This is a genomic window from Streptomyces sp. NPDC051219, from assembly GCF_040682335.1.
Classification (GTDB): Bacteria; Actinomycetota; Actinomycetes; order Streptomycetales; family Streptomycetaceae; genus Streptomyces.
Window position 1 is genome coordinate 1 of sequence record NZ_JBFBAS010000022.1, and the last position, 42,155, is coordinate 42,155.

A 42,155-nucleotide genomic window follows, 5' to 3' on the forward strand; every position below is an offset into this window, starting at 1 on the left:
GGGACCCTGTGGGAGAGTAGGACGCCGCCGAACAAATTTTGAAAAAGCCGCTGTCCCCCAGTCATTTGACTCGGGGACAGCGGCTTTTTTGCGTTTAGGGTCAGGGTATGAGCTACGACCTCGTGATCTTCGACAACGACGGCGTCCTGGTGGACAGCGAGCCGATCTCCAACTCCATCCTGGCCGGCTACCTCTCCGAGCTGGGACACCCCACCACCTACGAGGAGTCGCTCCGGGACTACATGGGATCTGCTGTCCACCGGGTGCACGATCTTGTTCTGGACCGTACGGGCCGGCGGCTGCCCGACGATTTCGACAACACGCTCCACGCCAGGGTGTTCGCCGCGTTCGAGCGGGAGCTCAAGCCGGTCACCGGCGTGAGTGATGTCCTCGGTTGGCTCGTCGCGGCCGGAGTGCCGTACTGCGTCGCCTCGTCCTCGACTCATGAGCGGATCGGCGTCGGACACCGGGCCACTGGGCTCGACGAGTGGTTCGAGGCCGAGTGGATCTTCAGTGCGCAGGACGTCGGCCGGGGCAAGCCGGCGCCGGATCTGTTCCTCCACGCGGCCGAGCGGATGGGTGTTCCGGCGGAGCGCTGCGTGGTGATCGAGGACAGTCCGCTGGGCGTGCAGGCCGCGAAGGCCGCCGGCATGGACGTGTACGGCTTCACTGCCATGATGTCCGCCGAGAAGCTCGTCGGTGCCGACGCCTTCTTCTCCGACATGGGGGAGCTGCCCGGAATGCTCGCGTGATCGACCTACCCACCGGTAGAGCGGAGCCGTACGCTGTCCGGCCATGACAAACGCGCGCCTGCGGTACGGCAGGGCCTCGTTGGCGTTGAGCTTCCTCGTCCAGGGCGTCACGTTCGCTCTGCTCGTGACCCGAATACCCGCGATCCAGGACCGGTACGGAATCTCAGACAGTCTGCTGCCGGCCTTCCTGGCGGCCGTGCCGGTTCTCGCGGGTGTGGCGAGTGTCGGCACGGAGCATCTGGTGAAGCGGGTTCCGCCCAGTGCGGTGCTCCGGTGGTCCCAGCCGGTGGTGCTGCTGTCGCTGCTCGGGGTCGGCGCGGGCAGCCGGCTGTGGCACGTCGCCGTCGCGCTCGGGATGTTCGGGCTGGCGGTCGGGGCGCTGGACGCGTCCATGAACATGCTGGGGGTCAGTCTCCAGCGGGCGTACGGGCGCAGCATCGTGCTGGGTTTCCATGCCGCGTACAGCCTGGGTGGAATCGTCGGGGCGTCGCTCGCCTGGGCGGGCGCGTGTGGGGAAATGTCACTCCTCGCTTCGTATCTGCCTGTCGTGGCTGTGCTGTTGCCCGCTGCGCTCCTCGGCAGTCGCCGGTACGCGGATACGCCGCCGACGGCATCCGAAGCCACCGCAGGCACTGAAGCGTTGCGGGGCCGGCCGGCGAACGGCGGCAGGCTGCTGCTGCCGCTCTGCCTGGTGATGGCCTGCGCTTACATCGGCGATTCGACGGTCTCGAACTGGAGCGCCAAGTATCTGCGGGACGTGCTGGGCAGTTCGGAGCAACTGGCCACCGTTCCGTACAACGTCTACATGGTCACCACGCTCCTCGGGCGGGCTGTCGGCGACTTCGGTGTGCGGCGGCTCGGGGCCGTCGCCGTGGTGCGCGGTGGGACTCTGCTGGCCGCCGGCGGTTTCGCGGTGGTGGCCGCCGCGCCCGGGGCGTGGGCGGGGATGCTGGGGTTCACCCTGCTCGGGCTCGGGCTCTCCGTGATCGTTCCGCAGACCTTCGCGGCCGCGGGGCGCATGTTTCCCGGGGCGTCCGACACCGCGATCGCCCGGTTGAACATCTTCAACTACGTCGGTTTCCTGATCGGGTCGCCGCTCGTCGGGGCGGTGGGCGATGCGTGGAGCTACCGGGGCGCCATGCTCGTCCCCATGGGCCTGGTGCTGGTGACCCTGCTGTACGCCCGCTCGTTCGGCGCGGACTCGGCCAGATACGGTGGCGGGCATGAGCGGCCGCGGGTTGTTGATGTGGGACGAGGCGGTAACGAAGTATGACTTCGGGCCCAGCCATCCGATGGACCCCGTGCGCCTCGCGCTGACCATGGGCCTGGTGCGGGCGTACGGGCTCGACGCGGCGATGGACGTGGCCGCGGCGAAGCCCGCCGGGGACTCGACACTGCGGCTGGTCCATCGGGAGGACTACGTGACCGCGGTACGGGAGGTCTCGGCGGATCCTGGCCGGGCCGACGGGTCGTACGGGCTGGGGACCATGGACGACCCCGCCTTCCAGGGGATGCACGAGGCGTCGGCTCTGATCGCGGGGCAGTCCGTGGCGGGGGCCGAGGCGGTCTGGCGGGGCGAGGCCGCACACGCGGTGAATTTCGCGGGCGGGCTGCACCACGCGATGCCGGGCGCCGCGGCCGGGTTCTGCGTGTACAACGATGCGGCGCTGGCCATCGCCCGGCTGCTGGAACTGGGTGCCGAGCGGATCGCGTACGTGGATGTGGACGTGCACCACGGGGACGGTGTGCAGGCGGCGTTCTGGGACGACCCGCGCGTCCTGACGATCTCGCTGCACGAGCATCCGCGGACTCTGTTTCCCCAGACCGGGTGGCCGCAGGAGACGGGTGGGGCGTCCGCCGAGGGCGGCGCGGTGAATGTGGCGCTGCCGGCCGGTACGGGGGACGCGGGGTGGCTGCGGGCCTTTCATGCGGTCGTGCCGGAGCTGCTGGCCGATTTCCGGCCGCAGCTGCTCGTGACGCAGCACGGCGCCGACACGCACTTCGAGGACCCGCTGGCGCATCTGGCGGTGTCCCTGGACGCTCAGCGGGCCGTGCAGGAGGCGTGCCACGACCTGGCGCACGCGCACGCCGACGGGCGGTGGCTGGCACTCGGCGGCGGCGGGTACGCGATCGTGGACGTTGTACCGCGGTCGTGGACGCACCTGGTGGGGATCGCGGCGCACCGGCCGGTCGAGCCGGGGTCAGTGATTCCGGCGTCGTGGCGGGACGAAGTCTTCGCCCGGACGCGGCAGTTGGCGCCGGGCCGGATGACGGACGGCCGGACGCCCGACTGGGCGGAATGGGAGGCGGGCTACGACCCGGCGGACCGGCTGGACCAGGCGGTGCTGGCGACTCGCCGGGCGGTGTTCCCGTTGCGCGGCCTGCTGCCATGATCCAGGCGGCCTCTGGGCGCCGGCGCTACGCGTATTACGCCAACCGCGCGGCGTATCCGGTGTTCTGACACTTCGCCAGGCCGCTTGGGGCAGCATCGGCAGGGTGTTGAGCACCGGCGCGCTGCGAGCGCATCTGCTGGCCGCCCGGTTGGCCGGGCCCGTGGCCACCTCGCGGGAGGAGAGCCTGCGCAGCTACCGGCTCTTCGCGGCGCGCGACCCGCGGGTGCTGCTAGGCCTGGACCCCGAATGGGGTTGGGGCGAGCGGGATGTGATGGCGCTGATGGCCGACAAGTGCGGGGTGTCGGCGGATCCCGCCCACGTCACCGGGCCCGACGTCATCGATCCGGAACGGACGCTGTCGGCGCTGGACGCGTTCGGCGGCCGGCTGCGGGACGTGGCGGCGCGGCGGGCTCCGGTGCTGTTCGGGACCGGTCATCCGCACCGGTTGCTGGGGTTCTACGCCGCGCTGGCAGACGCTCTCTCGGCAGCGGGATGTGCTGTCCTCACCCCGGCGCAGGGTTGCTCTGTCGACATAACGACCCGGTTCGGCGTACGCACGTACAACCTTGACTACGTACAGGGAGTCGCGTTGGTGCGCGAACCGGGAGCCAGGCGAGCCGGGAGTGAGACCGGCGCACACACCCATTCACCCCTCCCGGTCCGGGCCGCTCTGGCCGGTCTGGCGGAGGGCGGCGGCCCCCTTCCGGAGCTAGTGGTCGGCGACCACGGCTGGGTCTGCGGGGCAGGTCAGCTGGGTATCGAGGCCATCGGGCTGGCGGACACCGACGATCCGGCGCTGTTCGTCGGGGAGGCGGAGGGGCGGGTGTCCGTCGCAGTGCCGCTTGATGACGCTGTGCGGTCCGATTACTACCGGCCGCTTACTCGCTATGTACTCAATCGAGCGTGTCTGTCACAGTAGGCGGCCGATCGCTGCTCCTCTTCCCCACTCGTACCACCCGCCCCTAGTCTGGGGAGTGAGCGCACAGCGACGAGGAGTCACCGGAAGGGGAAGCCGGTGCCCGTCGTTTGCGGAAGGTTCAGGTGTGTCATGGCTGCTGGCGAGAGGCCTCTCAGCGAGGTTCAGTTCCTGACCGTGGCGGAAGTCGCCTCGGTGATGCGCGTGTCCAAGATGACCGTGTACCGCTTGGTGCACAACGGCCATCTGCCCGCGATCCGGGTGGGGAGGTCCTTCCGAGTCCCGGAGAACGCTGTCCACGAGTACCTCCGCGAGTCGTATGTGGGGGTGGAGTCCGCCTGACGGCGCCCCTCGGATTACGTCCCTCACTCGGTGACGGGTAGGCTAGGCCGACGTAGGTCGTGTGGGCCCAGACGCCCCGCACCGAGTGAAGAGAAGTGAGCGAGGGTAGTCGTGGGCTCTGTTATCAAGAAGCGGCGCAAGCGGATGGCTAAGAAGAAGCACCGCAAGCTGCTCAAGCGCACCCGCGTTCAGCGTCGCAACAAGAAGTAAGCGGCGCTGTACGTGTCTCCGCAGCCCCTCCACCGTTTCGGTGGAGGGGCTGCGGTGCTTGTGCCGCCGTTTGTGGGGGAGCTGTCACTTCAGGCATCGAGTGGTCATCACAGCGCAACATCAACCCGCTACGGTGACGACTACGGGATTCGGGTTGAGGGAAGGCGCTGATCTTGGGCAAGGTCGTGCTCGTGACCGGGGTGGCCCGGCAGCTCGGCGGCCGCTTCGTGCGGCGCATCCAGCGCGACCCCGAGGTGGAGCGGGTGATCGGTGTGGACGCTGTCGACCCCGCGCATCATCTCGGCGGTGCCGATTTCGTCCGGGCCGACATCCGGCAGCCGGCGATCGCGAGAGTTCTGGCCGAGCATGCCGTCGACACGGTCGTGCACATGGATGTGACGGGCACTCCGCTGGGCAGCGGCGGGCGCACCACGGTCAAGGAGACCAACGTCATCGGCACCATGCAGCTGCTCGGGGCCTGTCAGAAGTCCCCGTCGGTCAAGCGATTCGTGGTGAAGTCCAGTACGAGCGTGTACGGTTCCGCGCCGCGCGACCCGGCCGTCTTCACCGAGACCACCCCGCCCAAGTCGTTGCCCAGCGGTGGCTTCGCGAAGGACGCGGTCGAGGTCGAGGGGTACGTACGCGGCTTCGCGCGCCGCCGGCCCGATGTCGCCGTGTGCGTACTGCGCTTCGCAAACATCCTCGGGCCGTGCGCGGATTCGCCGCTCGCCGAGTACTTCTCGATGCCGGTCCTGCCGACCGTGTTCGGCTATGACCCGCGGCTGCAGTTCGTCCATGAGGACGACGTCATCGACGTCCTGCGGATCGCCTCGCACGAGCCCAGGCGCGGCACGCTGAACAGCGGCACGTTCAATGTGGCGGGAGACGGGGTACTGCTGCTGTCGCAGTGCTCGCGTCGGCTCGGGCGGCCGACCGTGCCGGTGTTGCTGCCGGCTGTCACGTGGGTCGGATCGGCGCTTCGCACCGTCGGTGTCACGGACTTCTCTCCGGAGCAGATCCGGTTGCTGACACACGGCAGGGTGGTCCGCACGACGCAGATGCGCGAGACACTGGGTTTCACCCCCAAGTACACGACCGCGGAGACCTTCGCGGACTTCGCGCGGAGCCGCGGGCCGGGTCTGCTGCCGCCGGACGCCCTGGCGAGGGCGGTCGACCGGATAGCGGCACTGCCCCTCGCGGGGGGCGGTCGCGGGTCCGGACAGCCGACGCAGAGCGCCGAAGAAGGAGCGCACCCATAATGGCGGACGCCAAGGTCATTCCGTTCGACGACGACCGCTCGCGCGGCAGTGCGGCCCGCCCGCCACGGCGCCGGCCGGCCGGACGCCGTGCACCGGAGCCCTCGGGTGTGCGCGAGGTGCCGGTGGGCGCCCTGCCGGCGCAGCAGGAGGCGGCACAGGGCACCGGGGCCGCGCCGACGGTCCTGCACGCGGATGCCGGCGGCGGGGGCGGCACCGCGACGGACGGGGGCGGCGGCTGGGACCGGCGTATCGCGGGCGGGTTGTCGTTTCTGCGTCGCCGTATCACCGGTGACTACGAGGTGGACGAGTTCGGTTACGACGAGGACCTCACCGACCAGGTCCTCATGTCGATGGTCCGGCCGATGTTCGAGAAGTACTTCCGGGTCGAGGTGAAGGGCATCGAGAACATCCCGTCCGAGGGCGGGGCGCTCATCGTCGCCAACCATTCCGGGACGCTGCCCCTGGACGGGCTGATGCTTCAGGTCGCGGTTCACGACCATCACCCGGCCGGCCGCCATCTGCGGCTGCTCGCCGCCGACCTGGTGTTCATGCTGCCGGTGATAAACGAACTCGCGCGGAAAGCCGGGCACACGCTGGCCTGCACGGAGGACGCCGAGCGGCTGCTCGAGCGGGGCGAGGTCGTCGGGGTGATGCCGGAGGGCTTCAAGGGCATCGGGAAGCCGTTCAGCGAGCGTTACAAGCTCCAGCGCTTCGGGCGCGGCGGCTTCGTCTCCACGGCGCTGCGGGCGGGGACGCCGATCGTGCCGTGCTCGATCGTGGGGGCGGAGGAGATCTACCCGATGATCGGCAACGCGAAGACTCTGGCGCGGCTGCTGGGCTTCCCGTACTTCCCGATCACGCCGACGTTCCCGTGGCTCGGGCCGCTGGGCGCGGTGCCGTTGCCGACGAAGTGGACGATCCAGTTCGGCGAGCCCATAGCGACGGACGGGTATCCGCCGGAGGCGGCGGAGGATCCGATGCTTATGTTCAACCTGACGGATCAGGTACGCGAACAGATCCAGCACACGCTGTACAAGCTGCTGGTGCAGCGGCGGTCGGTTTTCTTCTGAGCGCCGACTCAATCCCCTGCTCAATCCGCTGCTGGGCAAAGGTGCGGGGCGCTCCTGGCGGAGCGCCCCGCACCTTTTTGCTTACGCAAGAGCCTAGTTGGCGTCCTCGCTGTCGATACCCAGGCCGCCGATCAGGCCCGGGAGGATCGGCGGCAGCGTGATGTCCGGTTCCGGTGCCCTGGACCCGGACGGGCTGGGACTGGTTCCGCTGGACGGCGGGTCGAGCAGTCCGCTCGTACCGCCGCCGAGCAGGCCGTCCTCGCCGCTGCCGGAACTGGACGGCTCCGGCCTGCCCGTGTCACCCGTCCGGCCGTCGGCCGAAGCCGTCGAGGAGGGCGTCGGCCGGTCCTGGCTGGCCTGGCCAGGGCGGTCGGAGCCGGAGCCCGGCCGCTCGGACGTTCGGCTCTGCTCCGGGGGAGGGGGCAGCAGCGACTGCAGCGGAGCCACCTCGTGGTCTATGGCGTCGAAGACCGAGTTCACCTGGTCACCCACGTCGGTGAGCTGGGCCGGCAGCCGGTCGCGGAGCCGGCTCCACGCCTCGCGATGGGATCGCGAGAACGTGGACAGCGTCTGGATGGGGCCCAGCGAGCCGTCCCGCTCGTACGCCTCGTGCAGCAGGCGGTGGCCCTCGGCCGCGTCGTGCCGCATCCCGGACAGGACACGCCTGACCTCGCCCATTGATTCGTGGTCGAGTTCGCCCGCGCGGTCCCGCTCCATGAGGCGGCGCGCCTCGTGGAGCCGGGTCGAAGCCTGGTCGAGGTAAAGCTCGCCGCGATCGGACTCGCCCTCGGCCATACCGAGCTTGATGTCCTCCATGCCGCGCTTGAGCCCGTACAGCGAATCACCCGGTAGCGCGTCGGAACTGGCAGCGGCGACTCCGCTGAAGGCCCCCGCGGCCACACCTACGGTGAGCCCACCTGCCGCGATGCCCTTCGACCAGCGGGAGCGCGGCCGCAACTTCCGGAGCGGGGCCGCCCTGTGGGCGCCGCGGCCGGTCCGCTGTTCGGGCACCTGAGGGCCCGCGGACGCACCACCCTCGGCGACCATGGCCTCCATGGCGGCAACGAGCTGCGCCCGCTGTACCACTTTGACCTCGGGGTCCAACTCCGGTCGTGGCAGCTCACCCAGGCCGTTGGCCAGCGCCAGCAGGCTTACGTGCTCGGGCTGGCCGGATGGGTCGGGCTGGTCGGCCGCCGAGGCTGCGCTCTCCTCGAGGCTCTGATCCTCCAGGGCCCGGGCGAAGGCGTTCGCCCGCCGGTGCGCCGAAACTTGTCCGATCACTGGCGGCACCTCCTCTCGTCATGACGATCGACTCCCCAGGGGTTCCGGAAGGTTGCACACCTTGAACGCATCCACACGAAAGAGTGAGTGGCTGCGGGCATGGCGTGTCCACAGGGAGCCTGCATCCCGCACAACGAGCGGCGCGGCACTTGGGTTACGCACGAAGGATGATCGGACCACAGCGTCATCGAAGCGTCACCGGGTGTGTGTCGGGGGTCAGTGGGCGTGTCAGCGCGCGTCGTCCGGCAGGAGGCGGGCGAGGGTGCGGACCGCCCGGTACTGCAGGGTCTTGATCGCGCCTTCGTTCTTGCCCATCACCCGGGCTGTCTCGGCGACGGAAAGGCCCTGCAGGAAGCGCAGGGTCACGCACTCCTGCTGCTGCGGATTGAGTTTGCGTACGGCTTCCAGCAGGGCCGCGTTGGAGAGGGCTTCGAGGACGGAGTCCTCCGGACTGCGCTCGACCTCGTTCGCGTCGAGCATTTCGCCGGTGGTGACCTCGAGGCGGAAGCGGCTGGACTTGAAGTGGTCCGCCACGAGGTTGCGGGCGATGGTCACCAGCCAGGCGCCGAAGTCGCGCCCCTGCCACGTGAAGGTGGAGATCCGGCGCAGGGCGCGCAGGAAGGTCTCGCTGGTGAGATCCTCCGCCGTCGCCTTACCGCCGACGCGGTAGTAGATGTAGCGGTAGACGGTGTCGCTGTACTGGTCGTAGAGGCGGCCGAAGGCTTCGGCCTCGCCGGCCTGGGCGCGTTCGACCAGGTCCATCATGCGGGCGCTGTCACTGTCGGCGCTCGGGCGGCGGGCGGTGGATGTGCCGGTGCCGCCACGGCCGCGTCTGCCAACCGTCGCACCACCGTCGGCCAAGGCATAGCAAGGACCGGCAGGGCCGATAGCGGCAGGGGCTGGCGTGGCAAATGCGGGGACGGCGTACGCGGTGGGGACGAAGCCGCGCAAGTGGTCGAGGACCGTTGCGCGCAGCGTAGCCAGGCCCGAGGCGTCAACCCCGACGTGTGGGTACACGGGACTCCCAGAGGCAGAGCTTCCATCACGTGCAGTGCGGGACCGGTGACTCAGCCGCCATGGTGTGGCGATGAATTGGTACCCGTATGCGTCTGAGGAGAATAACGCTTCGTACAGGCAGTGCTACACCCAGTTGCTCAAATCACCGATTACGTCGCTTCTGTTACGGGTCGGGGGCGCATCGAGTCGCAGATCGTGACCGGTTGTTGATCGGTTTGGTTCGCGATCTGCTTGCTTGCGCGGTGTGTTGTGGCCGAGTGCAACCGGCGGGACTGGCGGGGGAGCGCCGCGGGTAAGGGGTGGGGAATATGGGGAGTGCCGGTGCCCCGGCCTCGCCGCGCCCGACGTGCCGACAGCGCCGACTCTGCGGCGCCGACGGCCGTGTCGCTAGCGGCGGCGGCGGTGCAGGGCCATCGCTGCGGCCGTGCCGCCCGCGAGGGCGCCCACGCCGGCGGCGGCCGGGATGCCGACCTTGGCCGCCTTGCGGCCGGTCCGGTAGTCGCGAAGCCGCCATTCGCGAGCGCGGGCGTGCTTGCGCAGCTTGGCGTCCGGATTGATCGCGTACGGGTGCCCGACGAGCGACAGCATCGGGATGTCGTTGTGCGAGTCGCTGTATGCCGCGCAGCGGGAGAGGTCCAGGCCTTCCGCGATGGCCAGCGCGCGGACCGCCTCGGCCTTGGCCGGGCCGTGCAGCGGCTCGCCCACCAGCTTGCCGGTGTAGACGCCGTCGACGGATTCGGCGACCGTGCCCAGGGCGCCGGTCAGACCGAGGCGGCGCGCGATGATCGTCGCGGTCTCCACCGGCGCGGCGGTGACCAGCCAGACCTTCTGGCCCGCGTCGAGGTGTGCCTGGGCGAGGGCGCGGGTGCCGGGCCAGATGCGCTCGGCCATGTACTCGTCGTAGATCTCCTCACCGATGGTCATCAGTTCGGAGACGCGGTGGCCCTTCACGATGGACAGGGCGCTCTCGCGCGCGTCCTGCATGTGCTCGGGGTCCTCGACGCCCGCGAGCCTGAACCATGCCTGCTGCCAGGCGAACCGGGCCAGTTCGCGGCGCTGGAAGAACTTCCGCTTGTACAGGCCGCGGCCGAAGTGGAAGATCGCGGCGCCCTGCATCACGGTGTTGTCGAGATCGAAGAAGGCGGCGGCGCGGTCGTCTCCGACGACGGGGAACACGGGTGCGCCGGCCTCGCCGGCCGGTGCTGTCGTGCTCGCGTCGATCTCTTGCGACGACTTGCGCGCTGCCTCGGCGGCGGCCTCGCCTGCTAGAACGCTCCGGGCTGTCGCGGAGCGCCTACGGGGGGTGAGCCATCCCAGTGCGGCCATGGCGTGAGCATAGCCAGTCTGTTCGGTACTTCCCGACTTCCAGGGGTGCGTTGGCGTGAACAGTACGAGGCAGACCTGTTAAACGGACCAAGCGGACAGGGTCGGACGGGGCGGGGCGGGTTGAGAATGGGGGGCATGAGTCCCCTGTTGCGCCGCCCGATCAAAAGCTCGGGCAAGAGCAAGAGCAAGAAGCCCGGTGAGCGTCTGGTCACACTCGTCGGCAAGCCGGGCTGTCATCTCTGCGACGACGCCCGTGAGGTGGTCGCCCGGGTGTGCGGAGAAGTGGGCGTGCCCTGGGAGGAGAAGGACATCAACCGGGACGAGGAACTCCACCGCTTGTACCGGGAGGAGATTCCGGTGGTCCTGGTGGACGGGGAGCAGCACACGTTCTGGCGGGTGGACCCGGTCCGGCTCCGTCGCGCGCTGGGGGCCTGACCCGGATCCGGTTACCATAATGGGCGATTTGTGAAGTCTCGGGGGCGTGGTCGTGAGGAGTGTGTGCGATTTTGTCCCGTTCGGGCTTTCAACGGGCGCGCCGGGCTCGTAGTTCCAAGATCTGCCGCCCGGCACGCGTGACCCCGGTCACTTTGCACGGACAAAACGGACACCATCTTTGTGCACGCGTTCACAAAGACATAGCCTGGCTTCGACGGGGCGGTCCTGGGACAAGCGGCCGCCTGCAGCCCCGCTCATCCCGCAGGAGCACCGTGGCAACTGGCCGAACACACCGACCGGCGACCCGCAGCCGAGGAATCCCCGAGGCCACTGTCGCCCGGCTTCCGCTGTATCTGCGCGCCCTGACCGCGCTCTCCGAGCGCTCGGTCCCCACGGTCTCCTCCGAGGAGCTCGCGGCCGCCGCGGGCGTCAACTCGGCGAAGCTGCGCAAGGACTTCTCGTACCTCGGCTCGTACGGGACCCGTGGCGTCGGCTACGACGTCGAGTACCTCGTCTACCAGATCTCCCGTGAACTCGGGCTGACCCAGGACTGGCCGGTCGTCATCGTCGGCATCGGTAACCTCGGTGCCGCGCTCGCCAACTACGGCGGATTCGCCTCGCGCGGCTTCCGCGTCGCCGCGCTGATCGACGCCGATCCCGCGATGGCCGGCAAGCCGGTCGCCGGGATGCCTGTGCAGCACACCGACGAGCTCGAGAAGATCATCGAGGACAACGGTGTCTCCATCGGGGTCATCGCGACCCCGGCCGGTGCTGCCCAGCAGGTCAGCGAGCGGCTCATCGCCGCGGGTGTCACCTCCATCCTGAACTTCGCGCCCACGGTGCTGTCCGTGCCGGACGGCGTGGACGTGCGCAAGGTCGACCTCTCCATCGAACTGCAGATCCTGGCCTTCCACGAACAGCGCAAGGCCGGCGAGGAGGCCGCCGCCGAAGCAGCGTCGGCGCCGGCGGTGCGGGGTACTTCGGCCGTGGGCCGGAAGGGACCCGACGGGGACGTCCCCGCCGTGATGCCGGCATGAGTCTTCTGGTCGTAGGACTCAGCCACCGCAGCGCACCGGTGAGCGTGCTGGAGCGGGCCTCGCTGGCCCCCGACACGCAGGCCAAGCTGCTCCAGGACACGCTGGCCGCCGAGCCGGCCACCGAGGCCGCCGTGCTCGCCACGTGCAACCGCATCGAGCTGTACGCCGACGTGGACAAGTTCCACGCGGGCGTCGCCGAGCTGTCCACGCTGCTCGCACAGCACAGCGGGGTCGGGCTCGAGGAGCTCACTCCTCATCTCTATGTGCACTACGAGGACCGGGCCGTCCACCACCTCTTCTCGGTGGCCTGCGGCCTGGACTCGATGGTCGTCGGCGAGGGCCAGATCCTCGGCCAGATCAAGGACGCCCTGGCCCTGGGGCAGGACCTGCACACCGCGGGCCGCCTGCTGAACGACCTGTTCCAGCAGGCGCTGCGGGTCGGCAAGCGGGCGCATTCCGAGACCGGTATCGACCGCGCGGGACAGTCGCTGGTCACCTTCGGGCTCGAGCAGCTCGCGGTGGGCACCGGCACCGAGGTCGCGGCCTGGGCCCAGGGCAAGCGCGCGCTGGTGATCGGCGCGGGCTCGATGTCCTCGCTGGCCGCGGTCACGCTGGCGCGGGCCGGGGTGGCCGAGGTCGTCGTCGCCAACCGGACGCTGGAACGGGCCGAGCGGCTCGCCACCGTACTGACCGAGCAGAGCGGCAATGGGGTGGCCGCTCGCGCGGTGACGATGGGCGCCGTCGCGGACGAGCTGACACGAGTCGATGTCGCCATCTCCTGCACGGGTGCCACGGGCCTCGTCCTGACGGCCGCCGCGGTGCGCAGCGCGCTCGGGGTCGAGGAGGAAGCGGCTCCGTTCCACCAGCCGGTGTCGGCTGCTTCTCAGCCGGCCGATGTCCTTCTGCTCGACGACGCACTCGTCGCACGGCTCGCGGCAGCCGCTGCACGGCACGGCCGCATCGCCGAAGCGACCGCGCCGGTCCGCCCGGCGAAGCAGGCCGCGGCTGCCACCGAAGCCGGGGACGGTTGTCCCGTCGGCCTGGACGACGTCAGCCTTCCCGGCGCCGACAGTGAGGCACTCGTGGGCGGGCTCGCCGAGCGTGCGGCGCTGATCGCCGACGCGCCGCGGGCCGGTACGGACCCCGACTCCATGGAGCTGCACGGCGCCTGGGCCGACCGGGGGGCGGCCGACCGGCGGACCGTGTCCGGTACGGCGGTACGCGGGAACGGCCACCGTGTTCCCGTACGGCTCGCGCTGCTCGACCTCGCCATGCCGCGCGACATCGACGGCGCCGTGCACCGTATCCCCGGTGTGCGACTGGTCGACATCGAGTCGCTGGCCGAAGCGTCCGCGGACGCTCCGATGGCCGCCGACGTGGACCAGGTGCGGACGATAGTGGCCGACGAGGTCGCCGCCTTCGGTGCCGCACAGCGTGCGGCGCACATCACCCCGACCGTGGTGGCCCTGCGCACCATGGCCGCCGATGTGGTCGCCAACGAGGTCGCCCGGCTCGAGGGACGGCTTCCCGGTCTCGACGACAAGGAGCGCGCGGAGATCACACAGACCGTGCGCCGCGTCGTCGACAAGCTCCTGCACGCGCCCACCGTGCGGGTCAAGCAGCTCGCGAGCGAGCCCGGCGGCGCCGGGTACGCGGAGGCGCTGCGTGAACTCTTCGACCTCGACCCGCACGCGGTTGCCGCCGTCAGCCGGGCCGACATGAACGACGTCGACGTCAAGAACCGAGGGCGGGCATCATGACCCAAGCCGCTTTGAAGCTGGGAACCAGGCGCAGCAAGCTCGCCATGGCCCAGTCCGGGCATGTCGCGGAGGCGGTCCGCAAGCTCACCGGGCGTCCCGTGGAGCTGGTGGAGATCACCACCTTCGGAGACACCTCCCGGGAGCCTCTCGCGCAGATCGGCGGCACCGGTGTGTTCGTCACCGCCCTGCGTGACGCGCTGGTCCGCGGCGATGTCGACTTCGCCGTGCACTCGCTGAAGGACCTGCCGACCACGCAGCCGGACGACCTGGTCGTGGCCGCGATCCCGCGGCGGGAAGATCCCCGCGATGTGCTGGTCGCCCGCGACGGACTGACCCTCGAGCAGCTGCCGGGGGGCGCGAAGGTCGGTACCGGCTCGCCCCGGCGGATGGCGCAGCTCAACGCGTACGCCCGCTCGCACGGTCTGCGGATCGAGACCGTGCCGATCCGCGGGAACATCGACACGCGCGTCGGATATGTAAGGAACGGGGAGCTGGACGCGGTGGTTCTCGCCGCCGCGGGTCTGGCCCGCATCGGCAGGACCGACGAGGTGACCGACTTCCTGTCGGTCGACGCCGTCCTGCCCGCCCCCGGCCAAGGAGCCCTGGCTGTCGAGTGTGCTGCCGACAACGCAGACCTCACCGCCATGCTCGGAGAGCTCGACGACCCGTACACCCGGGTCGCCGTGACCGCCGAGCGATCCCTGCTCGCCGCCCTGGAGGCCGGCTGCAGCGCACCTGTGGGTGCGTTCGCCGACCTGCTGGCCGACGGACAGGCTGTCACCGAGATGCGCCTGCGCGGCGTCGTCGGCACGACCGACGGCTCCACGCTGGTGCAGCTGTCCACCACCGGTCCCGTACCCACGTCGCACGGCGACGCCCTCGCGCTCGGTCGCGAACTCGCGTCCGAGATGCTCGCCAAGGGTGCGGCCGGTCTTATGGGGGAGCGAGCACGTTGAGCCCCACCAACTCGAACCTTGCCTTCCCGGCATCCGGGCACGTCACCTTCCTGGGTGCCGGACCCGGAGATCCGGGGCTGCTCACGCTGCGCGCCGTCGAGGCGCTCGCGAGTGCGGACGTACTGATCGCCGAGCCTCATGTGCTCGACGTGGTGCGTGCGCATGCGCGGGCGGGTGTCGACACGCCTCAGCTGACGGTCGCTGACGAGGCGTCAGTAGCCGCCGGGGTCCCGGTGATCCGGGACGCCGCCAATCTTGTCATGGAGGCTGCGCGCAGCGGCAGGCGGGTGGTCCGTGCGGTATCGGGCGACCCCGGTCTCGACGGCAACTCGGGTGACGAGATGCTCGCCTGCGTCGCCGAAGGGATCCCCTTCGAAGTAGTGCCCGGCGTCGCCGCCGCGGTGGGCGTACCCGCGTACGCCGGTGTACCGCTGCGCGACGCGCAGGGCGCGGACGTGCGGTTCGTCGATGCGCGTACGGCTTCCCAGCGCTGCTGGACCGAGGTCGGCGCGAGCGATGGGACGGCCGTGGTGTCGACGACCCTGGAGACCGTGGCCGCGGCCGCGGGTGAACTGGTCGCGGCCGGCCGTAAGCCGGACACCCCGATGACCGTCACCGTCGCCGGCACCACCACGCGTCAGCGGACGTGGAGCGCGACCCTGGGAACCGTGGCGCAGGTCCTGAAGCAGGCCAAGGTGCTGCCGTCCCCGGAGGGGCACCAGCCCGTCATAGCCGTGGTCGGCGAGCGCAGTGCCGCCGCCCGGCGCGACCAGCTGTCGTGGTTCGAGTCGAAGCCGCTCTTCGGGTGGCGAGTGCTCGTGCCGCGTACGAAGGAGCAGGCGGCCTCGCTCTCCGACCAGCTCAGGTCGTACGGCGCGGTGCCGCACGAGGTCCCGACGATCGCCGTCGAGCCGCCGCGTACCCCCCAGCAGATGGAGCGCGCGGTCAAGGGCCTGGTCACCGGCCGCTACGAGTGGATCGCCTTCACCTCGGTCAACGCCGTGAAGGCCGTCCGGGAGAAGTTCGAGGAGTACGGGCTCGACGCCCGCGCCTTCGCGGGCATCAAGGTCGCCGCGGTGGGCGAGCAGACCGCCAGGTCGCTGATCGAGTTCGGCGTGAAGCCGGACCTGGTGCCCAGCGGCGAGCAGTCCGCGGCCGGTCTGCTGGAGGACTGGCCGCCGTACGACCCGGTCTTCGACCCGATCGACCGCGTCTTCCTGCCGCGCGCCGACATCGCCACCGAGACCCTGGTGGCCGGGCTGATCGAGCTCGGCTGGGAGGTCGACGACGTCACGGCCTACCGGACGGTGCGCGCCTCGCCGCCGCCGGCCGACACCCGTGAGGCCATCAAGGGCGGCGGCTTCGACGCCGTGCTCTTCACCTCTTCGAGTACGGTCCGGAACCTCGTCGGCATCGCGGGCAAGCCGCACAACGTGACGGTCATCGCCTGTATCGGCCCCGCCACGGCCAAGACGGCCGAGGAGCACGGTTTGCGCGTGGACGTACTCTCGCCGGAACCTTCGGTGCACAAGCTGGCCGAGGCACTCGCCGAGTTCGGCGCCCAGCGCCGCGAGGCCGCGAAGGAGGCGGGCGAACCGGTCACCAGGCCGAGCGAACGCCGTCCGGGAGCACGCCGCCGGCGCACGACCTGACGCTGTCGGGGTGTGTGGCCCCGGGGCGGGTGGGGGTTCTTCCCCTGCCCGCCCTCCGGCGTCCCGGGGCTCTGCCCCTCCGACGCCCTGTCGGTAATTGCCCGGTCCGGACGGGCGTAGCGTTGCCATATGACTGTTCACGGATCCTTCCCCGGCACGCGGCCGCGGCGGCTGCGGACCACCCCGGCCATGCGGCGCATGGTCGCCGAGACCCGGCTGCATCCGGCCGATCTGATCCTTCCCGCGTTCGTACGTGAGGGGATCAGCGAGCCCGTTCCGATTTCCGCGATGCCCGGCGTCGTCCAGCACACGCGGGACACCCTGCGAAAGGCTGCCGTCGAGGCCCTTGAGGCCGGTGTCGCCGGGATCATGCTCTTCGGGGTGCCGGAGGATGCGAAGAAGGACGCCATCGGTACGGCAGGCACCGACCCGGACGGGATCCTCCAGGTCGCCATCCGCGATGTTCGTGCCGAGGTCGGCGACGATCTCGTGATCATGTCGGACCTGTGCCTGGACGAGTACACCGACCACGGCCATTGCGGTGTGCTCGACGAGCATGGCCGGGTCGACAACGACGCGACGCTGGAGCGGTACGCCGAGATGGCGCAGGTCCAGGCCGACGCCGGAGTCCACGTGGTGGGCCCGAGCGGGATGATGGACGGCCAGGTCGGTGTCGTCAGGGACGCGCTGGACCAGACGGGCCACGAGGACGTGTCGATCCTCGCGTACACGGCGAAGTACTCGTCCGCGTTCTACGGGCCGTTCCGCGAGGCCGTCGGCTCGTCGCTCCAGGGCGACCGCAAGACCTACCAGCAGGACCCCGCCAATCTGCGGGAGTCCCTGAGGGAGTTGGCGCTGGACCTCGAGGAGGGCGCCGACATGGTGATGGTGAAGCCCGCCGGCCCCTACCTCGACATCCTGGCCAAGGTCGCCGAGTCGGTCGACGTGCCGGTCGCGGCGTACCAGATCAGCGGTGAGTACGCGATGGTCGAAGCCGCGGCCGAGAAGGGCTGGATCGACCGGGACAGGGCGGTCCTGGAGACCCTGACCGGGATCAAGCGGGCCGGCGCGAGCATGATCCTTACCTACTGGGCGACGGAGGTCGGCCAGGGGCTCAACGCACGTCGCTGACGAAGGACGCCCAGGCGCCCGGGGCGAGTGTGAGCACCGGGCCGCCAGGGTTCTTGGAGTCGCGGACGTGGATCGCAGCGGGGTGCGCGGCGACCTCGACGCACTGCCCGCCCTCGCTGCCGCTGTGGGTGGACTTGCGCCAGGCGTAGGCCACTTCGAGGCACTCGCCGCCCTCGCTCCCGCTGTAGCTCGACTTGAACCACTTCAGTGCGGTGCTCATTGCTCTCCCAGCAGCCGGTTCAACAGGGCCCTCGAGTCCTCCGCGTTGAGGGCCTGAGTTCGCAGCATCGCATATTTCTGGGACAGGATGGACACCTCGTCCTGGTCGGATACCAGCTGGCTGCCACGCTGAGTCTCGCTGTAGCCGAGACGTTGGTGATCCGGGGTTTCCAGGAGCACGAAAGGCCCGTCCAGGGCCGCGTGGGACTCTCTGCCGAGCGGCATGATCTGGAGCGTGACGCCTGCAAGGCCTGAGCAGGCAAGCAGATGCCTCACCTGTTCCGCGTACGTGGTCACGCCGCCGAGGCGGTCTCTGAGAACAGCCTCCCAGATGATGAAGCTCAGGTTCGGCGGCTGTTCTCGGCGGAGAATCGAGTGACGTGCCAGACGAGCAGCCGCCTGGGCCTCGACCTCGTTCTCGCTGAAGGCGGGAACCCTGCTGCGAAACACCGCTGTTGCGTATGCCTCCGTCTGAAGCAGGCCAGGCAGCGTCTGGTTCGCGTAGAAGCAGAGCGTCAGGGCCTCACGCTCCAGGTCCATGTACTCCTCCGCCCACGCCGGGATCAGGTCCACCTCCGGCATGTGCTCCACCGCGACCGACAGCGCGCCCTTCGTGTCGAGGCGGTCGTCGAAGCGTTCGGCGAGGTCCGGTTTCAGCGGGCGGCGGCCCTGTTCGATCGAGGCGACGGTCTCCTCGGCAAGGTTGAACGTGTTCGCGAGTTCGCGTTGGGTGAGTCCCGCTGTCTCGCGGAAGCGGGCGAGCTGGCGGCCGACCAGCCGCATCGCCGAGGCGTTCTTCCGCTGACGTCTCCTGGAGTGCATGTCTGACCAACTCCCCGGACACGGCCGTACGTTACGCCTGCGCGACCCGTACAGATGAAACGTACGGGTCGCCAGGGTGCTGTCACCCTGTCACGGGACGCGACTCTCCTCCCGTGGACAAGACGATGCAACACGAGGACCTGCGGGAGCTGTTCTGCCGCCGCGAACGCCGATCGGTGTCCGCCGCACGCGAGTTCGTCCGCGAGGCCCTGGGTGCGTGGGGTTGGGACGCACGGGCCGACGACGTCGTGCTGTGCGTGAGCGAGCTCGCCACGAACGCGCTGGTGCACGGCGTACCGCCGGGGCGCGGGTACCTACTGCGGCTGTGGCTGTACGAGCAAGGGGTCGCGCTGCGGGTCGAGGTGCACGACAGCGGTGACGGGCGGCCCCGCGTGTGCGACCCGGACGGCGAGTCGGGGCGCGGACTGCGGCTGGTGGACGCGTTGGCCGACACCTGGGGTGTCGGCCAACGCGATCCGGGCAAGGTGGTGTGGTGCGCCTTTACCCTGCCGTGAGGCATGGTGCCTACGACGCGTCGAGCACCGTGCCGGTCAGGGCCGGGCCGTGCGGCTCGCCCTCGTCGTCGGTGGGCTGGATGCCCGCATACTCCGTCGGCTCGCTCACCTGGTCGCGGACCGTGGGTACGGTCACCTCCGCGCTGGTCTGCCCGGCCGGTACCGGGACCCACAGGTAGGCGTACTCCAGCTTGGACAGGGGGACTTCACCGTCGGGGACCTCCCCGGTCATGTCCAGCAGCCACTGCCGGTCGACGTCCGCCGTGGACAGCTCGGGGCGGCCCGGGATGGGCACGAGCTGCAGCGTCCTCGTGATCTCCACGTCAGCGGGCGCGGACAGGGACACCTGCCACTTCAGGGGCTGCCCCTCGGTCACGCTGTCGGCGACCGGCTTCACGCTGATCCCGGGCATCGGGTCGTCGTTCTCGGCGGTGACCCCGCCGGCGTGCGAGCCGACGACGGCACCTCGGACCGCCTTCACGAGCACGTCGTGGGAGACGTCCCAGGAGTACCGCGTGTTGCCCGCCACCTTCACCGTCACGTCGATGCCGCTGCCGCCGGGCCGCACCGTCACGAGCCGGTCCTTCGCCTTGCCCGTGACCGGGTCGAGAACGTACAGCCGTACCGTGCCGCTTCCCTCTCCGGACACGCGCACGGGTACCCGGTACGTGCGGACGCCCGCGTCGCCCTCCTTGACCTTCAAGCGGCCGATGTCGACACGGGTCAGCGGGGCATCCCGCACCGCGGGGGTGCCGGGGCTCCACGCCCAGGCGTCCATCAGCCACGCCTGTCCGGAGCGGGTGCGCGGGGTCACCTCCAGGGAGGCGACCCGGCGCAGGTCGAGGGCGGCGCGGGTGGCGGCGGTGAGCGGTACGCGCACTTCGCGCGCCCAGTAGGAGGAGGTGCGGTCGCTGCCCGGCAGCCCGTCCACCCGTACGCGGCCGAGGTCCGCCCGCTTGCCGGCTGCGTCGGTGACGGACACGTCCAGCTGCGTCCCGGTGGAGTTCGGCGGCACGAAGACGCGCAGCGCGAGGCTCTTGGCGCCCTTGACGGAGAGCGGCTTCTCGGGGCGCACCTTCACCGCCGAACCCGGCGCGGACCAGCGCATTGCCACCGCGCGGCGGCCCTGCTCACGTTCCGGACCCCAGTTCGCGAAGTGCGGCGAGGAGCCGCCCGTCTCCGTGCTCAGACAGGCCGCGCGCGGGTCGGGGTCGATCGCGGAGCACAGCCGTCCGCCGGTCACCTTCACGGACCCGTCCGGCAGGAATCCGGCGCCGCGGTTCGCGCCGACCGCATGGGTCAGCACCCGCGCGGGGTCGGCGGAGGGTGCCCGGCGGCCCGAGCCGTCGAGCAGCTCGCGCACCCGGTCGTCATCGGCGACGAACAGCCGTGCCGCTGCGGCGATGTAGGTGGCGCCGGCCCGGTGCTGCTGGTCGGCGGTCAGCCGGGTCGAAGTGCCCGGCGAGCACACCGGGTCCGGCTCCTCGGGGTCGTGCCAGAAGTCGTCGTCGGCGGGCGCCTGGGCCTGGCCCGGCGTCCACTCGCTGTTGAAGTAGTTGTGGTTGGCGCCGACCATGTAGACCGCGGCGTGCAGGGCCTTGCCCCGGCTGACACCGCGAGTGCCGTCGGCGTACACCTGGCCCTGGAGGTCGGAGACGTCGCCGTCGCAGCCCGGCAGGATCGTCAGCGACGGCACGTCGGGCACCGGGTTCTGGCCGAAGATCGTCGGCCCGATGAGCACGGTGCCACGGATGTGCCAGCGCACCTTTCCGCGGTAGCCGTCCTGGGCGGGCGGGGGCGGGTAGAGGCTGTCCATGGCGGCTCGGTTGACGCCTTCGCCGCCGCGCGAGTGGCCGACGAGCAGGACGCGGGACAGGTCTGCCTTCGGCGCCTTGCGTACGGCCGCCGGGGCCGTGGCCGGCTTCGCGGCCCAGTCGGCCCAGCGGGCCAGGTGCGTGCGCACCAGCGAGGAACGCGCCTGCGCGCCGCCGTCGTCGGCGTTCCCGTCCTGGCCGTTGATGCCGTTGGCGGAGATCGACACGGTCACATAGCCCTGGGAGGCCAGCAGCTCCTGGTCGCGCAGATAGCCCCGGTGGCTCGGGATGGGCTTGGCGCCTTTGCCGCAGGGCCAGTCGATGTTCGACTCCTCGCCGCCCGGGACATAGCAGGTGACATGGCGGCCGTGCAGGAACAGAGCGACCGGACGCTTGCCGGTGGCGCCCTTCGGCGCGACGACGACGCCGCGCATCTCGACGGGCGCCGGGAAGCCGGGCAGGCGGACCGGGTCGAGCGCGTACTCGCCGGTGACCGTGCGGTACGTGCCCGGCTTGCCCGGGTCGACGGAGCCCGCCGGGAGCTTGGCGGGCGGTTTCGCGGCGGGCGCGGAGGGCCGGTCGCGGGCGCCGGACGCGCCATCGGCCCGGTCCAGCCGCCGGCCCGCCGCCAGCACCTGAAGGGCCGCCAGATCCGCTGTGCGCGCGTCGTCGAGAGACAACCGGAAGGTCCGGCCGTCCTTCTCCGGCTGGGGCACGCCGACGAGCTTGCCGACGGCGTGGAACTCCACGCGCGCGTCGCCTGCCGGCACCGGCCGCGGGGAACGCCACTCCAGCGCGGGCTCCCCGTCGGTGTTCGTGATCCGCCAGCCGGGCGGCAGACCGCCCTTGTCGTCCGCCGCAGTAGCGGGCCGGACATCAGCCGGCCGCGGGTGGGCCTGCGCCACTGCCGGCGACACCCCCGCCACCGTGAGCACCGCTGTCGCGGTGGCCCATATCCTCCTGGCACGTAACAACTGTCCCCTCCTCAACCCCGTGGACGGGGCGCCCGGTTCGGCCGGGTGCCTCTCGACCTGGGAGGACGGGGAGAAGAACCAGTGGGTTGCCTGTGAGCCACTTGGTTGCATGCGGGCCGCATGGGCAGGGAGTGGCCGCGGCGCCCGGAGCGCCCCGTGCGGCGGACGTGGCTGACCGCGGGCCGGGGGACATCTCCCGGCCCGCGGTCGTGTGGGGGATTCCTCAGCAGTACAGGTTGCCGCCGGGGGCGACGCCGAGGATCTGGGTGAACTGCTGGTACTTGGTGACCCGGCTCTGGACCTGGCCGGGGTTGCCGCCGTTGCACTCCAGGCTGCCGTTGATGCTGCGGATCGTCTCACCGAACCCGCGGCTGTTGATCATGGCGTTGTGCGGGGTCATCGTTCCGGGGCCGTTCTGGGTGTTCCAGTACCAGAGGCCGGTCTTCCAGGCGATCGCCGCGTCGTTCTGCACCAGCCAGGGGTTGCCCAGCAGGTCGAGGCCGAGCGCGTCGCCCGCTGCCTTGTAGTTGAAGTTCCAGCTGAGCTGGATCGGTCCGCGACCGTAGTACGCGGCCTGGCCGGCCGGACAGCCGTACCACTGGCTCCAGTCGCAGTAGTGCGGGTAGTTGGCCGTGTTCTGCTCCACGATGTGGACCAGGCCGCCGGTCTCGTGGCTGACGTTGGCCAGGAAGGCCGCGGCCTCCTGCTTCCTGACGGTGTCGCTGCCCGTCTTGGCGAAGCCGGGGTACGCGCTGAGCGCGGCGGTCAGGCCGCTGTACGTGTAGAACGAGTTCCGGTTCGGGAACATCTGGTTGAACTGGGCCTCGCTCACGACGAAGCCGGAGGGGTTCGGCGTGGTTCCGCCGCCGCATGTGTACGGATCCCAGTACCAGGTGCTGATGGTGGGGTCGTAGCCCGGATTGTCGTGCTCGGCTATGTAGAACTTGCCGTCGGTGTACTTGACAACGTTGCCAGTGACGTAGGACCTGCCCTGTACCCAGTTGGGGGCGGTGTCGCAGACGCCCGCGGCGGCAGAGGCGGACGCGGCGGAGGCGGGCAGGAGGGCCGCCAGGCCGCTTCCGAAGAGGATGGCGACAAGCAGCGCCATGATGCGGTGTTTCAGCACTCGATGACTCCTTTGCGCGACAACGGCCGCACCCGGAGGCGGCGTTGCGTCGGGGCGGGCCGCGGTGGGGGTTCGCGCAATACTCAAGCGCTTTGGTATGTACCAGTCAAGGGTGTAGACCATTCGGTGTAGACCAACGGTCGGTGAGACCGGACCGCCTACCGCCGGTGGAGCAGGTCCGCGAGGCGGGAGAGGCCGTCCTCCGCGTACCCCCCGGCGACCGCCCGGTCGAGCAGCGCCCGGAACGGCTCGAAGAGCTCGCCGCTGATGCCCTGATCGCGGTACGTGGCAAGGAGGTTGGGGAAGGCTGCCCGATTGACGGCGAGGCTGGAGACGTCCGTGAGGTGACGGCCCGAGTCGATGGCGGATGCCCATTCCGGGGCGCCCGTGAGCATGGCGCCGATCCATGCGGTGAGCGGCTCGGCGAACTCCTCGGCCGGCATGTTCTCCGAACGGACCAGGGCGAATGCCTGCAGGACGCCGGCGATCATCCCGTACATGCCCGTGAGCAGGGCGACGTCGTTGAGGGCGGCGAGGCCCGCGTCCTGGCCGGCCCACCTGGTGCCGCCGAGGCGGGACAGCGTCTCCCGGTGGGCCTCATAGGCGGTCCGGGACCCGCTGTAGAAGACATAAGCGTGCGGGCCGGCGATCATTTGGGGGACGGCCATGATGCCGCCGTCCAGGTACTCGGCGCCCTGCTCGGCCGTCCAGTCGGCCGACTCGCGGGCCTGGGCCGGAGTTCCGTTGGTGAGGTTGACGACCACCTTGCCGCTCAGGCCGTCGGAGAGCGGGGTGAGGACTTCCGCTACGTCGGCGTACGTAGTCAGGCAGACGACGACGAGAGGGCTCGCCGCCACGGCCTCCGCGGCCGTCGCCGCGGGGACGGCGCCCTGGGCGACGAGCGGGCCGGTCCTGGCGGCCGAGCGGTTCCACACGGTGGTGGGGTGGCCGGCGGCGAGAAACGCGGCGGCGAGGGCGGAGCCCATCATGCCGAGGCCGAGGACGGATACCGGGGCGGTGCGGGCGGACATTGATGCGCTCCCTTTGCTTGCGGCTGCTGCCGGGGATGCTCGCGGCCTGCTTGCGGTGGCTGTTTCGGGTTCGCTTCCGATCCTTTCCGGGTGCGGAGATTGGGACAAGTACCGACTAATAAGTCGGGTACTCACCATTTGGTAAGTGAGGTGGTGATCAGCGCCCGGGCGGCGCACTCTGGAAGGGGAACCGCCGGAGGTGATCGGAAATGCAGACACTCGTCGGATGGCACATCGAGATGGAGTTCCGGGAAGAGGGCGACAAGACCAAAGCGGCCGCGATGGTCCGGCTCGGTGACGGTACGGAGTTCCGGGCCCACGGGACCGCCAGCCGCCACCCTGCGGATCCGGAACAACTGCGCGTGGGCGAGGAGATCGCCGGCGCTCGGGCGCTCATGGATCTCTCCTCGAAGCTGCTGAAGAAGGCGCACTCGGAGATCGACGAGGTCGCGGGAGCACGCGATCCACGTTGACGCGGCCCGGATGAAAGACGATGCCCTCCACCGGATCCGGTGGAGGGCATCGCCGTGGAGCGGGTGCGCCGTGGAGGCGGGTGATCAGAGGCGCTCGGGGGTCCGGATGCCGAGCAGGGCCATCCCCTGGTGCAGCGTGCGGGCCGTCAGGTCGCAGAGGAAGAGGCGGTTCTCCACCGTTTCCGGAGTCTCTGCCTTCAGGACCGGGCAGTCGGCGTAGAAGGACGTGTAGTGCGACGCCAGCTGGTACAGGTACGCGGCCAGCTTGTGCGGCTCGTGCGACGAGGCGACCTCGGACAGGACCTCGGCGAACTGGTCCAGGTGCAGACCCAGCGCGCGCTCCGCCGGGGCGAGTCCGAGCTCCGGGTGAGGGGCCGGCTCAGCGTCCCCGGCCTTGCGCAGGATCGACTGGATACGGGCGTACGCGTACTGCAGGTAGACGCTCGTGTCACCGTTGAGGGACACCATCTGGTCCAGGTCGAACTTGTAGTCGCGGGAGGCCGACGTCGACAGATCCGCGTACTTGATCGCGCCGATGCCCACCTGGGCGGCGCGCTCGGCGATCTCCTCCTCGGTCAGGTCCTGGGCCTTCTCCCGTACGACTGCCGCCGCCCGCTCGACCGCCTCGTCCAGCAAGTCCACCAGCCGGACCGTCTCGCCCTCACGCGTCTTGAATGGCTTGCCGTCCTTGCCCAGCACCGTGCCGAAGGCCAGCTGGACGGCCTTGACCTGGTCGTTGAGCCAGCCCGCCCGGCGCGCGGTCTCGAAGACCATCTTGAAGTGCAGGGCCTGGCGGGCGTCGACGACGTACACCAGCGTGTCCGCGCCGAGGTTCCGGACCCGGTCGCGGATCGCGGAGAGGTCGGTCGCGGCATAGCCGTAGCCGCCGTTCGACTTCTTCACGATCAGAGGGACCGGGTTGCCGTCCGGGCCCTTCACATCGTCGAAGAAGACGCACAGCGCGCCTTCGGAGCGGACCGCGACGCCCGACTCCTCCAGGATCCGGCAGGTCTCTTCGAGCATGTCGTTGTAGCCCGACTCGCCGACGACATCGGGGTCGCGGATCTCCATGTCGAGCTTGCTGAAGACCGAGTAGAAGTAGATCTTCGACTCGTCGACGAACCGCTGCCAGAGGGCGAGCGTCTCCTTGTCGCCGGCCTGGAGGTCGACGACCCGGCGCCGGGCGCGGTCCTTGAAGTCCTCGTCCGAGTCGAACAGGACCCGCGCGGCCTTGTAGATCCGGTTGAGGCTGGACATGGCTTCCTCGCCTGAGACCTCCTTGCCCCCCTCGTGGTCCAGCTCGTGCGGGTGCTCGATCAGGTACTGGATGAGCATGCCGAACTGGGTGCCCCAGTCGCCGATGTGGTGGCGGCGGACCACCTTCTCGCCGGCGAACTCCAGGATCTGCACCATCGCGTCGCCGATCACCGCGGAGCGGAGGTGGCCGACGTGCATCTCCTTGGCCACGTTCGGCTGGGCGTAGTCGATGACCGTGGTGCCCGGGTTCTCGGCGTACGGGACGCCGAGACGCTCGTCCGCGGCCCGCGCGGCGAGGGTCTCGGTGATCGCCCGGTCGGCAACGGTGATGTTGAGGAAGCCGGGGCCGGAGACCTCGATCTCCTTGATGACGTCGTTGGCGGGGAGACCGCCGACGACGTCGGCGGCCAGCTCGCGCGGGTTCGCCTTCGCCTTCTTGGCGAGAGCCAGGATTCCGTTGGCCTGGAAGTCGGCCCGGTCGCTTCGTCGCAGCAGCGGGTCGGCGGTGCCGGCCTCCGGCAGAGCTGCCGAGAGGGCGTCCGCGACGCGCTGGTGGACGGTTGAAGCGAGGGAAGGGACCGAGGCCATGAGGTGCCGTTCCTGTCGGTACGTACGTATGGATGAGCCTCGAGTATCCCATGGGGGCCCCACCCGTTTCGCTGGAAAAAGAGCAACCCCGGAGAGGGCCGTTCCGTCTGGGAGAATGGCGACCGGGCACCCCCAGCCAGCTTTCGAGAAAGAAGGACGTGCCGATCGTGGCTCAGAGCAGCACCGAGACCGACTGGGTCTCCCGTTTCGCGGACGAGGTCATCGCCGAGGCGGAGCGACGTGCGCCTGGCAAACCGGTCGTCGTCGCGTCCGGACTCTCGCCCTCCGGGCCGATCCACCTGGGCAACCTCCGCGAGGTCATGACCCCGCACCTGGTGGCCGACGAGATCCGGCGGCGCGGCATCGAGGTGCGGCACGTCCTCTCGTGGGACGACTACGACCGCTACCGCAAGGTGCCCGCCGGTATCGCCGGGGTCGACGACTCGTGGGCCGGACACATCGGCAAGCCGCTGACGTCGGTGCCCGCGCCCGCCGGTTCCGCGTACCCGAACTGGGCCGAGCACTTCAAGGCCGCCATGGTCGCGGCACTGGACGAGCTGGGTGTCGAGTACGACGGAATCAGCCAGACCGAGCAGTACACGGCCGGTGTCTACCGCGAGCAGATCCTGCACGCGATGAAGCACCGGGCCGACATCGACGCGGTCCTGGACCGCTACCGGACCAAGGACAAGTCCGCCAACGGCGGGAAGAAGCAGCAGCCGAAGCAGCAGAAGCCGGTCGACGAGGCCGAGCTGGAGGCCGCCGAGGGCTCCGGTGCGGCGAGCGAGGACGACGGCGGCGGCTCGGCGGGCTACTTCCCGTACAAGCCGTACTGCACCGTCTGCCAGAAGGACCTGACGACGGTCACGGCGTACGACGACGAGTCGACCGCCCTCTCGTACACCTGCACCGCCTGCGGGCACGCCGAGACCGTCCTGCTCAGCGAGTTCAACGGCGGCAAGCTGGTCTGGAAGGTCGACTGGCCGATGCGCTGGGCCTACGAGGGCGTCATCTTCGAGCCCTCCGGTGTCGACCACTCCTCGCCCGGTTCGTCGTTCGTCGTCGGCGGGCAGATCGTGCGCGAGGTCTTCGACGGGGTGCAGCCGATCGGCCCGATGTACGCCTTCGTCGGGATCTCCGGGATGGCCAAGATGTCGTCGTCCAAGGGCGGCGTGCCGACCCCGGCCGATGCGCTGGAGATCATGGAAGCGCCGCTGCTGCGCTGGCTGTACGCCAGGCGCCGGCCCAACCAGGCGTTCAAGATCGCCTTCGACCAGGAGATCCAGCGGCTCTACGACGAGTGGGACTCGCTGGAGCGCAAGGTCGCGGACGGCTCGGTGCTGCCGGCCGACGCGGCGGCGTACTCCCGGGCGACCCGCACGGCCGCCGGCGAGCTGCCGCGCACGCCGCGCCCGCTGCCGTACCGCACGCTCGCCTCGGTCGTCGACGTCACGGCAGGCCATGACGAGCAGACCCTGCGGATCCTGAGCGACCTGGACCCGGCGAATCCCCTCTCCTCGCTCGACGAGGCCCGGCCGCGGCTCGACCGCGCGGAGAACTGGATCACCACCCAGGTCCCGGCCGAGCAGCGCACGCTCGTACGCGAGGAGCCGGACAAGGAGCTCCTCGGCTCCCTGGACGAACGGTCGCGGGAGTCGCTGCGGCTGCTGCTGGAGGGCCTGGACACGCACTGGTCGCTGGACGGGCTGACCACGCTCGTCTACGGCGTGCCGAAGGTGATGGCGGGCCTGGCGCCGGATGCCAAGCCGACGCCCGAGCTGAAGACCGCGCAGCGGTCCTTCTTCGCGCTGCTGTACCACCTGCTGGTCGGCAAGGACACCGGGCCGCGGCTGCCCACGCTGCTGCTGGCCGTCGGCGCGGACCGGGTCCGCAAGCTGCTGGCCGCCTAGGCCCGGACAGGGCCTGGCTGCCTGCGGCTCGCGTTGACGTGCGGAGGGCCGCCACCCGCTGGTGCGGGGGGCGGCCCTCCGTCGCAGACGGGCGGCCCTCCGTCGCGGACGGGCCGTGGGCGCGCGCTAGGCGATGTGCTCGGCGTCCAGCTCCTGCTGGTACCGGACCTCGAAGCGCTTGGCGTAGCGGCTGAGCTCGCTGTCGAGGAGGGTGTGGTTGTACCCGAGGTCCTGGAGATACGCGCCCAGCGTGCGGGGGCTGGGGATGGTCCCGTTCTCCCCTATGAACTTGCGGAACGCGAGGAAGTACTCCTCCTCGGGAGGCAGCGCGTCCGGATCGCGCTCGGGCTCGGGCTGCGGCTCGGCCCGCTGGTACTCGGCTTGCTCGTACTCGGACTGCTCGTACGGGGACTGCGCGTAGTCGGGCTGCTCGTACTGCGGCTGCTCGTACTGCTGGGGCTGCGCTTCGTACCCGCCGAGCGGCCTGGTACGCCCGGGGCCGGCCGGGACCATGACCGGCGTGGGCTCCAGCCCCTCGACGTACTGCGGGTTGTAGCCGTTGTCGTATGCCGCCTGGGCAGCCGAGGGCGCCGCGAACCAGGGGCTCTCGTGGCCGGCCGCCCCGTCGTCGGCGGGCACCTCCGGCGCCGCTTCCGTGCCCCGGGGCCGCTCGTCGCCGGGGGCGGACGGCAGCGCCGGGGTGGTGGCGACGGGCTCGGGCAGGGCGGGCTGGGCCTGGGGGACAGGGCGAGTCTGGGCCTCGGCAGGACTGGCCTGGGCGGGACTGGCCTGGGCGGGAACGGGGGGCAGCAGGGCCGGCTCGATGCCGGCGGCGGCGAGTCCGGCCGGGCCGGTGTCGGCGAGCGGAACGCCGAAGCGGGCGAGACGCAGCGGCATCAGGGACTCGATGGGAGCCTTGCGCCGCCAGTTGCGGCCGAAGCGTGCCTGGAGACGTGCCTGGTAGATGAGCCGGTCCTGTTCGAGCTTGATGACCTGCTCGTACGACCGCAGTTCCCACAGCTTCATCCGGCGCCACAGCTTGAACGTGGGGATCGGGGAGAGCAGCCAGCGGGTGAGGCGGACGCCTTCCATGTGCTTGTCGGCGGTGATGTCCGCGATGCGGCCCACGGCGTGGCGGGCGGCTTCGACGGACACGACGAACAGCACGGGGATCACGGCGTGCATGCCGACGCCCAGCGGGTCGGGCCAGGCGGCGGCGCCGTTGAAGGCGATGGTCGCCATGGTGAGCAGCCAGGCGGTCTGGCGCAGTAGCGGGAAAGGGATCCGGATCCACGTCAGCAGCAGGTCCAGGGCCAGCAGGACGCAGATGCCCGCGTCGATACCGATCGGGAAGACGAGGGAGAACTTGCCGAAGCCCTTCTGCTCGGCGAGTTCGCGCACGGCGGCGTACGACCCGGCGAAACCGATCGCGGCGATGATCACCGCGCCGGCGACGACGACGCCGATGAGTATTCGGTGCGTGCGTGTCAGCTGCATCGCGGCCACCCGCGATCCCCTCCCACTGTGGACATCTGGCGGGCACAGCCTGGCACATGGTCACCGAAGGCGTTGCGCGGGGACGGCCGCAGCCCGGTCCCCGCGGGGGACCGGGCTGCGCAAAACGGCGCAGAAGCCTTGCCGGGGTACCTGCCGCCTGCCAGGTGCCCGCCGGGGTGATGGCGGTCCCTGGCAGGTTCTGGGCGGGTTGTGAGCAGGATGCGCGGATGCGTTGGCCGGTTACTGCTTGTTGGCCGCGGCGATGGCCGCCACGACCTCCTTCGCCGCCTTCTGCGCGTCCTTCAGCATTTCGGCGGTGTCCGGGACCTTCCCGCCCTCGTAGGAGGTGCCGTTGTAGTCGAGCGTGAAGACGACGTTCTGCGTGCGCGCCACGATCGTCTGGTGCCGGAAGTCCACGGTCTTGCGCAGCGTGTAGGTGACGGTCGTCGCCTGGTCGCCGATGCCGGACACGGTCGCGGTCTTGAGGGCCTTGCCACCCTGCGCCGCGCCGGCCGCCGCGACCTGCTTGGCGTACTGCTCCTCGGCGCGCTTGTTGCCGCTGCCGAGCGCCTGGTCGGATTCGTAACGGGTGAGGGAGACCGACAGCCAGCGGTACTGGGAACCCTTCAGGCCGTTGTCTTCGAGACCGTTCCAGGAGCAGCTGCCGCGGCTGGAGATGTCGTTCGACTTCGACCTGGTACCGGACTTGTCCTTCGCCTCCGGCACAAGGGCCTCGACGGTCTTCGCGCCGACCGCCTTGCAGGGGTCGGGAAGCTTGTCGAACGCCGCCTTTTCGACGGTCGGGGACGGCTTGACGCTCGGCGACTTCGCCGCGGACGAGGCGTCCGAGCCCTTCTTGCTGTCGGAGCCGGAGCCGGAGTCGGAGGAGCAGCCGGCGACGACGAGCATCACCGGAACGGCTGCGCAGGCGAGTATGCGGGTGAGTCGCTGGGCTGATCGGTGCATGGTTCCTTCACTCATGGGTCTGCGGGACGGTCGCCACGGTACGCGGAACGCCGTCCGCGGTGCCTGCTCGTCCATCTGCTCGTCCATCTACTCGTCGATCTGCTCGGAGAGCTTGCGGGCCAGCGCCCGCGCGTTGTCCTGCATGTTCCTGCTGTCGGGCACGGCGGCCGCCAGGGCGGGCTGTTCGGCGTACTCCACGGTCACGATGACGTTCGAGGTGCGGAAGACGACGGTCACCGTGCGGGACTGCGAGGTCGAGCCGGCCGCGGCGAGGCGGTCGTCCAGGTAGGCGCTGTCGCCCAGGCCCTCCAGCAGGCGAGGCTCGAGGCCGTCCTCGGGGATCTGTGTCTGGGGGCCGCTCTGCGGCGGAGTCCCGCCCGGGGTCCCGCCCGGAGTCCCGCCCGGGGTCCGGGCAGGGCTTCCGGCGGGGTTCTCGGCCGGAGTGCCGGTCGGAGGCTTGGCGGGGGTGGCCGTGCCGGAGGGGGACTTCGTGCTGTTCGTCCCGAGTTCGTCACGCGGGTCGACGGTCTTCTCGATGTTCGCGGCGGCCACCTTCTTCGCGTACACCTCCTGCGCCCGGTCGTCGTCGCTCACCGCCCGGTCGTACGAGACGACACGTTCGAAGCCGACGAAGAGGTGGCGCGTGGCGTCCGCGGACTCGACCTTCCAATGGCAGCCGACCCGGCGGTCGCCGTTGTAGGTCGCGTCCGCCCTGCCCTGGTACGTCTGGTCCTGCTGCTCCGGAGTCAGCTCCTCGGCGCCGGGCAGCATGTCCTTCAGTCGGCCACGCCCGACGGAGCCGCACGGCTCGGGGAGCGTGCGGTACTTGCCGGGGGGCGCGGCGACGGTGGTCTCGCCGGGCTTGGAATCGTCCGGGGTGTCGGTGGTCCCGGAGCCTCCCGTGCAGCCCGCGACCAGCGCTGCGAGGAGCGCGATGCCCGGTACGTACGCCTTTCGCTGCACGGTCCCTGGCTCCCTTCCACAAGAAAAACGGTTGCCGCACGATGGCGGCCGGTGGACACAATGTCTATCGCACGCACTGCTGTGGACGCCGGTCCGATGTCTCTTTTAAGGGCTGAAGCGAGGCTTTTGCGTTTTACTACTTTTCGGGGGATTGAGGCTGTTATGTCGTATGTAGAGGTGCCGGGCGCGAAGGTTCCGATCCGGATGTGGACCGATCCCGCGTCGGTCGAGGACGTCGCCATGCAGCAGCTGCGGAACGTCGCCACGCTGCCGTGGATCAAGGGGCTCGCCGTCATGCCGGACGTCCACTACGGCAAGGGTGCGACGGTCGGCTCGGTGATCGCGATGCAGGGGGCGGTCTGCCCGGCCGCGGTCGGCGTCGACATCGGCTGCGGGATGTCGGCGGTGAAGACGTCACTCACGGCCAACGACCTTCCCGGGGATCTGTCGCGGCTGCGGTTGAAGATCGAGCAGGCGATCCCGGTCGGCCGGGGGATGCACGACGACGCCGTGGAGCCGGGACGGCTGCACGGCTTCCCGACGGGCGGCTGGGCCGACTTCTGGAAGCGGTTCGACGGGATCGCGGAAGCGGTTAAATTCCGTCAGGAGCGGGCGACAAAGCAGATGGGTTCGCTTGGATCCGGTAATCACTTCATCGAATTCTGTCTGGACGAGTCGGGTTCGGTCTGGCTGATGCTGCACTCGGGTTCCCGGAACATCGGCAAGGAGCTTGCCGAGTACCACATCGGCCAGGCCCAGAAGCTGCCGCACAACCAGGGTCTGATCGACCGGGACCTGGCGGTGTTCGTCGCGGACACCCCGCAGATGGCGGCGTACCGGAACGACCTGTTCTGGGCGCAGGAGTACGCGAAGTACAACCGCGCGATCATGATGAACCTCTTCCAGGACGTGGTCCGGAAGGAGTTCAAGAAGGCGCGCGTGACCTTCGAGCCGGTCATCTCCTGCCAGCAGGAAGATGCCGAAGGTCAGATGAGGACCGTCGAGTACCGCCCCGGTGTGATCAGCTGCCATCACAACTATGTCAGTGAAGAGCGGTACGAGGGGATGGATCTGCTGGTCACCCGTAAGGGAGCGATCAGTGCGGGCTCGGGGGAGTGGGGGATCATCCCTGGTTCCATGGGTACGGAGTCCTACATCGTCCGTGGCCTGGGCAACCCGAAGTCGTTCAACTCTGCCTCGCACGGTGCCGGTCGGAGGATGAGCCGGACCGCTGCGAAGCGGAAGTTCTCGACGAAGGATCTGGAGGACCAGACGCGGGGTGTGGAGTGCCGTAAGGACTCCGGTGTCGTGGACGAGATCCCGGCCGCGTACAAGCCGATCAGCCAGGTGATCGACCAGCAGAAGGACCTGGTGCAGGTCGTCGCCAAGCTCAAGCAGGTCATCTGCGTCAAGGGCTGACTGGCCAGCAGTCCATTTGAACCGGCAGGCCCCGGACTCTGCAGTCCGGGGCCCCTTGCTGGGGGCTTGGGGTGTCAGACCGGGGTGCTAAGTGGCGGGGTACGGGTCCGGGAGGTTCCGGAGCTCGATCGAGTAAGCGCGTGCCCTGGCTGCGGTGCTACCTCCGCTCAAGAGACGATGCCTGCCAGCGCTCCGCCGCCGGTGGTGACGCCGCCGCTCGGCTTGGGTGTGGAGAAGGGTGGCGTGTCCGGTCGGCACGCTGTTCCAGCCGGAGGGAGCGTGCCGTCGATGAAATAGCGGCTCTCGTACTCGTTGACGCAGCTGCTGGGGTTGAGCAGTGCGGAATGCCCGTACCCGTTGTTGGTGAGCAGGTGGGCGTTGGCCAGCTCCTCGGCCACGGCCTGCGCGTCCCGGTAGGGAGTGGCGGGGTCGTAGGTGGTGCCGACCACCAGGACGGGGTGCGCCGTCGCTTTGTTCCACGGGCCGCGATAGCCGTTGGCCGCAACGGCCGGCCAGGTGGCACACGGCTCTGCCGCCCAGGTCCAGAAGCGTCCGGCGTCGCCTGCACGGATGGCGGCGGCCTCCTCCAGCGCGTGGTAGACCCCGGCGTCACGCGGATTGGGGCTGTCGGAGCAGAGCACCGCAGCGCCCTGTTCATCACCCGTGTACGGATTCGGGACCGGTGGTGCGGGTAGGGGTGAGGGCTGCCCTGGGACGCGGCCCTGCCACAGGTCCTGCAGCCTCCCGGCGAGCTCCGTCCATCCGGGGTTGACGATGTTGAGGCCGCTCACCACGTCCCCGACCGTCCTGCCGTAGGTCCACGCGCCCACCGGACGTTCCCGGAGGCGCTGCATCAGCTCGTCCCACTTGTCCCGGGTCGCTTTCGAGCTCCCGGCGGAGAAGGCGCAGCGGGCGGTGGTGGTGGAGCCGCACAGGGCGAGGAACTGGTCCAGTATCCCGGCCGCGCCGAGGTCCGAGCCCATGCGCAGGAATGTAGAGAGCCGGGGTTCCTCGTTGGAGGCGTGGTCCGTCCAGGCCTGCGGGTCGATGTTGCTGTCGAGGGCCATGGCGCGGATCTTGGCGGGGAAGAGGTTGGCGTAGGTGGCGCCCAGGAACGTGCCGTAGGAGATCCCGAGGTAGGTGAGTTGTGGGTCGCCCACCGCCTGGCGGAGCTGGTCGAGGTCGCGAGCGGTGTCGGCGGTCGACACATGGCGCAGGAGCTCGGGGTCACGCTGCTGACAGCGCCGGGCCAGATTCTTGTACGCGGCGATCCAGGCCGTCCGCTGCTGTTCGCCCACCGGGAGGCCGGCCGGTTTGCTCGCAATCCACGCGTCGGCTTCCTCGGGACTCGCGAAGCAGTTCACCGCGGTGCTGTTGCCGACTCCGCGTGGATCCCAGCTGACGATGTCGAACCGCTCCCGCACCTCGCGCGGGAAGAACTCGTAATTCTGTGGCATCTGCACCGTTCCGGGCCCGCCGGGTCCGCCCGGGTTGAAGAACAGGGTGCCGATGCGCCGTCCGGGGCCGGTTGCCTTGCGTTTCACGACCGCGAGTTCGATGGTGCGCCCGCGGAGGTTGCGGTAGTCCAGCGGCACCTTGGCGGTCGCGCAGTCGAACCGACTGCCCTGGACGCAGGGTCTCCAGTCCAGCTTCGGGGCGGGCACCGAAGGTGTCGGCGTACCGTCGGCCGCGGCGAGGTCCGGTCCGGTCAGTGCCGTCGAGCAGGTCACCACCGTGGCGATGAGCGCGGCATAACGCCGACGGCCGGCTACGGGCCCAGATATGTGCATGCCTTGTCCCTTCACGGCTGAGCGCCCGATGCCACCCATGCGATGGACGTCGGCACGCATCCGTGTCAACAACACCGCGGTCCGGCAACGCGCGCGAGCCACCTGCGGCCGAATGGCCGAGCTACTGCCGCCGGAATCGCCGGCGACAGCGTCAGGCCGCAGACAAACCAGGACAGGCTCGCGGCGGGGTGATCACGTACTTCCTCGGCTGCGCGGAGTGCGGGGGCTGTGGCAGCGTCTGCAACGTCCCGCCTCGAGCATTTCGACGCGAACTCGGCTGCTGGGCGGGTCAGTTGCAGTCAGCAGGAAGATGCCGAAGGACGGATGAGAACCGTCGAGTACCGCCCTGTCGTGATCAGCAGCACACCACGTGCTCGACAGGCCCCGGACTGAGCGCAGTCCGGGGCTTTGTACTGGAACATTGATCGACGGTGAAGACGACTGCGCGGCCGGCTCTGGCCGCGGCTCGTTACGCCATCGGCGCCCCCGGTTTCGGAGGAGACAGCACTGAGCGGAGCTGTCTGCGGGAGCTGACTCCGAGCTTGCTGAACACGTTGCCGAGATGCCACTCCACCGTGCGTGGGCTGATGAACAGCTGGGCGGCGATCTCGGAGTTGGTGTGCCCGTCTCTGGCCAGCCTGGCGATCTGGGACTCCTGGCCGGTGAGTTCTGAGACGGCGCCGGACATCCGTTTGCGTACGGTTTCTCCGGTCGCCAGAAGCTCCCTGCGGGCGCGCTCGGCAAAGCCGTCGGCTCCGATGCGGCTGAACGTTTCGTAGGCGGAGCGTAGTTGGGCGCGGCTTTCCTGGCGGCGGTTCTGGCGGCGCAGCCACTCGCCGTACAGCAGGCGGGCGCGGGCCAGGTGGACGGTGATCCGGCAGCGTCCGAGATGTTCGATCGCCTCCTGGTAGAGCGCGTCGGCATCCTGGTCGTCGCTCAGTAGCGCGCGCGAGCACGCCTCCACGCCCAGGGCCCAGTCGGTGCCGCTCGCGCGCGTGCGTTCGGTGAGCTTGTCCAGCGCCGCCGTGGCGGCCTCCGGCTGCCCACTGCGGGCGGCCGCCTCGATGAGTTCGACCAGCGCCCACCCGAAGAATGCCAGATCCTCGTACTCGCATACGCGCGTCGCGGCCGCCAGCGCGGCATCGTAGCGGCCGAGGCCGTTGTACAGCAGCGCGGTTGCGTACTCGGCGAGGCTGAGAGAGCGTCCCTCGCCCCGGGAGACCACCTCCTCGGTGGTGGACTCGATGAGGTCCAGCGCCTGGGACTCCTGTGCTCGCCAGGCGGCGAGCACCAGTGACGTGTACATCATGGGTGCGCCGCCCGTCGCCTCCGAGATCGCCGTCGCCTCGTCGATCAGAGCCGCCGCGGTGTCGAATTCGCCGGTGTGCACGTGGAAGCACGCCTGGTAGGTCAGCGCCATGGGGAGGACGGCGAGCGCCCCCGCTTCGCGGGCGGTGCTGACGGCGCCGGTCGCCAGTTCGTGCCATGCGTCGTCGTCCCACAGCTCCGGTGCGAGAGGCTCGGGTGTCACACGGGACGCCAGCCACAGCCATTGCCTGTCCGCATTCGCCGCGCTGGCTTTCTGCTCCTGCCGCACGACGTGCAGGGCACGCCTGAGAGCGTCGGCGCCGGCGGCGGAGCCATCGATCATCAGGCTTGTGATGCTGTCCAGAAGGACGTCGACCGTCCGCGGCGGCGTCGACGGCGACGGTCCGGCGCGGGCTGCCTCGGCCACCTCCCGCTGCCCGGGTCCCTCGCTCAGACGGCCGGCGAAGATCGCCGCGCCGACCGCTTCCAGCAGGGTGTCACGGGCAAGGGCGGCGTCGAGAGGCGCCAGCCGGTGTGCGGCGTCGAGAAGCAGCCGGGGCGCGTCGCTGCCGCGCAGCTGGGAGAAGGCCAGCCGGGCTCGCAGTCGCTCGAGCCGGGCGCGCTGCAGGTCGTCGAGCGGGCCGACCTCCGCGGCCGCCAGCAGGTTGTGGGCCTGGTCGGCCCCGCCGGCGTCGATTGCGGCCTGAGCGGCGGCCAGTGCGCGGGTGACACGGCGTGCGGGATCGGGCGTCAGCTCCGCCGCCCGCCGCAGGAACGAGGCTGCCGCAGCGGCTCCTCCCCTGCCTTGAGCGCGGCAGGCTGAGCGCTCCAGGTCGACGGCGACGCTCTCGTCTGGCCCGGTGGCAGCGTGAGCGCGATGCCACGCCCTGCGATCAGGATCGCGGTGGGGATCGGTGGCTTCCGCCAGTGATCGGTGCGCCACCCGGCGGTCCGGCGCGGACGTCCTCCGGTAGATGGCCGAGCGCACCAAGGGGTGGTGGAACCGCACCCTGGCGCCGAACTCGACCAGTCCCGCGGCCTCGGCCGGCGCTGCGGCCTCCACCGGAATCTCCTGCAGACCGGCCGCGCGCCACAACACGTCCACGTCTCCGGCCGGCTCGGCCGCGGCGGTCAGCAGAAGCCGCCGGCTGTCCTGCGGAAGTGATCGAAACCGCTGATGGAAGGCGTTCTCGATGCAGCTCGCCACAGGGCGTCCGCCGGGGAGCCCGAAGCCGCCCGCCAGATCGGCAGGCTCGAGCGCGCGCGGCACCTGCAGAAGGGCCATCGGGTTGCCGTGCGCCTCGGCCACGATCCGGTCCCGTACGAGCGGATCGAGCGGCACGCGGACGGCCGAAGCCAGCAGGGCACGCGCGTCGGGCTCGCTGAGGCCCTCGACGATCAGCTCCGGCAGACCTGCCAGCTCACGATCGTCATCAGACTCCCGCAGAGCGAAGACCAAAGCCATCGGTTCGGCCATCAGCCGCCTGGCGACGAACGCCAGCACCTGCATGGACCCGTCATCGAGCCACTGCGCGTCATCGATGAGGCAGGCCAGCGGCTGATCCTCGGCTGCGCAGGCAAGCAGACTGAGCACAGCCAGGCCCAGCAGGAACCGGTTGGGCGCCTCGCCTTCCCGTAGTCCGAACGCGACGGACAGTGCATCGCGCTGCGGTCCGGGCAGTTGATGAAGCCGATCCAGCACGGGGGCGCAGAGCTGATGAAGGGCGGCGGAGGGAAGTTGCATCTCCGACTCGATGCCTGCGACGCGGATGGTGCGGAATCCGACGGCCCGGCGGGCTGCGTAGTCCAGCAACGCGGTCTTGCCGATCCCTGCCTCACCGCGAAGGACCAGGACCGCGCTGCTGCCCGCCCGCGCCGTGGCCAGCACCCGCTCCAGCGCGGCCAGCTCTTGGCCCCGGCCCCGCAGTGTGACCTGCGAAGAGATGGCGGGCACGCCCATGAGTCGCTCTTCCTGGTGTGGCGCGTGGTGCGTTAGCGTGATCTTATTCCTCTTTGAGTGACTTTGGGTAGTTTTGCGGGCTCAGACCCGCCCCCGGGTCCCGCCACGGGACCAATCCCCGGGGTTTCCCCTGGGCCGACGCGCGCCGGCCCAGTCCACTGTGGACGAGCCAGCGGCACGGAGTCGCTGGCCACAGCAAGTCGCTGAAGCAAGGAGACCCCCCCACATGTCTGTCACTTCCGAGACGCCGGCGATCCGGCCGTTCACCTTCGAGTTCCCCGAGGCGGAGCTTCAGGAACTGCGTCGGCGCATCGAGGCCACGCGCTGGCCCGAGAAGGAGGCTGTCGGGGATCAGTCGCAGGGCACGCAGCTCGCCACGATCCAGGAGCTCGCGCGCTACTGGGCGTCGAAGTACGACTGGCGCAAGGTCGAGGCGAAGCTCAAGGCTCTGCCGCACTTCATCACCGAGATCGACGGGCTGGACATCCACTTCATCCACGTCCGCTCGAAGCACGAGAACGCTCTGCCGCTGATCGTCACCCACGGCTGGCCCGGCTCGATCATCGAGCAGATGAAGATCATCGACCCGCTCACGAACCCGACGGCCCACGGCGGCGAGGCGTCGGACGCCTTCCACCTGGTGATCCCGTCGATGCCCGGCTTCGGGTTCTCGGGCAAGCCGACCACGACCGGCTGGGGACCCGACCGCATCGCGCGCGCCTGGGCCGAGCTGATGAAGCGCCTCGGCTACACGAAGTACGCGGCGCAGGGCGGCGACTGGGGCGCGATCATCACGGAACTCATGGGCGTGCAGGCGCCCGAGGGCCTCGTCGGCATCCACACCAACATGGCCGGTGTGTTCCCGCCCGCCATCGAGCAGGCGATCGCGGCCGGCAACCCGCTGCCGTCCGACGTCGCTCCCTCCAACGACGAGGAGAAGCGCGCCGTCGAGCAGCTGAGCTTCTTCTACAAGCACGTCTACTACGCACTCCTGATGGGCGACCGCCCGCAGACGCTGACCGGGTTCGCCGACTCCCCCGTCGGCCTGGCGGCCTTCATGCTCGACCACGACGCGGCCAGCCTGCAGATGATCACCCGGTCCTTCAACGGAGTGACCGAGGGCCTGTCCCGGGATGACGTCCTGGACAACATCACGCTCTTCTGGCTGACGAACACGGCGGTTTCCGCGGCGCGTCTGTACTGGGAGGGCGCTGCGGCCGGTATCCCGTTCTTCAGCGCCAAGGGCGTCAAGCTCCCGGTCGCCGTCAGCGTCTTCCCCGACGAGCTCTACCAGGCCCCCAAGAGCTGGGCCGAGAAGGCGTACCCCAACCTCGTCCACTACAACAAGCTCCCCAAGGGCGGCCACTTCGCCGCGTGGGAGCAGCCGGAGCTCTTCGTCGAGGAGGTTCGTACGGGCCTGCGGTCGGTTCGCTAGACGACCGTGACCGACCGCCTGCACAGGCGCTGGCTCGGCGGGGCGGCCGAGTGAACTCGACTCCGAGTCACTCGGCCGCCCCGAGCTGTGCGGCAACGTCCTCCCCACACCGCAACTACGTGACGGAGGAGCGGTACGAAGGCATGGACCTGCTGGTGACGCGGAAGGGGGCGATCCGGGCGGGCAGTGGCGATTACGGGATCATCCCGGGCTCGATGGGTACGGGCTCGTACATCGTCCGCGGCCTGGGGAACACGAAGTCGTTCAACTCCGCGTCGCACGGGGCCGGTCGGAAGATGAGCCGGAACGCCGAGGCGGCGGTTCTCGACGCGGGACCCGGAAGATCAGACGCGGGGCGTGGAGTGCCGTAAGGACTCCGGCGTCGTGGACGAGATCCCCGGCGCGTACAAGCCGATCGAGAAGGTCATCGACCAGCAGCGGGATCTGGTCTGCTGCAGTCCGGGCGAGCCGCTTTGTTGTACCCGGACCATGGGCTTTCCGGCGTCAGAGTTCGCGGTGGACCTTCGCGTTGGAGGCCTGGGCGCGGGGGCGGACCACCAGGAGGTCGATGTTGACGTGGCTCGGGCGGGTGACCGCCCACGTGATCGTGTCCGCCACATCGTCCGCGGTGAGGGGCTCGGCCACGCCGGCGTAGACCTTGGCCGCCTTCTCGGTGTCGCCGCGGAAGCGGGTCGTGGCGAACTCGTCCGTCTTGACCATGCCGGGGGCGATCTCGATGACGCGGACCGGCCGGCCGAGGATCTCCAGGCGCAGGGTCTCGGCCAGCACGCGGGCGCCGTTCTTCGCGGCGACATAGCCGGCGCCGCCCTCGTAGGTGGCGTGGCCCGCGGTGGAGGAGAGGATCACGACCGTGCCGTCGCCGCTCTCGATGAGTGCGGGGAGCAGTGCCTGCGTGGTGTTGAGCGTGCCGATGACGTTGACCTCGTACATCGTGCGCCAGTCGGCCGGGTCACCGGTCGCGACGGGGTCCGCGCCCAGCGCGCCGCCTGCGTTGTTGACCAGCACGTCGCAGCGGTCGAGGGAGGCGGCGAACGCGTCGACCGCCGGGCGGTCGGTGACGTCGAGGGCGTATGCCGTGGCGCTTTGGCCCGCGTCCGTGAGCTCTGCGGCGAGTGCTTCCACCCGGTCCTTGCGGCGGGCGGTGAGGACGACGTGGTAGCCGGCGGCGGCCAGTTGCCGGGCGGTGGCGGCACCGATACCGCTGCTCGCGCCGGTGACGACTGCGGTACGTGCGGCGGCGGCGGTCATGGGCAACTCCTCGTTCGTACGATCGGTACGCGGCCAGGATAGGCAGCCGGATCAGTGCCTGCGTGGGGCATACATGATCACCGCCATGCCGGCGAGGCAGATCAGGGCGCCCGTCACGTCCCAGCGGTCCGGGCGGTAGCCGTCGGCGACCATGCCCCAGGCGAGCGAGCCGGCCACGAAGACTCCGCCGTACGCGGCGAGGATGCGGCCGAATTCGCTGTGGGGCTGGAGCGTGGCGACGAAGCCGTACGCGCCGAGGGCGATGACGCCGGCGCCGATCCAGAGCCAGCCTCGTCCGCCTTCGCTGTCACTGCCGCGAACGCCCTGCCAGACGAGCCAGGCGCCGCCGATCTCGAACAGTGCGGCGAGTACGAACAGGGCGGCGGAACGGACTACGAACATGACACCACCCTGGCATGCCGGTCACTGGGTGGCAGGAGGGGCCTGCCCACGCCGCGTTCCGGCCGCTGATCGGTGAAGGTGAACAGGGTCAGGAAGGGCCATGCGAGCACCTCCTTCGGAGCGGTAGTTCTGCGGAAGCTCGCAATGCCTTGGCGATTTCCGGCGACGGATGCGGGCGCGGCCAGGGTGTCAAGATTTCGCGCGGAATTCGCGGAGACGCGACAGGGGATCGGAAGGGCAGCGGTGGTGGACCGGCAACGGGGCGCCGCCGAGGCGGACGGCGTCCCTACCGGGGTGCCCGGAGGAGCAGCGTTCAGGGGGCGACGAGATAACGGGCCTGGCCAACCCGGCGGAATCCCCGGTGGGTGCGTCGACAGTGACGTGGATGCCGAAAAACGGCAAATGGTACTCCCGGCGTCAAGTCTGTCAAGCCCCGACTTTCCGTTGCTTTGCTGGCTTTCCCGCAGCAGGCAAACATTGTCTTAGGCAAAGCGCCCGGCCATCGGATCGGAGATGGTCCGACTGGTAAGTCGAAATCTCGGCTCGCCGAATTCTGATAAGCGAATTCAATTCACTCAAGAGGAGATCATCATGGCTGCAAACATCCGCACCCGCATCCCCCACATCGTCGGCGTCTCCTGCTGCGCTGCGATACTCGCCGGCGCGATGGGAGTAACGAGCGCTCAAGCGGCTCCGCTGACGCCGAAGGCTGTGGCGATAGTGGCGGAGGATGACGGCGGAAAGGTCAACCAGGCGAATGTGAACCAGGGTGGTGGCAAGGCCAACCAGGCGAATGTGAACCAGGGTGGCGGCAAGACCAACCAGGCGAATGTGAACCAGGGCGGCGGCAAGACCAACCAGGCGAATGTGAACCAGGGCG

The 42,155-nt window shown here is 69.9% G+C and carries 36 protein-coding genes and 1 pseudogene; 21 read left to right on the forward strand and 16 right to left on the reverse strand.

Annotated elements, in window-relative coordinates:
• Positions 1 to 107 precede the first annotated feature (107 nt).
• The 8 genes from AB0M62_RS23080 (at position 108) to AB0M62_RS23115 (ending at position 6,942) form a co-directional block, all read left to right on the forward strand.
• Positions 108 to 752 (forward strand): HAD family hydrolase, encoded by a 645-nt coding sequence (locus AB0M62_RS23080; RefSeq protein ID WP_366076174.1) that lies wholly within the window; start codon positions 108 to 110, stop codon positions 750 to 752.
• Between the two features lie 43 nt (positions 753 to 795).
• Complete coding sequence (locus AB0M62_RS23085; protein WP_366076175.1) at positions 796 to 2,025, forward strand: MFS transporter; 1,230 nt, start codon at positions 796 to 798, stop codon at positions 2,023 to 2,025.
• Complete coding sequence (locus AB0M62_RS23090; protein ID WP_366076176.1) at positions 1,976 to 3,145, forward strand: acetoin utilization protein AcuC; 1,170 nt, start codon at positions 1,976 to 1,978, stop codon at positions 3,143 to 3,145. Before AB0M62_RS23085 ends, AB0M62_RS23090 begins: the two co-directional genes overlap by 50 nt.
• 103 nt (positions 3,146 to 3,248) lie before the next feature.
• Positions 3,249 to 4,064 carry a phosphatase gene (locus AB0M62_RS23095; RefSeq protein WP_366076177.1) on the forward strand — a complete coding sequence of 272 codons (816 nt, stop codon included), beginning with the start codon at positions 3,249 to 3,251 and terminating at the stop codon, positions 4,062 to 4,064.
• Between the two features lie 129 nt (positions 4,065 to 4,193).
• A complete protein-coding gene (locus AB0M62_RS23100) occupies positions 4,194 to 4,403 on the forward strand; it encodes a helix-turn-helix domain-containing protein (RefSeq protein ID WP_008738568.1) in 210 nt (69 codons plus the stop codon).
• A gap of 111 nt (positions 4,404 to 4,514) precedes the next feature.
• Positions 4,515 to 4,613, forward strand: a complete 99-nt coding sequence (locus AB0M62_RS23105) for an AURKAIP1/COX24 domain-containing protein (RefSeq protein WP_003948845.1) — start codon at positions 4,515 to 4,517, stop codon at positions 4,611 to 4,613.
• Positions 4,614 to 4,786: 173 nt separating this feature from the next.
• Complete coding sequence (locus tag AB0M62_RS23110) at positions 4,787 to 5,872, forward strand: NAD-dependent epimerase/dehydratase family protein (RefSeq protein WP_366076178.1); 1,086 nt, start codon at positions 4,787 to 4,789, stop codon at positions 5,870 to 5,872.
• Positions 5,872 to 6,942, forward strand: a complete 1,071-nt coding sequence (locus AB0M62_RS23115; RefSeq protein ID WP_366076179.1) for a lysophospholipid acyltransferase family protein — start codon at positions 5,872 to 5,874, stop codon at positions 6,940 to 6,942. The genes AB0M62_RS23110 and AB0M62_RS23115 overlap by 1 nt, the downstream gene beginning before the upstream one ends.
• A 93-nt stretch (positions 6,943 to 7,035) precedes the next feature.
• On the opposite strand, the gene AB0M62_RS23120 is transcribed toward AB0M62_RS23115, so the two are convergent.
• From AB0M62_RS23120 to AB0M62_RS23130, 3 genes are all read right to left on the reverse strand, one after another.
• Complete coding sequence (locus AB0M62_RS23120; RefSeq protein ID WP_366076180.1) at positions 7,036 to 8,223, reverse strand: DUF5667 domain-containing protein; 1,188 nt, start codon at positions 8,221 to 8,223, stop codon at positions 7,036 to 7,038.
• Between the two features lie 228 nt (positions 8,224 to 8,451).
• The gene (locus AB0M62_RS23125; RefSeq protein WP_366076181.1) at positions 8,452 to 9,240 is read right to left on the reverse strand and encodes an ECF subfamily RNA polymerase sigma factor, BldN family; all 789 of its coding nucleotides are present in this window, start codon (positions 9,238 to 9,240) and stop codon (positions 8,452 to 8,454) included.
• Between the two features lie 387 nt (positions 9,241 to 9,627).
• On the reverse strand, positions 9,628 to 10,566 hold the full coding sequence (locus tag AB0M62_RS23130) for an HAD-IB family hydrolase (RefSeq protein WP_366076182.1): 939 nt from the start codon (positions 10,564 to 10,566) through the stop codon (positions 9,628 to 9,630).
• Between the two features lie 135 nt (positions 10,567 to 10,701).
• Here AB0M62_RS23130 and AB0M62_RS23135 point away from each other — a divergent pair, with 135 nt between their 5' ends.
• The 6 genes from AB0M62_RS23135 (at position 10,702) to hemB (ending at position 17,537) form a co-directional block, all read left to right on the forward strand.
• Positions 10,702 to 11,001 carry a glutaredoxin family protein gene (locus AB0M62_RS23135; protein WP_366076183.1) on the forward strand — a complete coding sequence of 100 codons (300 nt, stop codon included), beginning with the start codon at positions 10,702 to 10,704 and terminating at the stop codon, positions 10,999 to 11,001.
• 272 nt (positions 11,002 to 11,273) lie between these two features.
• Complete coding sequence (locus tag AB0M62_RS23140; protein WP_366076184.1) at positions 11,274 to 12,038, forward strand: redox-sensing transcriptional repressor Rex; 765 nt, start codon at positions 11,274 to 11,276, stop codon at positions 12,036 to 12,038.
• Positions 12,035 to 13,798, forward strand: coding sequence for a glutamyl-tRNA reductase (locus AB0M62_RS23145; RefSeq protein WP_366076185.1), 1,764 nt, complete (start codon positions 12,035 to 12,037; stop codon positions 13,796 to 13,798). Before AB0M62_RS23140 ends, AB0M62_RS23145 begins: the two co-directional genes overlap by 4 nt.
• Positions 13,795 to 14,754, forward strand: a complete 960-nt coding sequence (gene hemC / locus AB0M62_RS23150) for a hydroxymethylbilane synthase (RefSeq protein ID WP_366076186.1) — start codon at positions 13,795 to 13,797, stop codon at positions 14,752 to 14,754. Before AB0M62_RS23145 ends, hemC begins: the two co-directional genes overlap by 4 nt.
• Complete coding sequence (locus tag AB0M62_RS23155) at positions 14,751 to 16,406, forward strand: bifunctional uroporphyrinogen-III C-methyltransferase/uroporphyrinogen-III synthase (RefSeq protein WP_366076187.1); 1,656 nt, start codon at positions 14,751 to 14,753, stop codon at positions 16,404 to 16,406. Before hemC ends, AB0M62_RS23155 begins: the two co-directional genes overlap by 4 nt.
• Before the next feature lie 129 nt (positions 16,407 to 16,535).
• On the forward strand, positions 16,536 to 17,537 hold the full coding sequence (gene hemB / locus AB0M62_RS23160) for a porphobilinogen synthase (RefSeq protein ID WP_366076188.1): 1,002 nt from the start codon (positions 16,536 to 16,538) through the stop codon (positions 17,535 to 17,537).
• Here the strand turns inward: hemB and AB0M62_RS23165 are convergent.
• Both AB0M62_RS23165 and AB0M62_RS23170 read right to left on the reverse strand, forming a co-directional pair.
• Positions 17,521 to 17,757: a DUF397 domain-containing protein gene (locus AB0M62_RS23165; RefSeq protein WP_366076189.1), complete on the reverse strand. Its 237-nt coding sequence runs from the start codon at positions 17,755 to 17,757 to the stop codon at positions 17,521 to 17,523. The two genes, hemB and AB0M62_RS23165, sit on opposite strands and share 17 nt — an antisense overlap.
• A complete protein-coding gene (locus AB0M62_RS23170) occupies positions 17,754 to 18,578 on the reverse strand; it encodes a helix-turn-helix transcriptional regulator (RefSeq protein WP_366076190.1) in 825 nt (274 codons plus the stop codon). The genes AB0M62_RS23165 and AB0M62_RS23170 overlap by 4 nt, the downstream gene beginning before the upstream one ends.
• A 113-nt stretch (positions 18,579 to 18,691) precedes the next feature.
• Between AB0M62_RS23170 and AB0M62_RS23175 the strand changes: the two genes are divergently transcribed.
• On the forward strand, positions 18,692 to 19,093 hold the full coding sequence (locus tag AB0M62_RS23175) for an ATP-binding protein (protein WP_366076191.1): 402 nt from the start codon (positions 18,692 to 18,694) through the stop codon (positions 19,091 to 19,093).
• A 10-nt stretch (positions 19,094 to 19,103) separates the two neighbouring features.
• Here the strand turns inward: AB0M62_RS23175 and AB0M62_RS23180 are convergent, their stop codons facing one another.
• From AB0M62_RS23180 to AB0M62_RS23190, 3 genes are all read right to left on the reverse strand, one after another.
• Positions 19,104 to 21,881 carry a hypothetical protein gene (locus AB0M62_RS23180; RefSeq protein WP_366076192.1) on the reverse strand — a complete coding sequence of 926 codons (2,778 nt, stop codon included), beginning with the start codon at positions 21,879 to 21,881 and terminating at the stop codon, positions 19,104 to 19,106.
• A gap of 223 nt (positions 21,882 to 22,104) precedes the next feature.
• Positions 22,105 to 22,989, reverse strand: a complete 885-nt coding sequence (locus tag AB0M62_RS23185) for a chitinase (RefSeq protein WP_366076275.1) — start codon at positions 22,987 to 22,989, stop codon at positions 22,105 to 22,107.
• A 176-nt stretch (positions 22,990 to 23,165) separates the two neighbouring features.
• Positions 23,166 to 24,038 carry an NAD(P)-binding domain-containing protein gene (locus tag AB0M62_RS23190; RefSeq protein ID WP_366076193.1) on the reverse strand — a complete coding sequence of 291 codons (873 nt, stop codon included), beginning with the start codon at positions 24,036 to 24,038 and terminating at the stop codon, positions 23,166 to 23,168.
• A 209-nt stretch (positions 24,039 to 24,247) separates the two neighbouring features.
• Between AB0M62_RS23190 and AB0M62_RS23195 the strand changes: the two genes are divergently transcribed.
• Entirely contained in the window at positions 24,248 to 24,511 is a 264-nt protein-coding gene (locus tag AB0M62_RS23195) for a DUF1876 domain-containing protein (protein WP_366076194.1), read from the forward strand.
• An 84-nt stretch (positions 24,512 to 24,595) separates the two neighbouring features.
• Here the strand turns inward: AB0M62_RS23195 and argS are convergent, their stop codons facing one another.
• Positions 24,596 to 26,356 carry an arginine--tRNA ligase gene (gene argS, locus AB0M62_RS23200; RefSeq protein ID WP_366076195.1) on the reverse strand — a complete coding sequence of 587 codons (1,761 nt, stop codon included), beginning with the start codon at positions 26,354 to 26,356 and terminating at the stop codon, positions 24,596 to 24,598.
• Between the two features lie 158 nt (positions 26,357 to 26,514).
• Here argS and lysS point away from each other — a divergent pair, with 158 nt between their 5' ends.
• A complete protein-coding gene (gene lysS, locus AB0M62_RS23205) occupies positions 26,515 to 28,266 on the forward strand; it encodes a lysine--tRNA ligase (RefSeq protein ID WP_366076196.1) in 1,752 nt (583 codons plus the stop codon).
• Positions 28,267 to 28,392: 126 nt separating this feature from the next.
• Here lysS and AB0M62_RS23210 read toward each other — a convergent pair whose 3' ends face one another.
• From AB0M62_RS23210 to AB0M62_RS23220, 3 genes are all read right to left on the reverse strand, one after another.
• Positions 28,393 to 29,772 carry a DUF2637 domain-containing protein gene (locus AB0M62_RS23210; protein WP_366076197.1) on the reverse strand — a complete coding sequence of 460 codons (1,380 nt, stop codon included), beginning with the start codon at positions 29,770 to 29,772 and terminating at the stop codon, positions 28,393 to 28,395.
• Positions 29,773 to 30,003: 231 nt separating this feature from the next.
• Entirely contained in the window at positions 30,004 to 30,729 is a 726-nt protein-coding gene (locus tag AB0M62_RS23215) for a DUF3558 family protein (RefSeq protein WP_366076198.1), read from the reverse strand.
• A gap of 87 nt (positions 30,730 to 30,816) precedes the next feature.
• Positions 30,817 to 31,692, reverse strand: coding sequence for a DUF3558 domain-containing protein (locus tag AB0M62_RS23220; RefSeq protein WP_366076199.1), 876 nt, complete (start codon positions 31,690 to 31,692; stop codon positions 30,817 to 30,819).
• Positions 31,693 to 31,854: 162 nt separating this feature from the next.
• Between AB0M62_RS23220 and AB0M62_RS23225 the strand changes: the two genes are divergently transcribed.
• Complete coding sequence (locus tag AB0M62_RS23225; RefSeq protein WP_366076200.1) at positions 31,855 to 33,111, forward strand: RtcB family protein; 1,257 nt, start codon at positions 31,855 to 31,857, stop codon at positions 33,109 to 33,111.
• Positions 33,112 to 33,278: 167 nt separating this feature from the next.
• Here AB0M62_RS23225 and AB0M62_RS23230 read toward each other — a convergent pair whose 3' ends face one another.
• Together AB0M62_RS23230 and AB0M62_RS23235 are read right to left on the reverse strand one after the other, a co-directional pair.
• Positions 33,279 to 34,901 (reverse strand): alpha/beta hydrolase, encoded by a 1,623-nt coding sequence (locus AB0M62_RS23230; RefSeq protein WP_366076201.1) that lies wholly within the window; start codon positions 34,899 to 34,901, stop codon positions 33,279 to 33,281.
• A 469-nt stretch (positions 34,902 to 35,370) separates the two neighbouring features.
• Positions 35,371 to 38,169, reverse strand: a complete 2,799-nt coding sequence (locus tag AB0M62_RS23235; RefSeq protein ID WP_366076202.1) for an AAA family ATPase — start codon at positions 38,167 to 38,169, stop codon at positions 35,371 to 35,373.
• Between the two features lie 226 nt (positions 38,170 to 38,395).
• Here AB0M62_RS23235 and AB0M62_RS23240 point away from each other — a divergent pair, with 226 nt between their 5' ends.
• Together AB0M62_RS23240 and AB0M62_RS23245 are read left to right on the forward strand one after the other, a co-directional pair.
• Positions 38,396 to 39,604: an epoxide hydrolase family protein gene (locus tag AB0M62_RS23240; RefSeq protein ID WP_366076203.1), complete on the forward strand. Its 1,209-nt coding sequence runs from the start codon at positions 38,396 to 38,398 to the stop codon at positions 39,602 to 39,604.
• Positions 39,605 to 39,717: 113 nt separating this feature from the next.
• A pseudogene (locus AB0M62_RS23245) lies at positions 39,718 to 40,054 on the forward strand (RtcB family protein); the annotation flags it as partial.
• Positions 40,055 to 40,108: 54 nt separating this feature from the next.
• On the opposite strand, the gene AB0M62_RS23250 reads toward AB0M62_RS23245, so the two are convergent.
• The gene (locus AB0M62_RS23250; protein ID WP_366076204.1) at positions 40,109 to 40,873 is read right to left on the reverse strand and encodes an SDR family NAD(P)-dependent oxidoreductase; all 765 of its coding nucleotides are present in this window, start codon (positions 40,871 to 40,873) and stop codon (positions 40,109 to 40,111) included.
• A gap of 51 nt (positions 40,874 to 40,924) precedes the next feature.
• Entirely contained in the window at positions 40,925 to 41,275 is a 351-nt protein-coding gene (locus AB0M62_RS23255; RefSeq protein WP_366076205.1) for a YnfA family protein, read from the reverse strand.
• A gap of 591 nt (positions 41,276 to 41,866) precedes the next feature.
• On the opposite strand from AB0M62_RS23255, the gene AB0M62_RS23260 reads away from it, so the two are divergent.
• The coding region (locus tag AB0M62_RS23260; RefSeq protein WP_366076206.1) for a hypothetical protein at positions 41,867 to 42,155 on the forward strand (289 nt) is incomplete at its 3' end.

What these genes read in the sequence shown, in the direction of transcription:
- AB0M62_RS23080 (WP_366076174.1), top strand. Translation starts at nt 108, where the DNA reads ATGAGCTACGACCTCGTGATCTTCGACAACGACGGCGTCCTGGTGGAC.
- AB0M62_RS23085 (WP_366076175.1), top strand. Translation starts at nt 796, where the DNA reads ATGACAAACGCGCGCCTGCGGTACGGCAGGGCCTCGTTGGCGTTGAGC.
- AB0M62_RS23090 (WP_366076176.1), top strand. Translation starts at nt 1,976, where the DNA reads ATGAGCGGCCGCGGGTTGTTGATGTGGGACGAGGCGGTAACGAAGTAT.
- AB0M62_RS23100 (WP_008738568.1), top strand. Translation starts at nt 4,194, where the DNA reads ATGGCTGCTGGCGAGAGGCCTCTCAGCGAGGTTCAGTTCCTGACCGTG.
- AB0M62_RS23115 (WP_366076179.1), top strand. Translation starts at nt 5,872, where the DNA reads ATGGCGGACGCCAAGGTCATTCCGTTCGACGACGACCGCTCGCGCGGC.
- AB0M62_RS23130 (WP_366076182.1), bottom strand. Translation starts at nt 10,566, where the DNA reads ATGGCCGCACTGGGATGGCTCACCCCCCGTAGGCGCTCCGCGACAGCC.
- AB0M62_RS23135 (WP_366076183.1), top strand. Translation starts at nt 10,702, where the DNA reads ATGAGTCCCCTGTTGCGCCGCCCGATCAAAAGCTCGGGCAAGAGCAAG.
- AB0M62_RS23145 (WP_366076185.1), top strand. Translation starts at nt 12,035, where the DNA reads ATGAGTCTTCTGGTCGTAGGACTCAGCCACCGCAGCGCACCGGTGAGC.
- hemC (WP_366076186.1), top strand. Translation starts at nt 13,795, where the DNA reads ATGACCCAAGCCGCTTTGAAGCTGGGAACCAGGCGCAGCAAGCTCGCC.
- hemB (WP_366076188.1), top strand. Translation starts at nt 16,536, where the DNA reads ATGACTGTTCACGGATCCTTCCCCGGCACGCGGCCGCGGCGGCTGCGG.
- AB0M62_RS23165 (WP_366076189.1), bottom strand. Translation starts at nt 17,757, where the DNA reads ATGAGCACCGCACTGAAGTGGTTCAAGTCGAGCTACAGCGGGAGCGAG.
- AB0M62_RS23170 (WP_366076190.1), bottom strand. Translation starts at nt 18,578, where the DNA reads ATGCACTCCAGGAGACGTCAGCGGAAGAACGCCTCGGCGATGCGGCTG.
- AB0M62_RS23185 (WP_366076275.1), bottom strand. Translation starts at nt 22,989, where the DNA reads ATGGCGCTGCTTGTCGCCATCCTCTTCGGAAGCGGCCTGGCGGCCCTC.
- AB0M62_RS23190 (WP_366076193.1), bottom strand. Translation starts at nt 24,038, where the DNA reads ATGTCCGCCCGCACCGCCCCGGTATCCGTCCTCGGCCTCGGCATGATG.
- AB0M62_RS23195 (WP_366076194.1), top strand. Translation starts at nt 24,248, where the DNA reads ATGCAGACACTCGTCGGATGGCACATCGAGATGGAGTTCCGGGAAGAG.
- argS (WP_366076195.1), bottom strand. Translation starts at nt 26,356, where the DNA reads ATGGCCTCGGTCCCTTCCCTCGCTTCAACCGTCCACCAGCGCGTCGCG.
- AB0M62_RS23215 (WP_366076198.1), bottom strand. Translation starts at nt 30,729, where the DNA reads ATGCACCGATCAGCCCAGCGACTCACCCGCATACTCGCCTGCGCAGCC.
- AB0M62_RS23225 (WP_366076200.1), top strand. Translation starts at nt 31,855, where the DNA reads ATGTCGTATGTAGAGGTGCCGGGCGCGAAGGTTCCGATCCGGATGTGG.
- AB0M62_RS23230 (WP_366076201.1), bottom strand. Translation starts at nt 34,901, where the DNA reads ATGCACATATCTGGGCCCGTAGCCGGCCGTCGGCGTTATGCCGCGCTC.
- AB0M62_RS23235 (WP_366076202.1), bottom strand. Translation starts at nt 38,169, where the DNA reads ATGGGCGTGCCCGCCATCTCTTCGCAGGTCACACTGCGGGGCCGGGGC.
- AB0M62_RS23240 (WP_366076203.1), top strand. Translation starts at nt 38,396, where the DNA reads ATGTCTGTCACTTCCGAGACGCCGGCGATCCGGCCGTTCACCTTCGAG.
- AB0M62_RS23250 (WP_366076204.1), bottom strand. Translation starts at nt 40,873, where the DNA reads ATGACCGCCGCCGCCGCACGTACCGCAGTCGTCACCGGCGCGAGCAGC.
- AB0M62_RS23255 (WP_366076205.1), bottom strand. Translation starts at nt 41,275, where the DNA reads ATGTTCGTAGTCCGTTCCGCCGCCCTGTTCGTACTCGCCGCACTGTTC.